General features: G+C 68.8%; 47 protein-coding genes and 10 pseudogenes (2 of these 57 cut by a window edge). 8 read left to right on the top strand and 49 right to left on the bottom strand.

Features of this window, described 5'->3' with window-relative positions; all coding sequences use genetic code 11:
* From AB0L56_RS21600 to aztA, 3 pseudogenes are all read right to left on the bottom strand, one after another.
* Positions 1-361, bottom strand: a pseudogene (locus tag AB0L56_RS21600) (TIGR03943 family protein); it reaches 355 nt to the left of the window's first position.
* Positions 358-1347: pseudogene (locus tag AB0L56_RS21605) on the bottom strand (permease). The pseudogenes AB0L56_RS21600 and AB0L56_RS21605 overlap by 4 nt, the downstream one beginning before the upstream one ends.
* 146 nt (positions 1348-1493) lie before the next feature.
* Positions 1494-2234 (bottom strand): annotated as a pseudogene (aztA, locus tag AB0L56_RS21610) (zinc ABC transporter ATP-binding protein AztA); the annotation flags it as partial.
* Positions 2235-2248: 14 nt separating this feature from the next.
* Here aztA and aztB point away from each other — a divergent pair.
* The 4 genes from aztB to aztD all read left to right on the top strand — a co-directional run bounded on the left by aztB (position 2249) and on the right by aztD (position 6649).
* The gene (gene aztB / locus AB0L56_RS21615; protein WP_365425423.1) at positions 2249-3145 is read left to right on the top strand and encodes a zinc ABC transporter permease AztB; all 897 of its coding nucleotides are present in this window, start codon (positions 2249-2251) and stop codon (positions 3143-3145) included.
* 4 nt (positions 3146-3149) lie between these two features.
* Positions 3150-4394: a hypothetical protein gene (locus tag AB0L56_RS21620; RefSeq protein ID WP_365425425.1), complete on the top strand. Its 1245-nt coding sequence runs from the start codon at positions 3150-3152 to the stop codon at positions 4392-4394.
* A complete protein-coding gene (gene aztC / locus AB0L56_RS21625) occupies positions 4391-5353 on the top strand; it encodes a zinc ABC transporter substrate-binding protein AztC (protein WP_365425427.1) in 963 nt (320 codons plus the stop codon). The genes AB0L56_RS21620 and aztC overlap by 4 nt, the downstream gene beginning before the upstream one ends.
* A 93-nt stretch (positions 5354-5446) precedes the next feature.
* Positions 5447-6649 carry a zinc metallochaperone AztD gene (gene aztD, locus AB0L56_RS21630; RefSeq protein ID WP_365425429.1) on the top strand — a complete coding sequence of 401 codons (1203 nt, stop codon included), beginning with the start codon at positions 5447-5449 and terminating at the stop codon, positions 6647-6649.
* Positions 6650-6829: 180 nt separating this feature from the next.
* On the opposite strand, the gene AB0L56_RS21635 is transcribed toward aztD, so the two are convergent.
* The 5 genes from AB0L56_RS21635 to rpmG all read right to left on the bottom strand — a co-directional run bounded on the left by AB0L56_RS21635 (position 6830) and on the right by rpmG (position 9023).
* Positions 6830-6973: a hypothetical protein gene (locus AB0L56_RS21635; RefSeq protein WP_365425431.1), complete on the bottom strand. Its 144-nt coding sequence runs from the start codon at positions 6971-6973 to the stop codon at positions 6830-6832.
* Between the two features lie 159 nt (positions 6974-7132).
* Positions 7133-7369 (bottom strand): 30S ribosomal protein S18, encoded by a 237-nt coding sequence (gene rpsR, locus AB0L56_RS21640; protein ID WP_365425433.1) that lies wholly within the window; start codon positions 7367-7369, stop codon positions 7133-7135.
* Between the two features lie 36 nt (positions 7370-7405).
* Entirely contained in the window at positions 7406-8560 is a 1155-nt protein-coding gene (locus AB0L56_RS21645; protein WP_365425435.1) for a GTP-binding protein, read from the bottom strand.
* A complete protein-coding gene (locus AB0L56_RS21650) occupies positions 8560-8814 on the bottom strand; it encodes a type B 50S ribosomal protein L31 (RefSeq protein ID WP_365425436.1) in 255 nt (84 codons plus the stop codon). The genes AB0L56_RS21645 and AB0L56_RS21650 overlap by 1 nt, the downstream gene beginning before the upstream one ends.
* Before the next feature lie 44 nt (positions 8815-8858).
* Positions 8859-9023, bottom strand: a complete 165-nt coding sequence (rpmG, locus tag AB0L56_RS21655; protein WP_365425438.1) for a 50S ribosomal protein L33 — start codon at positions 9021-9023, stop codon at positions 8859-8861.
* Between the two features lie 70 nt (positions 9024-9093).
* Between rpmG and rpmB the strand changes: the two genes are divergently transcribed.
* Both rpmB and rpsN read left to right on the top strand, forming a co-directional pair.
* Positions 9094-9330: a 50S ribosomal protein L28 gene (gene rpmB, locus AB0L56_RS21660; protein WP_004936751.1), complete on the top strand. Its 237-nt coding sequence runs from the start codon at positions 9094-9096 to the stop codon at positions 9328-9330.
* Positions 9330-9635: a 30S ribosomal protein S14 gene (gene rpsN, locus AB0L56_RS21665; protein WP_365425440.1), complete on the top strand. Its 306-nt coding sequence runs from the start codon at positions 9330-9332 to the stop codon at positions 9633-9635. Before rpmB ends, rpsN begins: the two co-directional genes overlap by 1 nt.
* A gap of 282 nt (positions 9636-9917) precedes the next feature.
* Here the strand turns inward: rpsN and AB0L56_RS21670 are convergent, their stop codons facing one another.
* Together AB0L56_RS21670 and AB0L56_RS21675 are read right to left on the bottom strand one after the other, a co-directional pair.
* Positions 9918-10256 carry a hypothetical protein gene (locus tag AB0L56_RS21670; protein WP_365425442.1) on the bottom strand — a complete coding sequence of 113 codons (339 nt, stop codon included), beginning with the start codon at positions 10254-10256 and terminating at the stop codon, positions 9918-9920.
* Between the two features lie 75 nt (positions 10257-10331).
* A pseudogene (locus AB0L56_RS21675) lies at positions 10332-10928 on the bottom strand (GTP-binding protein); the annotation flags it as partial.
* 686 nt (positions 10929-11614) lie between these two features.
* Between AB0L56_RS21675 and AB0L56_RS21680 the strand changes: the two are divergent.
* A complete protein-coding gene (locus tag AB0L56_RS21680; RefSeq protein WP_365425444.1) occupies positions 11615-12751 on the top strand; it encodes a tyrosine-type recombinase/integrase in 1137 nt (378 codons plus the stop codon).
* A 269-nt stretch (positions 12752-13020) separates the two neighbouring features.
* Here the strand turns inward: AB0L56_RS21680 and AB0L56_RS21685 are convergent, their stop codons facing one another.
* The 4 genes from AB0L56_RS21685 to AB0L56_RS21700 form a co-directional block, all read right to left on the bottom strand.
* Positions 13021-14130 carry an HNH endonuclease gene (locus tag AB0L56_RS21685; protein ID WP_365425446.1) on the bottom strand — a complete coding sequence of 370 codons (1110 nt, stop codon included), beginning with the start codon at positions 14128-14130 and terminating at the stop codon, positions 13021-13023.
* Positions 14131-14564: 434 nt separating this feature from the next.
* Positions 14565-16202 carry a UvrD-helicase domain-containing protein gene (locus AB0L56_RS21690; RefSeq protein ID WP_365425448.1) on the bottom strand — a complete coding sequence of 546 codons (1638 nt, stop codon included), beginning with the start codon at positions 16200-16202 and terminating at the stop codon, positions 14565-14567.
* On the bottom strand, positions 16190-18193 hold the full coding sequence (locus tag AB0L56_RS21695; protein ID WP_365425450.1) for an AAA family ATPase: 2004 nt from the start codon (positions 18191-18193) through the stop codon (positions 16190-16192). Before AB0L56_RS21695 ends, AB0L56_RS21690 begins: the two co-directional genes overlap by 13 nt.
* A gap of 276 nt (positions 18194-18469) precedes the next feature.
* On the bottom strand, positions 18470-21643 hold the full coding sequence (locus AB0L56_RS21700; RefSeq protein ID WP_365425452.1) for a DEAD/DEAH box helicase family protein: 3174 nt from the start codon (positions 21641-21643) through the stop codon (positions 18470-18472).
* A 530-nt stretch (positions 21644-22173) separates the two neighbouring features.
* Between AB0L56_RS21700 and AB0L56_RS21705 the strand changes: the two genes are divergently transcribed.
* Positions 22174-27426, top strand: coding sequence for a DUF3883 domain-containing protein (locus tag AB0L56_RS21705; RefSeq protein ID WP_365425454.1), 5253 nt, complete (start codon positions 22174-22176; stop codon positions 27424-27426).
* Positions 27427-27429: 3 nt separating this feature from the next.
* Here the strand turns inward: AB0L56_RS21705 and AB0L56_RS21710 are convergent.
* The 35 genes and pseudogenes from AB0L56_RS21710 to AB0L56_RS21880 all read right to left on the bottom strand — a co-directional run.
* Positions 27430-28119: pseudogene (locus AB0L56_RS21710) on the bottom strand (hypothetical protein); the annotation flags it as partial.
* A gap of 63 nt (positions 28120-28182) precedes the next feature.
* Positions 28183-29300, bottom strand: a pseudogene (locus AB0L56_RS21715) (DnaB-like helicase N-terminal domain-containing protein).
* Entirely contained in the window at positions 29300-30571 is a 1272-nt protein-coding gene (locus AB0L56_RS21720; RefSeq protein ID WP_365425456.1) for a DNA cytosine methyltransferase, read from the bottom strand. Before AB0L56_RS21720 ends, AB0L56_RS21715 begins: the two are co-directional and overlap by 1 nt.
* Entirely contained in the window at positions 30568-31446 is an 879-nt protein-coding gene (locus AB0L56_RS21725) for a hypothetical protein (protein ID WP_365425576.1), read from the bottom strand. Before AB0L56_RS21725 ends, AB0L56_RS21720 begins: the two co-directional genes overlap by 4 nt.
* 1152 nt (positions 31447-32598) lie before the next feature.
* Positions 32599-32877, bottom strand: a complete 279-nt coding sequence (locus tag AB0L56_RS21730; RefSeq protein ID WP_365425458.1) for an XF1762 family protein — start codon at positions 32875-32877, stop codon at positions 32599-32601.
* Positions 32878-33018: 141 nt separating this feature from the next.
* Positions 33019-34809: a TraM recognition domain-containing protein gene (locus tag AB0L56_RS21735; RefSeq protein WP_365425460.1), complete on the bottom strand. Its 1791-nt coding sequence runs from the start codon at positions 34807-34809 to the stop codon at positions 33019-33021.
* A gap of 32 nt (positions 34810-34841) precedes the next feature.
* Positions 34842-35618: a DUF317 domain-containing protein gene (locus AB0L56_RS21740; RefSeq protein WP_365425462.1), complete on the bottom strand. Its 777-nt coding sequence runs from the start codon at positions 35616-35618 to the stop codon at positions 34842-34844.
* 2 nt (positions 35619-35620) lie between these two features.
* Positions 35621-35980: a hypothetical protein gene (locus tag AB0L56_RS21745; RefSeq protein WP_365425464.1), complete on the bottom strand. Its 360-nt coding sequence runs from the start codon at positions 35978-35980 to the stop codon at positions 35621-35623.
* Between the two features lie 240 nt (positions 35981-36220).
* Positions 36221-37045 carry a DUF317 domain-containing protein gene (locus tag AB0L56_RS21750; RefSeq protein ID WP_365425466.1) on the bottom strand — a complete coding sequence of 275 codons (825 nt, stop codon included), beginning with the start codon at positions 37043-37045 and terminating at the stop codon, positions 36221-36223.
* Positions 37036-37389 (bottom strand): hypothetical protein, encoded by a 354-nt coding sequence (locus AB0L56_RS21755; RefSeq protein WP_365425468.1) that lies wholly within the window; start codon positions 37387-37389, stop codon positions 37036-37038. The genes AB0L56_RS21750 and AB0L56_RS21755 overlap by 10 nt, the downstream gene beginning before the upstream one ends.
* A gap of 31 nt (positions 37390-37420) precedes the next feature.
* Complete coding sequence (locus tag AB0L56_RS21760; RefSeq protein WP_365425470.1) at positions 37421-38224, bottom strand: DUF317 domain-containing protein; 804 nt, start codon at positions 38222-38224, stop codon at positions 37421-37423.
* Positions 38221-38607 carry a hypothetical protein gene (locus AB0L56_RS21765; RefSeq protein ID WP_365425472.1) on the bottom strand — a complete coding sequence of 129 codons (387 nt, stop codon included), beginning with the start codon at positions 38605-38607 and terminating at the stop codon, positions 38221-38223. Before AB0L56_RS21765 ends, AB0L56_RS21760 begins: the two co-directional genes overlap by 4 nt.
* A 276-nt stretch (positions 38608-38883) precedes the next feature.
* The gene (locus tag AB0L56_RS21770; RefSeq protein ID WP_365425474.1) at positions 38884-39291 is read right to left on the bottom strand and encodes a hypothetical protein; all 408 of its coding nucleotides are present in this window, start codon (positions 39289-39291) and stop codon (positions 38884-38886) included.
* 17 nt (positions 39292-39308) lie between these two features.
* The gene (locus AB0L56_RS21775; RefSeq protein ID WP_365425476.1) at positions 39309-39683 is read right to left on the bottom strand and encodes a hypothetical protein; all 375 of its coding nucleotides are present in this window, start codon (positions 39681-39683) and stop codon (positions 39309-39311) included.
* 270 nt (positions 39684-39953) lie between these two features.
* Positions 39954-40712: a hypothetical protein gene (locus AB0L56_RS21780; protein WP_365425478.1), complete on the bottom strand. Its 759-nt coding sequence runs from the start codon at positions 40710-40712 to the stop codon at positions 39954-39956.
* A 24-nt stretch (positions 40713-40736) separates the two neighbouring features.
* Positions 40737-41441, bottom strand: a complete 705-nt coding sequence (locus AB0L56_RS21785; protein ID WP_365425480.1) for a hypothetical protein — start codon at positions 41439-41441, stop codon at positions 40737-40739.
* On the bottom strand, positions 41401-42303 hold the full coding sequence (locus AB0L56_RS21790) for a relaxase/mobilization nuclease (RefSeq protein ID WP_365425482.1): 903 nt from the start codon (positions 42301-42303) through the stop codon (positions 41401-41403). Before AB0L56_RS21790 ends, AB0L56_RS21785 begins: the two co-directional genes overlap by 41 nt.
* Positions 42300-43088, bottom strand: coding sequence for a hypothetical protein (locus AB0L56_RS21795; RefSeq protein WP_365425484.1), 789 nt, complete (start codon positions 43086-43088; stop codon positions 42300-42302). Before AB0L56_RS21795 ends, AB0L56_RS21790 begins: the two co-directional genes overlap by 4 nt.
* Complete coding sequence (locus tag AB0L56_RS21800; protein WP_365425486.1) at positions 43085-43522, bottom strand: hypothetical protein; 438 nt, start codon at positions 43520-43522, stop codon at positions 43085-43087. The genes AB0L56_RS21795 and AB0L56_RS21800 overlap by 4 nt, the downstream gene beginning before the upstream one ends.
* A 100-nt stretch (positions 43523-43622) precedes the next feature.
* Complete coding sequence (locus AB0L56_RS21805) at positions 43623-44042, bottom strand: hypothetical protein (protein WP_365425488.1); 420 nt, start codon at positions 44040-44042, stop codon at positions 43623-43625.
* An 88-nt stretch (positions 44043-44130) separates the two neighbouring features.
* Positions 44131-44936, bottom strand: a pseudogene (locus AB0L56_RS21810) (transposase family protein).
* A 229-nt stretch (positions 44937-45165) separates the two neighbouring features.
* On the bottom strand, positions 45166-45822 hold the full coding sequence (locus AB0L56_RS21815; protein ID WP_365425490.1) for a hypothetical protein: 657 nt from the start codon (positions 45820-45822) through the stop codon (positions 45166-45168).
* Positions 45819-46217, bottom strand: coding sequence for a hypothetical protein (locus AB0L56_RS21820; protein ID WP_365425492.1), 399 nt, complete (start codon positions 46215-46217; stop codon positions 45819-45821). Before AB0L56_RS21820 ends, AB0L56_RS21815 begins: the two co-directional genes overlap by 4 nt.
* A gap of 369 nt (positions 46218-46586) precedes the next feature.
* Positions 46587-46722, bottom strand: a pseudogene (locus AB0L56_RS21825) (IS5/IS1182 family transposase); the annotation flags it as partial.
* Positions 46723-46984: 262 nt separating this feature from the next.
* The gene (locus tag AB0L56_RS21830) at positions 46985-49435 is read right to left on the bottom strand and encodes a site-specific integrase (protein ID WP_365425494.1); all 2451 of its coding nucleotides are present in this window, start codon (positions 49433-49435) and stop codon (positions 46985-46987) included.
* On the bottom strand, positions 49428-50624 hold the full coding sequence (locus AB0L56_RS21835) for a site-specific integrase (RefSeq protein ID WP_365425496.1): 1197 nt from the start codon (positions 50622-50624) through the stop codon (positions 49428-49430). Before AB0L56_RS21835 ends, AB0L56_RS21830 begins: the two co-directional genes overlap by 8 nt.
* Positions 50625-50688: 64 nt before the next feature.
* Positions 50689-50928: pseudogene (locus tag AB0L56_RS21840) on the bottom strand (hypothetical protein); the annotation flags it as partial.
* 88 nt (positions 50929-51016) lie between these two features.
* Positions 51017-52816 (bottom strand): hypothetical protein, encoded by a 1800-nt coding sequence (locus AB0L56_RS21845; RefSeq protein WP_365425498.1) that lies wholly within the window; start codon positions 52814-52816, stop codon positions 51017-51019.
* A pseudogene (locus AB0L56_RS21850) lies at positions 52813-53954 on the bottom strand (AAA family ATPase). The gene AB0L56_RS21845 and the pseudogene AB0L56_RS21850 overlap by 4 nt, the downstream one beginning before the upstream one ends.
* A 194-nt stretch (positions 53955-54148) precedes the next feature.
* Positions 54149-54370, bottom strand: coding sequence for a hypothetical protein (locus tag AB0L56_RS21855; protein ID WP_365425578.1), 222 nt, complete (start codon positions 54368-54370; stop codon positions 54149-54151).
* Positions 54371-54407: 37 nt separating this feature from the next.
* Entirely contained in the window at positions 54408-55598 is a 1191-nt protein-coding gene (locus AB0L56_RS21860; RefSeq protein ID WP_365425500.1) for a hypothetical protein, read from the bottom strand.
* The gene (locus tag AB0L56_RS21865) at positions 55595-56053 is read right to left on the bottom strand and encodes a hypothetical protein (protein ID WP_365425502.1); all 459 of its coding nucleotides are present in this window, start codon (positions 56051-56053) and stop codon (positions 55595-55597) included. Before AB0L56_RS21865 ends, AB0L56_RS21860 begins: the two co-directional genes overlap by 4 nt.
* Positions 56054-56249: 196 nt before the next feature.
* A complete protein-coding gene (locus AB0L56_RS21870; protein ID WP_365425580.1) occupies positions 56250-56993 on the bottom strand; it encodes a glycosyltransferase in 744 nt (247 codons plus the stop codon).
* A gap of 43 nt (positions 56994-57036) precedes the next feature.
* Positions 57037-57546 (bottom strand): hypothetical protein, encoded by a 510-nt coding sequence (locus AB0L56_RS21875; RefSeq protein ID WP_365425504.1) that lies wholly within the window; start codon positions 57544-57546, stop codon positions 57037-57039.
* A 113-nt stretch (positions 57547-57659) separates the two neighbouring features.
* Positions 57660-57671: the 3' portion of a hypothetical protein gene (locus AB0L56_RS21880; protein WP_365425506.1), read on the bottom strand. The gene runs 783 nt beyond the window's last position; only the last 12 of its 795 coding nucleotides appear in the window; the start codon falls outside the window, past its right edge — the gene reads right to left on this strand; its stop codon occupies positions 57660-57662.

Consider the following 57671-nt stretch of genomic DNA (forward strand, 5'->3'; position numbering starts at 1 on the left):
CTTCTCGGCGCGCCTGGCTTCTTCCCGTGCCGCGCTGTAGGAACCCAGCGCCGGGGGAGGGAAGCAGAGCAGGGCGACGGCGGGCAGCGCGAGCAGCCAGGCGACACGTGGAGCGCCGGGGTGGGCGTGACGGTGGTCCCGCTGACCGTGCGCGTCGGAGTGGCCGCCCCCGTCCCGCGCCGCTCGCGCGGTCACGGCGCCCCGTACCAGACCGAGCAGCATCAACAGCGCACCGGAGACGATCAGGTACGGCCGCAGTCCGGCCTGTACGTAGCGGAGGTAGAGGTCGCTGAAGAGCGAGACGCGCAGCACCGCGGTGCCGACCGAGCAGCAACAGTGCCGCGGAACCGTACTTCCTCACAGCAGCCACCACCCCACCATGACACTGCCGGCCACCGCGACCACCCAGGTGACCGACGAGAACCGGAGGGCGAAGCCCCGACCGAACGTGCCCGCCTGGAGGGCGAAGAGCTTCAGATCGACCATGGGCCCGACCACCATGAACGCCAGCTGGGCCACCGGCCCGAACCCGCTCAGCGACGCCGCCACGAAGGCGTCCGCCTCGCTGCACACGCACAGCACCACGGCGAGCAGCGCCAGGAGCAGCACCGACACCCAGGCGGAAGCCGTGAAGACGTCCAGCCGCGAGCGCGGCACGGCGATGTTGAAGGTCGCCGCCGCGGCCGCACCCACCACCAGGAAGCCCCCGGCGTGCAGGAAGTCGTGCTGCACCCCGGACACGAAGGCGCCCGCGCGCGAGCCGGCGGCCTCGGCGGCGGGCCGTGCCGGAAGCCGCAGCCACTCCATGCGGCCGAAGCGCGCCCACAGCCAGCCCATGGTCACTGCGGTGGCCAGCGAGGCGGTGAACCGGCCCACCACCATCATCGGTTCGCCGGGGAAGGCGAGAGACGTGGCGACGAGCACCACGGGATTGACCGCGGGCGCGGACAACAGGAACGCCAGCGCCGCGGCCGGGGCCACCCCGCGTCCCATGAGACTGCCCGCCACCGGAACGGAAGCGCACTCGCACCCGGGCAGCACCACCCCGGCGGCACCCGCCACGGGTACCGAGAGAGCGGAACTGCGCGGCAGCGACCGGGCGAAGACCCGTTCGGGGACCAGCGTGCCGACGGCCGCGGAGACCAGCGCACCGAGCAGGAGGAACGGCACCCCCTGGACGACGACGGCGGTGAACACCGTCCATCAGGCCGCGACGGGAGGCGTGTAGAGGTCGAGGGCGAGCATCGGGCCGAGCACGCCGGCGACCGTGACGATGGTGAGGAGCGCGAACCCGCCGAGCAGGAGGTGCACCCCGGCCCGCACGGTGAGGCGTACGGCGTCGGCCAGCCCGCCCCGCCCTCCGGCGTACTTCTGATCGCTCACGTCACTCGCTCTACCGCTCGGCAACAACCGCGCAGTGGCGGCCCGCCCAGCTTAGTGAGGCCGCTGTGATCGGCACACGCCGAGCACCACGCGTCCGGTCCCGGGCTTCGTGCCGGCTGCCAGATGCGGGTCAGTGCCTGAGGGGTGAGTACCTGCTCGGGCGGGCCGTGTCCGACCAGCCGTCCGTCGCTGAGGAGCAGACAGGCGTCGGCCGAGCGGGCGGCCTCGAGGTCGTGCGTGGCCTGGACGACGGTCGTGCCGTCGGCCACCAGGCCGGTCAGCAGGTCCGTGATCCGCTCCCGGGCTTCGGGGTCGAGGCCGGTGGTCGGCTCGTCCAGGAGCAGGAGGTCGGACTGCTGGGCAAGGCCCTGGGCGATCAGGACCCGCTGGCGCTGGCCGCCCGACAACTCGCCGAGCTGGCGGGCGCCGAGGCCGGTGACGCCCAGCCGTTCCATGGCGGAGTCGACCACGGCCCGGTCCTGCCGGGGCGGCCGCCGCCACAGTCCACGCTCGCCCCAGCGGCCCATCTCCACGGTCTGCCGCGCCGTCAGGGGGAGCGCGTCGCCGACGGCGGCGCGCTGCGGGACGAAAGCCGGTGGCGAGCCCTCCGCGTACCTGAGCTCTCCGGATGTGGCAGCGATCACGCCGGCCAGGACGCCCAGCAACGTGGACTTGCCGCTTCCGTTCGGCCCTACGAGCGCGGTCATGGCCAAAGCCGGTATGTGCGCGCTGAGTTGGTGGAGCACAGGGCGGCCGGGGTAGCCGGCGTTCAGCTCGTGGAACCGGACGCGCTCGTTGCCCGGTTCGCCGTCCGGCGGGGCAGGGGGATTGTTATTGAACATGATTGTCATTGTATGGTCCAGTCATGGATTGGTTGACAGCCCCTTTCGAGGTGGCCTTTGTGCAGCGGGCCCTGTGGGCCGGGATCCTGGTGTCGGCGATATGCGCGCTCGCGGGTACGTGGGTGGTGCTGAGGGGGATGGCCTTCCTCGGCGACGCCATGTCCCACGGACTGCTGCCCGGCGTCGCGGTCGCCTCGCTGCTCGGCGGCAACCTGCTGGTGGGGGCGGTGGTGAGCGCGGCCGTCATGACGGCGGGCGTCACGGCGCTCGGACGTACTCCGAGACTGTCCCAGGACACCGGCATCGGTCTGCTGTTCGTCGGCATGCTGTCGCTCGGCGTCATCATCGTGTCCCGCTCGCAGTCCTTCGCGGTGGACCTCACCGGCTTTCTCTTCGGTGACGTCCTCGCCGTGCGGGAACGCGACCTGACGCTCCTCGGGACGGCCCTGCTGCTGGCGCTGGCCGTCTCGATGCTCGGTCACCGTGCCTTCCTGGCGCTGGCGTTCGACGAGCGCAAGGCCCGGACGCTCGGCCTGCGTCCCCGGCTCGCCCACGCCGTGCTGCTGGGACTGCTGGCGCTGGCCATCGTCGCCTCGTTCCACATCGTGGGCACGCTGCTCGTCCTCGGGCTGCTCATCGCTCCGCCCGCGGCGGCCCTGCCCTGGGCGCGCGGCGTGGGCGGCGTCATGGTCCTGTCCGCGGTCCTCGGCGCCGCCGCCACCTTCGGCGGCCTGCTGATGTCCTGGCACCTGAACACGGCGGCCGGAGCGACCGTCTCGGCCCTCGCGGTCGGCCTCTTCTTCCTGTCCCACCTGGCGTCCGGGCTCCGGCACCGCCGCCGTGCGCGCCGTGCCGGCCTCCCGGTCCCGGCGGTCACCTCGGCCCCGAGCGCCCCCATGTCCCGACCGAACGAAACCTGAGGCGATGTCCTTGTTGGTCCGAAGAAACGTCACATCGCTGGTGCCCGCGCTGGCGGCCGTGGTTCTCCTGGCCACCGGATGCGGTGGCCAGGAGGACGCCGGGTCCGGCTCTGAGAGCCCCGCTTCCTCCACCACCCCGCACGGCTACGTCGAAGGTGCCACCGAGGCGGCCGAGCAGCAGTCCCGGCTCCTGCTCGGCGACACCGCAAGCGGCGACACCCAGGTGCTCGACCTGATCACCGGCAAGGTGCACGACACCGCCCGCAGACCTGGTGTCACCGCCCTCACCACGGACGGCCGCTTCGGCTACATCCACGGTGCGGACGGCACCCAGGTCCTGGACAGCGGCGCGTGGACGGTCGACCACGGCGATCACGTGCACTACTACCGCGCGAAGATCCAGGAGGTCGGCGAGTTCCCGGGTGGCACCGGTACGCGCGTCCGCAGTGACGCGGGCGTCACCGTGGTCACGGCGGCGGACGGGAAGGCGAGTGTGTACCCCCGCGCGGAGCTGGAGAAGGGCTCCCTCGGCACCCCCTCCCGGCTCCCGGGCGTGTACACAGGCGCCGTCGTGCCGTACGCGGAGCACCTGATCACCCTCACCGGCGAGAGCGGCGGCCCCGCGAAGGTCGCCGTGCTCCACCGGTCCGGAAAGCGCGTCGCCACCCTGGAGCCCGCGTGCGAGGACCCGAAGGGCGACGCGGTCACCCGGAGAGGGCTCGTCCTCGGCTGCGCCGACGGCGCCCTGCTCGTCCACGAGGACGACGGCGCCTTCACCGCCGAGAAGATCCCCTACGGCGAGGACGTGCCGCAGGAGGAGCGTGCCACCGAGTTTCGGCACCGCCCCGGCAGCAGCACCCTCACGGCACCCGCGGGCAAGGACGCCGTCTGGGTCCTGGACGTCACCGAGGGCGCCTGGACTCGGGTGAAGACCGGCCCCGTGGTCGCCGCCAACACGGCCGGCGAAGGCTCGCCGCTGGTGGTCCTGGAGACCGACGGAGCCCTGCACGGCTACGTCATATCCGCCGGCAAGGAGACCACGGTCACCGTTCCCTTGCTGAAGGACATACCCGAAGCCGGGCCCGGGGGCACCGCGACTCCGGTGATCGAGGTGGACCGCAGCCGCGCCTACCTCAACGACCCCGAGGGCAAGCGCGTGTACGAGATCGACTACAACGACAGCCTCCGTGTGGCGCGCACCTTCGACCTGGACGTCCGTCCGTCCCTCATGGCGGAGACGGGCCGATGAGCGCGCGCGTGGGTGCGGCCCGGGTCCGTGCCCTGCTGGTGACCCTGGTCAGCTTCTTCGTTCTCGCCGGCACGGTGGCCGGCTGCGTGGGCGGTGGCGACGACCGGCCCCGGGTCGTGGTGACCACCAACATGCTCGGCGACATCACCCAGGAGATCGTCGGCAACGAGGCGGACGTCAGTGTCCTGATGAAGCCCAACGCCGACCCGCACTCCTTCGGCCTGTCGGCCGTGCAGGCCGCGGAGCTGGAGAACGCGGACCTGGTCGTCTACAACGGCCTGGGCCTGGAGGAGAACGTCCGCCGACACGTGGAGGCGGCCCGCGAGTCCGGTGTGGCCACCTTCGCGGCCGGAGAGGCGGCCGACCCCCTCACCTTCCACACCGGGCGGGAAGGCGGCCCCGAGGAGGAGGCCGGCACCCCCGACCCGCACTTCTGGACCGACCCCGACCGGGTGCGCAAGGCCGTCGGCCTGATCGCCGACCAGGTCGTCGAACACGTGGACGGCGTGCACGAGAAGGCCGTCCGCGACAACGCGGCACGCTACGACGGACAACTCGCCGACTTGACCGCCTGGATGGAGAAGTCCTTCGCGATCATCCCGCAGGACCGGCGCGCCCTGGTGACCAACCACCACGTCTTCGGCTACCTCGCCGACCGCTTCGGCCTCCGCGTGATCGGCGCCGTCATCCCCAGCGGCACCACCCTCGCCTCACCCAGCTCCTCCGACCTGCGCTCCCTCACCCAGGCCATGGAGAAGGCCGGTGTGCGCACCGTCTTCGCAGACTCCTCCCAGCCCACCCGGCTCGCCGAGGTCCTGCGCCAGGAAATGGGCGGGGACGTGGACGTCGTCTCGCTGTACTCCGAGTCGCTGACCGAGAAGGGCAAGGGCGCCGGCACCTACCTGGAAATGATGCGCGCCAACACCTCGGCCATGACCGACGGCCTCACCGGCGACTGAACGAGCTTCCCCGCGACCCGGCGAACCGAACACGCCGGCCGCTCCACCACACAACCCCGTGCCCTGTGAGGGGCCGGAGAGGACAGACACACCATGAACAGGTCGACACGCGCCAGAATGCTCACGGGCACGGCCCTCGCCCTGACGGCGGCCATGGCGCTGGCCGCCTGCGGCGGCAGCGACGATGCCTCGTCCGACGCCGAGCCGAAAAAGCAGACGAAGAGCGGTGCGGCCACCGCGGTCGAGAACCCGCTGGTCGCCTCCTACGACGGGGGCCTCTACGTCCTCGACGGCGAGACCCTGAAGCCGGCGAAGACCGTCGAGCTGCCCGGCTTCAACCGGGTCAACCCGGCTGGCGACGAGGACCACGTCATCGTCTCCACCGACAGCGGCTTCCGCGTGTTCGACGCCGTCCGGCAGGAGTTCACCGATGCCGAGTTCGAGGGGGCCAAGCCGGGTCACGTCGTGCGGCACGGCGGCAAGACGGTGCTCTTCACCGACGGCACGGGCGAGGTGAACGTCTTCGACCCCGCCGACCTGGCCGGCGGGAAGCAGCCGAAGACCCGCAGCTACACCTCCGCCGAGCCCCACCACGGTGTCGCCATCGAACTGGCAGGCGGCGAACTCGTCACCACGCTGGGCACCGAGGAGAAGCGCACCGGCGCCCTCGTCCTCGACAAGAACGACAAGGAGATCGCCCGCGCCGAGAACTGTCCGGGCGTGCACGGTGAGGCCGCCGCCCAGGGCGACGTGGTCGGACTCGGCTGCGAGGACGGCGTCCTGCTCTACAAGGACGGCGAGTTCACCAAGGTCGACGCCCCCGACGACTACGCCCGCACCGGCAACCAGGCCGGCAGCGACGCCTCCCCGATCCTCCTGGGCGACTACAAGACCGACCCGGAGGCGGAGCTGGAGCGGCCGACCCGCATATCGCTGATCGACACCCGCACGGCGAAGATGAAGCTGGTCGACCTCGGCACCAGCTACTCCTTCCGCTCCCTCGCCCGGGGCCCGCACGGTGAGGCCCTCGTACTCGGCACCAACGGCGTCCTGCACGTCATCGACCCGGAGACCGGCAAGGTCGAGAAGAAGATCGAAGCGGTCGGCGACTGGACCGAGCCCCTGGACTGGCAGCAGCCCAGGCCCACCCTCTTCGTCCGCGACCACACGGCGTACGTCTCCGAACCGGGCAAGCGCCAACTGCACGCCTTCGACCTGGAATCGGGCGATAAGCTGACGTCCGTGACGCTGCCGAAGGGCACCAACGAACTGTCCGGAACGGTGGACGGTCACTGACCGGACCGCTTGCAGCGCTCCCTGAGCAGCGCCCGCCGGCCCTGGGCCGGCGGGCGCTCTGTACTGCCCACCAGCGACCCGCGACCGCTCGGAAGGACCGGTGGGCTCCTCGCCGCCGGCCGGTGAGGCCACCAGACCTCCGGCGTTCCCTCTACGCATCCGTCGAGAGTCGGACGCCGTTCAAGCGCGCTGCTCCGCGGAGCCCGGGCCCGGAGCGATCCGGGTGAAGCCGCACCGGTCGCAGACACCGGTCAGTTCCACCGTGTGCTCGACCTCGGTGAAGCCCATGCCTTCGGCGACGCCCTCCGCCCAGCGTTCGACCACGCCGGCCTGCCGCTCACGAGGACCACTGGGACGACCACTGACTGCTCCAGGTGCAACCCCTCCGACGAAAAATGAAATGCACCCCTCCTTCAAGGGGTGCATTTCGTGTGCTTCCGTATTGTCTGAGGAAAGGCGCGTGCAGGACTAAGGGGTTGCCTCTCATCGAGTCGAGTAGGGGAGAAGCGCCATCTCCCTGGCGTTCTTGATCGACGCGGCGATCTGCCGCTGCTGCTGAGCCGTGACGCGCGTAACGCGGCGGCTGCGGATCTTTCCGCGGTCGGAGATGAACTTCCGCAGCAGGTCGGTGTCCTTGTAGTCGATGTAGGTGATCCCGGCCGCGTCCAGCGGGTTGGGACGGGACTTGACGGGCTTGCGGGCATTCTGGCGGGGGGCCATGGCACTCCTTCTGTGCTGAGGCGGACGGGGCCGGGATTACGCGACGGGGTCGAGGAGAGAGTTGAATGCGGCCGGGAGTTGCTTCCACGCTTCGGGCCCCGTGGCGTACTCGGCGTCGGTGAGCAGGCAGGACTCCAGCACCCGCTCAAGTCCGTCGCGGTCCAGGCCGGGTGAGGTGAAGACGAGGTGCTGGCAGCGGTCGCCGTGCTCGGGGTGCCAGTCCAGTGCGGCAGCCGCTCGGCGTACGGGCGGGACCAGTTCCCAGGCGGCGTCCGGCAGGGAGGCGAGCCACGGGCCGGCGCTCTCCACGCACAAGGCTCCGCCCGCGGCGTCCCAGGCGAGCAGGGTGTCGGGGCGGTCGGCGAGCCAGAACCGTCCGCGACTGCGAGCAGCAGCGCAGCAGAGGTCTTCCAGCGCCTGGTAGAGACGTTCGGGGTGGAACGGGCGGTGCCGGCGCCAGACGAATGTGGTGACGCCTGCCTTGTCGGCTTCCTGGGGGAGCAGGGCGCAGGCCGGGTGCTGGGCTGCTGCGGCGGCTTCGGCGTCGAAGCCGGCGAAGGCCAGCCGTGCGAGTTCCGGGGAGTCGGCGCTCACCTGGCGGGCGGTGGGGTGGAGTTGAGTGAGAAGCGCCCGGTCCTCGTCGTCGGCTTCCTCGCTCTCCACGACGGCGAGGACGGGCGCGTACTCCAGTTGCCTGGCCCAGGTGTCGCCGACCGTGCGCTGGTCGCCGGCCGCGGCCGCGAGGCCCGCCTCGGCCAGGTCGTCGCCGTTGCCCAGACAGGGGAGCACGAGAGCCGGGTCGACCGCCGTGATCACGTTGGTGAGCCGCACCGCGTCGCCGCCGTGGTGGACGACGACCTCGGCCATCCCCCTGGGTTCCACGGAGTCCCACAGCTCGACGACGGCGAGCCGGGTGAGGCCGGCGTGGGCGAGTCGCTCCAGCTCGGGGACCAGGTCCTCGCGCAGCGCACAGCACGCGCAGTCGTTGACCAGCGGGGCCTCTTCTCGGGACAGCCCGCCCGAAGCGTCGCGCACCTGGCGTAGGACGGCGCCGTCGGCCGCGGAGGACAGGTCGTGGTGAAGGGCGACGCTGCCGGGTACCAGGCGCAGGAGGTGCTCCACGACCTTGCGGCGTGCCTCGGAGTGGAGCCCGGCGACGATGACGACGGGCAGTCCGGTCTCGTCCCGCATCAGTTGGCTCCGTGTCGGCCGTACCGGCGTTCGAAGCGCTCGACTCGCCCGGCGGTGTCCAGGACCCGTGCGGTCCCCGTGTAAAAGGGGTGGCTGACGTTCGAGATCTCGACGTCGACCACCGGGTAGGTGTTGCCGTCCTCCCACTCGATCGTCTTGTCACTGGTCATGGTGGAGCGGGTGAGGAACGCGTAGTTCGCGGCACGGTCGCGGAAGACGACGGGACCGTACGCGGGGTGGATTCCGGGCTTCATGAGACGTCCTTCGGGATCAGAGGGCGGTGGCGGAGTGCGGGAGGTCAGCGTTCCTCGCGGAAGTCGACGTGGCGCCGGGCGACCGGGTCGTACTTGCGCAGGACCATGCGGTCGGGGTCGTTGCGGCGGTTCTTGCGGGTGACGTACGTGTGGCCGGTTCCCGCGGTGGAGCGGAGCTTGATGATCGGGCGTACCTCGTTGCGTGCCATGAGCGGTACTATATGGGAATGGTTTCCATTACCAAAAACTAGCCGTCTCAGATGAGAGGTAGGTACGACCTTGTCCGCCCACTGCCAACTGACCGGCGCCCAGCCGGGCTTCGGCAACACCATCTCCCACTCGCATCGGCGTACTTCGCGTCGCTTCGACCCCAACATCCAGCGCAAGCGTTACTGGCTGCCCAGCGAGGGGCGGCATGTCCGGCTGACGCTCAGCGCGAAGGCGATCAAGACCGTCGACAGCATCGGCATCGAGGCCGCGGTGGCCCGTATCCGCGCCCGAGGGGGGAAGGTCTGATGGCCAAGAAGAGCAAGATCGCGCAGAACGAGAAGCGCAAGGCGGTCGTCGAGCGGTACGCGGCCCGCCGGGCGGAGCTGAAGGAGATCATCCGCCGGCCGTCCTCCACCGACGCCGAACACCGGGCCGCAGTGGAAGAACTGAGGCGCCAACCCCGCAACGCGAGCGCCACCCGAGTACGCAACCGGGACAGCGTGGACGGGCGGCCGCGCGGTCACCTGCGGAAGTTCGGCCTGTCGCGCGTCCGCGTGCGGGAACAGGCCCACGCCGGCTTCCTGCCTGGGGTCACCAAGTCCTCCTGGTGATCCCTCCGCTCGCGCGACGGGCCCCGAGTCTGGCCGTGACTCGGCGGAGTCACGGCCGGACCGGGGGCGCTGAGCGTGCCTGCGGACGGCAGGGCAGGCACAGGAGGCTGAGCCGGTAGCCCTCGGCCTGGGGGAGCCGCTGCGCGGCGATGGCGGATGCGACGAACAGGTAAGGCCCGGTCGCGTGCGAGGCCACCTCCGCAGTCCACGCTCGGTCCGTCACCGAGGCCGCGATCATCGTCCGTCGGGTGCTGTCCGTGAAGAAGTTCCGGCGCGGGTCGATCACGCCGGGCAGGTCGAGTTCGAACCGACGAGCGCGACCTTCTCGACGCGTTCGTGGCGGGTGCTGAGCCCGGTGTCGATCTCGACCACGGTGGCGTCGGGGCGCGTGGACAGGAAGTCGATCACCCACCGGTCGAAGAGAAGGGCGCGCAGTAACGCACCGGTGAGGCTCGGGAGATCGACGAAGCGCCCGAAGTCGTAGTCGACCGAAGCGACGACATCTTCGGCCCGTGCGTCGCTCAGAAGCGCGTGATCCGTGCGGTTCTCAACGGCGCGGGCATACAGGGGTACAAGGAGCTTTCTCGCCGTCCCCAGGCGTGGCTTCTTCCTGTCGTCCATGAAGCGGCCTCTGTGGCACAGGTGTGCACCGGGTCGGACGGTGCCGTGGCTGCGACCACCGTCCGACCCGGAGTTTCAGTGCCCCGTCATGGTGGTGAGGGGGTCGTGCTCGTGTGCGCAGCTCTCGTCGAAGCCGTAGGTGTCCCAGGCGGGGAAGGGGTCGGAAGCGGGCAGGGCTTCGCCTTCCCGGATGAGGCAGTCGGTCAGGGCTGCCTGCAGCAGCTCCGGGTCCAGCTGGGTTCCGATGAAGACGAGTTCCTGGGCGTAGAGGCTGTCGGCGTCACGTGCGGAGGAGGGCTCGAAGCGGGCCACCGAGCCGGCCTGCGACCACAGTCCCGTCACATGGGGTCGACTGGCGAGGGTGAAGAAGCCCTTGGACCTGAGGACCTGCCCGTGGGCGCCGCTGTCCAGTGCCTCCGTCACGAACGTCCACAGCCGTCCCGGGTGGAAGGGCGTTGAGGAGCGGAAGACGGTCGATGAGATGCCGTACTCCTCCGTCTCGGGAACGTGGTCGCCGTTGAGTTCCCTGACCCAGCCCGGAGCCTGTTGTGCCCGCTCCAGGTCGAAACGGCTGGTGCCCAGTACCTCGCCTACCGGTATGCGGCCCCGCACGGCCGGTACCACCCGGGCGGCGGGGTTGAGCCGTGCCAGAGTGGCCCGGAGCCGGTCGGCGGCGCGGAGTCGACGAGGTCGACGCCGGGAGTGGTCCGTCGAGGAGGTTCAGGCAGCGGAGGGGTGGTGCGCGATCAGTGCCCGCGCGAGCGCCCGCCGGCCGGTTGGACCGGAGGTGCAGTTCCATGGCGGGCCAGGGCCCATCGTCGGCGGTCGTCGGCTCCATTCCCGTCCTGCTCCATAAGAAGCTCGCCCTCACCTGTGAGCCGGGATCGAATTGCCTCCGAGCTGGGCAAATGCCGCCGACCCCAGACATGCCTGATGATACGTCAGATAAGTCAGCATGGACTCAGTATCAGTCCCGTACGGTTCCTCGCGTGCGCCTGGTCGGTGGCTTCGCGGCAGCCTGGCCGCGCAGAAATGCGCAGGCGGGAAGCCTGATCACAGCAACGCACGATTTTCCTGAAGGTCTTCGAGCCGAAGGCATGCCGATGTACAGTGAGGGACGCCCCTGACCTGCAGAAAGTTGGCGGGGAGCCGTCTTCTAGGAGTCTAAAGTGCTGCGAACTTTGATCAAGTCCAAGATCTACTATCTGGACATTTGCGCAGGTCAGAGGCATGATGGGGCCGCTCAGGTCAGCAAATGGTCAGCATCGGACGCGGGAGCGTCCTGACTTGCTGACCTGACGGCCGCCGTGGCGGGGCCTGAGCGCGAATGTCCGGCTCTCGTTTGGAGGTTGCGTCTCTTGGCTCGTCAGCTCGCCCGGGGGATGGGGTCGTTCTTCAAGGACTGCGGCTGTGCCCGGCCGTCCCGGTGTCCGCATCCGTACACGATCCGCTTCCGGAACGGGATGGGAAAGCAGTCCGAGGAGAGCGGCTTCGGCACGCAGGACGATGCGATCGAGCGCCTGACGCAGATCTACACGGAGAAAAAGCGTACGGCGCCATCTGTGGCAGAGGCGCGTCGCGAGCTGGGGCAGAAGACGGTGACGGAATACGCGAAGGAGTGGCGGTCCCGGCAGCGAAAGATGACCGAGTACTCCACGGGCGAGCACGTTGACAGCTCCCTCAACGTGCACATCTTTCCGCGCATGGGTTTCCGGAAGCTGAATACCGTCACGCCGCTCGTGGTGGAGCGTTTCCTGGAAACATTGGAGGCGGACGGTGTCGGCCGAGGGAACCAGGTCAACATATTTCGCATCCTGAAGACGATTCTGCGGGACGCCTTTGACAAGGGGGCGATGGCGGACGACCCGGTGAAGGGGGTACAGGAGCCGGAGTACGTTCGGGAGAAGGTGGTCATTCCGTCCCTGGAGTATGTGAAGCAGGCGCTGGCGGTCGCGGGTGACGATCTCGCGATGGAGATCGTCATGATGGCGGGGTGCGGGCTGCGCAATGGTGAGGCCCGGGCGGTAAACATCAACAACGTGGTGGCCGACGATGTGTACCGGGTGCACGAGCAGATCCACTCCAACACGCACCGGCCGGCCAAGCTCAAGCACCGCAAGGTAGGGGAGTTCCGGGAGGTGCCGCTGCCACGCTCGGTGCGGGAGGCAATCGAACGATACGAGGAGAAGCACGGCACTACGCGGGAAGGGTATCTGCTGCGAGGGCCGAGCGGATACTACACAGAACCGATGGAACGCCGGCGCGTTCACGCGCTCTTCGACAAACTGCCGGAGATGGACAGGATGGGGATGTATGGCTTCCGGCACTACTTCGCGTCCAACGCACTCGGCAACGGCATACCGATCACGGACGTGGCGGAGTGGATGGGGCACAAGTCGATCGAGGAGACCTACCGCACCTACCGGCACCTGATGCCGGGCAGTATCACCAAGGCCGCGCGCATCCTTGACGCCGGTCTCTGGGAAACGGCGTGACAGTCGCTGGCGCAGTGGGCCCCATCCGGTTGTTCTGGAACTGGATCGGACGGTCGCAGGAGGGGTCGTGCAGGCTCGCCGGGACTGGATGGTAGAGGAGGCAAGGACGCAGTCCCAGCGTGCTGACTTGCTGGACATTGCTCCGGGGCGCGGTGTGGAGTCGGGTGAAGTTATTAATCATATCCCGCGGGAAGGAAGTAGAAAATCCGGATATTCTGAGAGCTCGGCCGAGCCTGTGCGTGTCAGGGCTGTGCAATCAATGGGTGGGCCTATTCGTGCCAGCGCCGTCGGTGATGGCGGATGAACCGGACGTCTATCCGATGCCAGCGGTGCACGTTTAGCTGGCCCAAATGCGTCCCGGTCACAGTGTCGATGATTCGCAGGTCATCGGTCAGGGCGCGCGCCCCGAAGTCGAAGAGAACGTGACAGTTCGGGCACAGACAGAGAAGGTTCTCCACCGTGTCGGGACCGCCGTCGCCCCGGGCTCGGATGTGTGCTCCCTCGCTGTACCGGTTGAGGGGCGCGGGCAGTACAAGTACCTCTCCGCACATCTGGCATCGGTCTTCATACCACTGTTTGAGTAGCTTGGTGGAGCTGACGTTGCGTCGGGAAGCCGGGAGAATCGGGTCTTCGGAACCGGAGGCGGAGCGATACGGCGACGCGCCGTCCGGGTAAAACGGCGGCGCGGTGCCCTCAGGACCCGTGACCCCGAACACTGCACCACTCAGGCGCGTGACAACAGGCAGGACTTTCTCCAGGCGCACCGCGTTCAGCTGCAACGTGTCAAGGATAGAACGGCGGACAAGCGACCATGCGGCGTCGATGTGCCTGCCATGGATCGCCGTGCACTCGGTCGCAGCAAGAGTGCCGGCAATGCGTGACACATGATCGTCCGTCCGCACGAAGAAACCGGCCTCGTGCTCGGGGAGCACAGCGAACCAGACGTTTTCTGCTTCTCGGATCGCGTCCCACTTCGCTCCCGCACGGGGCGTACAGGTCAAGACGAACTTGGTCTGAAAGGCCCAGGTGTAGGCATCCGCGAGCAGTTGTTGCCAGTCCTTCTCCGGTGCGCCGGAGGCGTCGGGGACCGCCTCGAGGGTTGCTCGGCGACTGAAGTGCAGAGTCCTGGAGTAGGTCGCGGCATCGGTGGAGCGAAAGGTCTTCCACTCATCAAGTGACACCTCCCAGAGCACGCCGACGTGCGGTGGGGCTGGTGCGCCATAGAGTCGGTTGCGCCGCTTGCCGCGTGAAGGAAGCCGGTCCTGGCCATCCCACGCTCTGCGCAGGTGCGCTTCGAGCGAGAGGGAGATGGTGGGCCTGCCGCGACTTTGGCGGAAGGGACTGCCGGTCAGCAGAAGAGTGGAGACGGCCTTGCCCATTCTTCCGGCCCTCCGAGTGGTGTGTCCGGCGGAGCCGAATAGCTGCACGTCAGATACGTCGTGATGTGTCAGCAGTGGGGCTGGCGCTTGCAGGGCAGGGCGCAAGACGTCTTGTAGCGGGGGCAGGCCATGTCCGTTGGACTCGACGAAGGTGGTCCATACGGACAAGGGTGCACTGGGCCACATGCTGAGTGAGACGGCCGGAGCGATGGCTGCGGACCACCAGCTCACCGCGGCGGCGTACACGCCTGATGGATCCGTCCCCGCTGGCCGGGCCAATTGCTGGGCCACGTGGCCCAGCGGCCCGCTGTAGATGATGCCTTCGTCCATCGCAGCCCCCGGTTCACTCCTGCGTAAGGGTCCGCCCAATGGCAGTGGGGCTGCGCTACAGGGGCCGGAGTCCGGAATGTGTAACTGGTCTGGCTGGTGCGCATTCACGGGTGGATGGTGCCTGACTCGAACCAGGCGTGAAGGGTGGGCTCAGCTCCGTCCGGGAGATCGTCGATGAATACCACGGCCAGGCCGCGCTGGGCTCGGGAGCAGCAGACGTAGAACAGGTTGCGTGACCGTTCGGTACGGTCGGGTTTGTCGGTGCCGGCGAGCATTTTGCCGATGCTGAACCTGTTCCAGGCGCGGTCGTCGACCACTACGACGACGTTTTCGAATTCGTCACCCTTGACACCGTGCTGGGTAGAGAACGGGGTGAGTTCATCGATGAAGTGGGTGACGCTGATGACTTCACGGTAGGACACGGTGCGGAGGTTATTGGAGAAGTCCGCCCGTCGCTGGTCGCGCTCGTCCAGGTTCGTTGTGGATCTCCGGCGCTCCAGGTCCTTGAGCTTTCCCGGCAGGGCGAGGAGATGGCCGTCGGCCATCAGATCGAGCACCTCGCCGATGGTGCCGGTGCTGCGTACGGCGTCGAGCGCACGGATCGCGTCACTGATGGCGCGTTTGTGTGCGTGACGGGTGATCTGTGTCCGTCCCTCGTCCAGCAGGTTGGTCAGCTCGGCGAAGTCATTGTTGTGAAACGCCGCGCTGACGGCCTCGATGCGGGTGAGGTACTGGATGTACGGCTCGTTGCGGGCCATGAGGTCGTCGGGACCGTAGCGGCCCAGCTTTCGGTACTGCTCCAAGAGGTTGGCGTACTCCAGGGTGCCGGCTATCCCCCGGTGGGTGAGCAGCAGGTACTTACAGTTCTCCCGTGTCCAACCGTTCCGCGCGAGTGTTGCTTCGGCGGCGGTGAGTCGCTCATAGCCAGCCGGGATGCTGCTGTTGAGGAACAGGTGGATCTCGCCGGTCTGCTGCTTGCCGACGGCGTCCTGGGGGAGCTCGGGACGCATCCGGTTGAGCACCTCGACGACGGGAGGCGAGCAGCGGTAGTTCTCGTGCTTGGTGATCTCAGTGAGAAGGCCGGGCCGTTTTACCGCTCCGACTCCGGACTCGTAGATCCTCTGCATGGAGTCGCCGAAGAGACCGACCACGCATTTCTCGCGGCCCGCGCCTGCCAGGTGGTCCAGCAGCAGCTGGATCGTCTTGGGCGAGGTGTCCTGGTACTCGTCGACGAAGATGACCGGGTACTTGCTGGTGATGATGCGTATGAGCTTGGGGTGGGCCGTGACGAGACGGAGCGACAGCGCGATGACGTCGTCGTGGGAGATGCGCCCCTCGTGCAGCCTGCGCCCACGGTCGGAATACTCGATGACGGGAGGATCAGTAACGTCATCAAGGTCTTCCGGTTTGGACAGGTCCTTGTTGTAGTCGAGAATCTGCTGCCAGAGTTCACGCTGGTACGGCTGGATGACACTCCACAGGAATTCGTGGATGGTACCGACATCGACGAGCGGATCTGCGGCGATGCGTTCGTGGATCTTCTTCTTTGCGACGTTGGTATAGGTGATGCAGGCGATCCTCCGACCGTGTGCCTCCAGGTCTGCACGGCGGTGGGTCAAGAGGTGCCGCAGGGCGCGCACCAATGTGGTCGTCTTGCCGGCGCCGGCCCCTGCTTCGACGAGGAAGCTGCGCCGGGCCTCCAGTTCGGTGGCGACGGCTTCGAGGGTGTCTAGGCGAGCCACTGCAGTCCTTCGGCGATGTAGCGGGGAACGGCCCAGTCCTCCAAGAGCATGACGTCGAAGGCGAAGTCCGTCTTGTGGTCACTGAGTCGCTGTGCGATGTCGTAGGCCTTGGCTTCGATCTCGTCGGCAGTGGGGTCTGCCCCGACCTCCTTGACGAAGGCCACCTTCAGGGCGAGCTGGCGGAAGTCCCGCGCGAGGGGTTCTGCGTTAGCGATGATGAAGGCATCCTCGAAGCTCCGCGCGCAGGCTCCCGAATCTGTCTCCGGGATCTGGTAGGCGACGCGGACATGGCCCTGCTCCTTGTCGGCCGGGTCGGTGGCGAGCAGCTCGGCGATGCTGGACTTGGCGGGCAGCCAATGCTTGAGCGTCGAGTTCGAGGTGACCGTCTGACCCTGGCCGGGTGGGCAGGCTTTGCGGTGCTTGGGGCACACGGAGTCGATGTCGGTGATGACGAGCGTCTTGACGTTCAGGAAGGCGATCAGATCTCGGAAGCGGACGGCGTAGGCGTCGCCAACCTCGATGACCGATACGTACTGGTGCAGAAGCCCCTTGGCGCAGCGCCGGACCATTTCCGGCAGGATCAGCCGTTCCGCGGTGCCCTCGATCAGGATCACCTTGTCGGCGAAGAACATGTCACACCGGTGCAAGACCATGTACTGGCGCAGGAAGCGCAGGGTCTCGTCACCCTGCGGGGTGGCCTTCACGTTGGCCTCGAAGGTCGAGAGGTCCTTGACCGTGAGCTGCGGCTCGGAACGGTCGAAGTAGCGCACTGTGTGGAAGCCGCTGCTGGCGACGATGTGGGAGGAGTGCGTGGTGATGATCACCTGCACCTTCCAGCCCGTCTTACGGTCGATGAAGTCCTGGATGTTCTTGATGAACGTCTCCTGCATCTGGGGATGCAGATGGGCTTCGGGCTCCTCGATGAACAGCACCTGCAGCGCCGGTTTGGGTGTGGTGCGCTCGTAGGTCTGGTGAAAGCTGATGACCTGCAGGATCGTGAAGATCAGCTTGCTGTAGCCCAGCCCGTTGTGACCTTCGGGAAGATGGAAGTCGTCGTCCCCGGACGGGTATTGGATGCGGGTACTGCCGCGCAGGATGCCAGAAGCCTCGATGAGGGAGACGATGCGGGGCTTCTGGACCGGGGTGATGGTGCCCACCCCGAAGGTACGCAGGTCCTCGAAGATCGGGTCGAACAGCGTGGCGTAGTTGTCGTCGAGCTGCTGAGAGGCGGAGGCCAAAGCGGTCTCGATCTGCTCGATGCTCTGGTGACGGTCCTCCTGCCCGCTGTTGACCTTGTAGTAGGCCTCGAACGTCTTCGACAATGTGCGGGCCTTGTCGCCCGGCGTGTCATCCATCTTGGTCTGCGCGTAGACGAACTTGACCGACAGGATGGATTCGGCGGCGCCACGCTTGATCTCCTTGCGGACGTTCTCGTGCAAGGGGCTGACCGCGCGATAGGCCGCGGCGAAGTAGTCCGAGAAGTTCTTGCGCAGCCACTTGATGCGATCGAACTGCTCCCGCTGGCTAGCCGACCAGAAGTCCTTGAGGAAGTCGTGCGGGCGGGCCACCTCCAGCGCCGCTTCGATCTTGACCTCGAAGCACGTGTCGTCCAGGTCGAGGATCACGCCCGTGAGCGGCGCGAGGTCGTCGTCCTCCGTGTACTGGATGGTGAGGACCAACTGGATGGCCGGGACGAGATCGTAGGCCTTGGCCAGCAGGTCCTCGCTCGTCGCGGAGTCGCCACGGCCGGCATGCGACTGAGCCTCGCCGAAGATCTGTCGCGCCTGTTCGATGTCGGCGATACGGCAAGTGGAGAAGTCCTCCAGGACGAACCTCGTGTCTTCCTCACCGAAGAACTTTTCGAAGAGATTGACGAACGACGTCTTGCCACTGTTGTTGCGCCCGACGATGAGGGTGGCCTTCGGATCAATCCGGACGTCCACTCTCTCGAGGGCGCGAAAGTTGATCACTTCGGCATGCGTCAGCTGCATCTCACTCCCGATCTTGTCCCCACCCCAGCTCCCGGGAGGGCACCCGTGTGCCTGCCGAGAGTCAGAGCAGTATCTGATACGGAAGGGGTAGAGATGCCTACTTGACTCAAAGTGGTCAGAGGTGTGACGGGTTACGTCTGTTTGAGTCGTTGCTGATCAGTCTCTGTCTGTGATCCCGCGCGAGGAGCGTGGTGATGAAATGGCATGTGCAGGATTGCCAACCCAGCTCGGTCGTGCTCGTGCGGATGCGACAGGGGGTCGGCCCGTCGAATGAGTTCAGGCGCTGCAGTACACGGTGAACGTGCCCCGGGTGAGGGCGTGGACGTAGGTTTCGGCGCCGGCCAGCAGCCGTAGGTGTTCCTCGGTGCATGCAGATGCGGACAGTCCGGGCTGGGCGAGTACGGTGTGGAGGCGCGGCCGCAACTGCGGGGCGAGTTCTCGGATGCGGTAGAGCTCTTCGATGCTGCCCGCTTCGAAGGGTGAGACTCCGGTGCGTGCCCGGAAACTTCTGGCGCGTCGGTCTAGATGGTTTAGGAGCGGGCCCAGGTGGTCCTGCCGCCACTTTGCACCGCGGACGGCTTGGCCGCACAGTTCGTACAAGTCGGCCACCCGGCCACCGGGGGCTGGCTCGGAGGAGTACTTGCAGTGGACCAGGGTGACGACGAGTTCGTCGCCGTCGATCTTCATTCCGACCAGGTCGGCTGCTTCGCGGGCGCGGTCGTCGTCGATGAGGATGTTGAACTCCTGCGACTGCTGCAGGTGGGCGGAGATGTAGGCCTGGATGGAATCAGGTTCGCGTGTGGCGGTCTGCGACTCCTTCTGGATGTTCACCCCGGCCCAGTTGAGGATGGTCAGTCGTCTGCGGTCGAAGGGGGCGAGGTCCTTGCGTGGAGCGAGCAGCCGGTCCTCGGCGGTGATCATCTTGTCGCCTGCCAGGAACAGAGTGGGCTTGTGCCGATTGATCCATTCCTCAAGCGAATACTCGTGGATTCCCGAGCGGACACGCCCGTCCAGCTCGTCGGGAGTGTAGGTCAGTCCGTTGTCGGTGAAGTCGGCGCTGTAGGCGATCTGCCAGGCGGGAGTGGTCAGGCGGATTCGGAAGGGGCCGGTGGGGGAGTGGTTCGCCACTTCCAGGGCGACGTCGACGGCGGGGTAGGCGGTGCCGGCGTGGGAGATCTGGGGGCCGGGCCCGTTGCCGGTGAACAGCGGCCAGGGCCATTCGGCAGCGATGAGTACGCTCTCGGGGCGTTCGGTGAGGTCCTGGGGGAAGATGAACCCTTCCATGACGCTGGCCAGGTCGATACTGGTGTCGGTGAGCTTGGCCCCCTGCTCGTCACACCAGTCGGTCCAGGCCTTGAGGTTGGGGGCGGTCTGCATCGACCAGAACCGTCCTGACAAGGCGGCGCTGATGGTGGTCTTCTCCCCGTTGCGGAATCCGGAGGCGGCGATGTGGGTCTGGCTCTTGCCCTGACGGTCGGCGGTGGTCAGCGCCTCGTAGACGTCGCTTCCCACGTGCATGGAGAACCGGTTGAAGTGGTCCCGTGAATCCAGCAGGCCCACGTTGGTGGGGATCAGGCGCTCCATGTGGCCCAGCACCCTGAAGGTCGGCATGCCGGTGACTGGCCGGGATGCCACGCCCAAGACGGCCTGGGCGAGTTCCTGGTAGTCACCGGTGTTGTTCGAGCCGTGGATGTAGAGCAGGCCTCGGGCACGGCTGAAGTACATGACGATCAGCTCGTAGGTGACCTGCTCCAGGGCCTGCGGGGCTCCCCAGCGGACTTCGCTGCGGGTCTCCACCACGAACCAGGCAACAGTGGACGTGGTGTTGACCGCGATGGTGCTGTCCAGGACCCGTCCTCCGCTGTAGACCTCCAATGCCCGTTCGGGAGTCCAGGTGTGGTCGGGAGCATGGTGAGCGATGGCGCTCATCTTGGGTTCCAGAACTGCGACTGACACCTCTTCCGGGGCATCGGTGAAGGACGCCTCGAAGTCGCTGATCTCCTCCACGCTCGCCGTGGCCCGTTCGGTGATGTCATGCAGGATAGTGTCCCAGTCGGCGTCCTCGCGCAGCAGTTCACGCAGTGGTGACAGCGCTACCGACGGATCACGGGCCACGAACACCGAGGCCGTTCCGATCGTCGAGCCTGCGGAAGTGGCACGGGTGAATCGCCCGATGAACTGGATCATCGGGCTGAGGCTCTTCTTCACATCATGTAGTGCGGCGATCTTCAGGGCTGGCAGATCGAAGCCTTCACCGAGCATGTCGACGCAGACCACGATCCGGCACGACCGATCTGTCAGAGCGGCAAGCGCCGTACGCCGTGCTCTGGCCGACACCTTCTCGTGCAGAACGGTCGGATTCATGTCCGGCGCGAGCGCCTGATAGAGCTCGCCGAGTTCTTTGGCCCGTGCGATGCTTCTCGCCCGAACCATCGCGATGTGATCGAGCCCTGCCGCCTGGTCCTGGCGCAGCTGTCCCACCGCCAGCTGCGCGAGTTCTCGGTCAGTGCCCTCCAGGCTGAGCACGGCCCGGTAGTTGATCGGGGTGAAGTACCCGTCCCGTTGGGCCTCCCGCAGCGGGAACCGAAAGATTGTCCGCCCGGGCACAGGACGCCCGTCCTCTCTGAACGGAGTGGCGGTGAACAGCAGGACACGCCGGTCGGCGAAGGTATCGACAATGCGCGACCAGCTGGGTGCCGGCGCGTGATGGGCCTCGTCGACCACCAGGTGAGTGAACGCGGCCAGCAGGGTGTCGAGAGATTCCGACTCACAGGCCTGAAGGGCGTGTGGGGTGGTGACTACCACGTTGCAGGCGGAGGCGAATGCCGCAGCATCGGCTGCGTCGTGGAAGCCGTGCTGGAGTTTGCCCACTACGGGCCGCATCACGCCCGGGGTGACGATCTGGTGTGTGTGCAGGATGCCTAGCGACTCGAACTTCGCAGCAATTTGATCACGCAGCGCCGAGGTTGGAACCAGCACCAGCAGACGCTCGGGTCGGGCGGCCACGAGCAGCGCGAGCATCGTCTCTGTTTTGCCTGTTCCGGTGGGCATCACCACGATTCCCGGAGCGGTTACTCCGGAGGCCCAGTAGCCGATCACCGAGTGCAGGGCACCGATCTGGGGACGTCGTAGCGCGTGCGGTTCGGTGTGGTCGCGGAACCCGATGCCGTCAACGAACGAGGCAAGCACTGTCTGCGGCGGGCGAAGTACCGTGTCGCCGACCCATCCCACACGCCCGCTCGTTCTGACGGTGGGTATGACAGCCGTCAGCTGCTCTGGCTCTCCGCCTCCGGCGCGGATCGCCGGCCATCTGCCCTGTTCGCTCGTTACCTGTAGTCCGGTGGCTGCCTCCAGCACATTCAAGGTGCCTGACGGCACCAGTAGTTGGCGCACCGTATTGCGGCCGAAGACGATTTGTTGGGCCCACACATTGCTGGTCACGACGTGCACACGTGCTCCTGTTCCTTACCCGTTGGGACTGGTAGCTCAGTCGCCCCAGCGCCCAATCCGACTACCGCGCCCCTCACAGAACGCCAGTAGGGATTCAACCGATATACACCCATGAGTTGACTACCGCACCCCAAATGCCGGGTGACCTGCTCCAGGGCTCAGTGAGATTGGGCCCTGGCCGGACGCCGCGGAGACGTCGCCGCTTCCGCGCGGACGAGGGAAGTTGCCGTCCTCTGCATGTAGAAACGCTGTACCGCGTTGCGATTAGAACGCTCGGCCGACCATCCTTGAGGAAGCAGCGATGCCTTCGCCGCTCGGCCGGAAGGTGGGGTCTCCGAGGGCGTTGATGGCGGTCGGCGGGATCAGGAGCCCCCGCCGACCGTCGTGCTCCGGGTTGTGCGCCCGAATGTCAGTGGTCACCCGTATCGTCGGCATCAGTACGTTCAGGGGCCTTTGGGGGGACAGTGACCGACGGACAGCGGCGAACGAAGCGGCCCACGGGTCCCGGCTCGGCCAGGCACAAGCAGGTCGTGGCGACGGCGGTCATGGAGGCCGAGGGGTGTCTGGACGACCTGAAGCGCGGACGACGCGCCGCTCTGGAGATCAAGAAAGTCACCGAACGGATGCTCTCGCCGGAGTACAAGGGGCGCGTGCTCGTCGAACTGCTCCAGAACGCGCATGACGCGCACCCCGATCGCGACGGCGTCGGCCGCGTCGAGATCGTGCTCGACGAGGACGAGGGCGAACACGGTGTCCTGTACGTTGCGAATGGCGGCAGGCCCCTCGGCCCCAAGAACTTCGAGGCTCTGTGCAGCATCGGTTTGTCGAGCAAGCGCCCTGACGAGGGCATCGGCCACAAAGGCGTCGGTTTCAAGAGTGTCTTGCAACTCACCGCCGCGCCGGAGCTGTACAGCGTCGCACGGACAACGTCCAAGACCTTCGACGGGTTCTGCTTCCGCTTCGCCCGGGACGAGGACTTCGATCGACTGGCGCGCCAGGTCGCGCCCGACCGTCCGGAGGCAGCCGGTCAGCTACGTGCGAACCTCTCGTCGTTGAAGGTTCCGGTGCCGGTGGACGACATCCCGGCCGCGGTGGTGCCCTTCTGCCGCCGTGGTCTGGTGACCGTGGTCCGGCTCCCGCTGCGAAACGCCGACGCGCGCCAGGAAGCGGTACGCCAGCTGCGCGAACTGACCGACGACGGGGTGCCGTTCGAGCTCTTCCTGGACCGCCTCGGCAAGGTGTCTGTGACGCACCGGGTGGGCAGCCGGGGGCGCTCGAACGTCTACACACGTAAGGTGGAGCCGCTCCTCACCTCGCGTGGCCTGAAGATCCAGCAGGTCACCCTGCGTCGTCGCACCCGCCTGATCATGGTGACGGCCGCGGTGGACCGTGACCGCGCGCACGAGGCCATCGCCGCCGATGTCGAATGCGGACCGCTGACGGAAGACTGGCGGGCCCTGGGCGACTCGGCCGTGGTCAGCGTGGCGGTGCCGGCGGGCGAACCGCTGAATCGCGGCAGGCTCTACACGTTCCTGCCTATGGGCGCACAACCGACCTGCCCGGTCCGCGGATTCCTCAACGCTCCGTTCCACACGGACGTGAGCCGACGCACCATGGCCGAGGCCACGCACTGGAACGACCTGCTGCTCGACACCGCGGCCGAGGCCTGCGCGCGGGCGGCGGTCCTGGTCGACGAGGGCCGCGTCGCGATGCCCGCGGGTGCCCTGGTCGACCTAATGTGCTGGGACCACGATCAGATGCGGCGCCTAGAGCTGGCCTTCACGGCACAGGACCGTGAGTTCGACGATGTCCCGTTCATGCCGGTACTGCATCCCCCTGGAGCCCGCACCTCTTTCCGGCAAGGCTATTTGTGGCACGGCCCCGACCGGGCCCGCGTGTTCACACCGCAGGCCGTCGCCGCCGCCGGGTTTCAGCACGTGCTCGACCCGCGGCTGCATCCCCTGCGCGCCGACCGGCTGGTCGCGCTGGGCGCGGCCCGTAGGCTGGGGCTCGTTCCTGACGCCTCCGTGCTCGCCGGCTGGGCGGAGAGCGTAGCCTCGGCCCTCGCCGAGAACGAGTTCGACGCAGGCAGGTGGGCGGACTATTACCACGATCTCTCGACCTGCTTCTCTCGTACCGGCGAGGAGCTAAAGGACAGGAAGATCGTCCTCACGGTCGACGGGACGCGAGCTCCGGCCGGCGATCCCGGGCTGTTCTTCCGCCGCTCGGACGGCCCGTCGGCCACACCGCCCGCCCTACCACCCGGCCTCGCGAAGAGCATCTCCTTCGTCCACACGGAGATCGCCTGGACGGGACGGAAGACCAGCCGGCGCTCCCGCGGCCGTACCTGGCTGGAGGAACAGAGGCTGGTACGGGACTACAGCCCGCAAGCCCTCCTGGACGTGCTGGGCGAGGCCATGCGCAAAGTCCAGGACGACGACGAGGCCCTGCGCGAGCACCTCCTGTTCGCCTGCGCCCTGTGGGAGTCCTCCCCGGACCGGCACGGCAAGCGGCCCGTGATCAAGGGGCTGTTGGTGCCGGGCCGCAAGGGCTGGGTGACCGCGACGGAGGCCATGTTCGGAGAGGGCTGGTCGGGCGGGCCCGGCGGGATCGACCGGACACTGGCCCGCTTCCTCGACTGCACCGAGGCTGTCTCCCGTGACTTGGTCGCCGCCGCCGACCGGGTCGTCCGCCCCGCCCAGGACATCTGTGCCGGCACCCGCACCGACGCACAGACCCTGCGGCGCTTCCTCGAACAGCAGGGAGTTCGCCACGGCCTGCTACCGACCTACGTGCCAACGTTCCAAGCGGTGAAGGGGCAGCATCTCAACCGCCCCTCCGCCTTTCCCGGACTGTGGGCCCTGAAGCTGGATCCGGACGCGCGGGCCCAATGGCAGTCGACGGCCCAGCGCTGGCCCAAGCGCCGCGACGATCTCTTCCAGACCGTCGAGTACCGCCCGACCCGCAGGAAGGTGGCCATGCTCCCCGGCCAGCGGGAGTACGCCGCGTTCGAGGAGGGGAGCCGCCGACTCTACGCCGAACTGATCGTCCACGGCCTGGACAACTGGGCCCCTGAGGCATTCGAGTTCCGCTTCGCGGGCGGCTCGGATCAGAAGGGCACACCGTGGCCCACCCCGCTGGCGGCCTTCCTGAGCCGAGCGCCGTGGATTCCCCAGACGGGCGACGACGAAGACACCCCCGCTTTCACCACGGCCGGCCAGGCGTGGTGGTGGGCCTCGGCGGAGGCGCCGCCCACCTTCCTCACCGTAGCCTCCGCCGCGCTGCCCAGACGGCAGTCGGACCGCGTGCTCAAACGCCTGGAATTGCTCGGCGTACGCCGCTGGGACGATCCCGGGACCGCCGCGGACCGGCTCCGCCACCTGCCCGCCCTGCTCCGCCGTATGCCCCGGCTACGGCAGGGACGCCTCGGGCATCTGCTGCGGCGGGCCTACGAACAGGCTTGGGCGGACCTCCTTCCTCTGGGTGGGTTCGGCAGCGGGTGGCGTTCCGGGATCCTCCCCGAACTCCTTGTGAGCCGGGCCGGGACACTGGATGTCCTGGCAGCCGAGTCCGAGCCGGAGCCGGTCTACGTGGCCGACATCCGCGGCACCCAGCAGCGGAGGCTGCTCGACCAGGCACCCTTGCCCGTCCTTCCGGTCGACGACCGGGCTCTGGGCCAGCGCATTCACGAGCACCTGGAGGTGCAGGGCCGTTTCGTGATCCGACCGACGAGCGAGGCGGAACTCGACGTCCGGGTCGACCAGCTGCCGATCGCCGACGCACCCCGAGTACCGCTGTTTGCCCTGGCTGGGCCCTGGCTGGAGACCCTCATGGTCGCGCTGGTCGAGTTCGACGAGGAGCGGTCCTCCCGAGCCACGGTGCCTGCCGCGCGCCGCGTCAGGCAACGGCTTCGATCCTGTGGCGTCGTCGTGGCGCGGACCGCAGTCACCCATATCGCCGGGCACACCCTCGACGCTTCTGACGATGACCGCTCCCTCCTGCATAACGATCCGGACGAACCCTGCCTCGTCGTGGTGTGTGCGCGGCAGCGCTCCGACTGGCATGTGCTGGAGGTCGCCGCTACCGCCCTGAGTACCCTGATCGGCGCTCCGTACCTGAGCACGGAGGTACAGCTAGCGTTCATCGCACTGAACCGGCTGGGCCGGACCGTCGCGGACGTCACCGAAGCGGACATCGCCTCTGTGCTCGCCATCCCGCAACAGCGCCTGGAGGCGGTGCTCGCTGACCGCGCCTCGATTCGCTCCGGCAGCGCCCGACTCGTCCCCCTGCTCGCCTGCGTCGACCTCGCCCTCGCCGAGGAACTGCAACGCGGACAGGAGACCCTGCACGATCGCGGCGAACTCCACGACTGGCTGGTCGCCCGGCTCGATGTCGACCGCGCCGACCACTTGCTGGGGCTCGTGGAGGAGAGCGACTGGCAGCGGATGCTGTCCGCGCTTGGAGTGCCCCTGGCCGAGGCCAACCGCGCTTGGCAGACACTGGGTCTGCCGACCGTCGACAACGTGGAGACCCACCAACGGCAGTTCCAAGCCTGGTTGCAGCAGAACCGGGCCCGCATGGCCGACCGCGTCCGTGACGCCTACGTGGCCCCGCACAAGGCGGGAGCCCCCCTCACGGAGTACGTCCGGCTGCGCTCGCTCCCCGGACTAAAGCCGGACCCCCAGTGGGGACTCGAACACTGGGACCTTCCTGTTAACCTCCTCGACGCCCACGCCGAGGAATGGATGGTCACGCACCTGCCCCCGCCACCGGCCCGTCAGCACCCCCCGCGCCCGGTGGCCGAGATCCACGAGGACTGCGTCGATACCATCCACGCGCGCCTTCCCCGCCTGCGTGTCCGCATGCAAGCCTGGCTGAACCGCCAGGGTCGCGAGGCCCCCTCCCTGCCGTCGGCCACCGAGGTCGCGTCGGCGATGGACGCCGAAGGTCTGCTCGACTTCGAGCCGATCAGCACCCGCACGCTCATCGCCTGGCTCCAGACCCACGGTCACTGGCCCGCGGGCATGCCCGCCACGGACCGGGCGGCCGACCTCGGCCTGCACGAACCCGCGCCCCTCCCGCCGAGCCCGCCCGTCGGTAGTACCCCGCTCCCTGCCGCGCCGTCGGGCCCTTCACTTCCCCTGAACGGCCGTGCCCTCCCGATCGGCCCCGACCACCTGCGCGATCTCGCCCAACAGGTCGCCGCCGACCTCACCCCCGACCAACTCGCCGCCTCCCCACAGCCCGGGACACCGTCAGCACCCACCCTCCCGAGACAACGAACCCCCTCCGCGGCCGCCGGTCGCGGCGGGGGATACCGGGCCGTCCCCCGGGACCCCCAGAGGGACAGAGCTGTCGGACTCGCCGGGGAGGTGGCCGTGGCCGCCTGGCTGGAGCGGCAATACGGCGTCCCCCGCGAAGAATCCTGGAAGTCCGGGCTACGCCAATACGTCTTCGCCGACGGCTCGGGCGACGACAGCCTCGGCTACGATTTCCTCATTCACGACAGGGACCGGACCCTCCTGTACGAAGTGAAGGCCTCAACCGGGGACCGGGGCGAGTTCGAACTTGGCGAGTCCGAAGTCGAAAGGGCAAGTCACCTCCGCCCGGACGAGACGTACACCATCGTCTACGTTTCCCACGTCCTCGATAGCACCCACCGACGCATCACCCCTCTCCCTAACCCATTCGGCGCCCCCGGCCTTGCCGGCTACCGCCTCGTCGGCACGGCCATGCGCCTGCGATTCGAACTGCCGCCGGGACGACCGGAACCATCCCCGTAGGCGACCGGCATCGGCCAGGTAGAGGGGGACGGCCTCCGTCTCCGGGCGGGACGGTTCGGGCTTGGCTGTGGTGACGTCGAAGACGGAACGCGCTGCGATGGCGGCGCGTTCGGTGTCGGTCAGGGGCGCCGGGCCGGGGCACATCTCGGCCGCGTGGACCTTCTCGAAGGCCACCAGTGCCTCCGCGGGTGAGTCGAAGGTGTCGGCGACCTGACGCAGATGATCCTCGCCGTGCAGGTAGACGGACTTGCCGCCCCGGTGGAGGTATGTGCCGACCGCGACGGTGGTGTGGCCGTCGTGGGCGTGGGCGTGAATCAGGAGGTGGCCGTTGCGGATGCCGTCGTGGATCTTCTGCGCCTGGTTGGAGACTTCGCGGATTTCGCTGCGGGTGCACCAGGGCATCGGGTAGTTCGGCCAGGTCCATTCCTCGTCGATGGCCTCCTGGAGGCGCGGGGTGATCTCGACGGTGATGCCTTCGGTGGTCAGGTGCTGGGCGGCGTCGGCGGCCCAGTAGGGCTCTTCGTGATCGATGCGAGCCAGGACCAGGACGCCTGTGGCGGCGGCACTCCAGCCGGCAGCCTCCAGAGCCATGGAGGCGACGTGGGCCTGGGTGCCGGTCAGGACGGCCTGCACGGCGCTCGGGCGAGTGGGGTGGGTGTCGAGGCGGACATGAGCGTCGATGGCGGGAGTCACGTGGGGGTCTCATGTTCTACCGGTGGCCGGGCCTTCGGGTCCGGCCACCGGCGTACTCGAGAGTTATCGGGTTGCTCGTGTGGATCGGGCGGCGTGTGCGGCCGTGGTGGTCGGCGGGCCGGCGCGGATGGCAGGCGCCGGTCGCCGCTGCTGTGGCGGGGTGGTTCCGGTGGCGTTCTGCCAGCGGGTGCGGACAGCGGCGATGTCAGCGAGGGCGCGGCGGGCGCCGACGACGAGCTGGAAGGGGGTGTTCGCCGGGTCGCCGGCGTACGCCTCGATGCGTCGTCCGGTGTGCTCGGCCGTGGCCAGGAAGGAGCGCTGCAGGGCACGTTCGGCCCAGTGCCCGACGGATCCGGCCGGTTCGGCCAGCATGCGCAGGACCGCGCCTGGTTCACTGCCGCCGTCCAGCAGGCCGCGCTGCTGGGCTTCCCACAGGACGGTGACGGGGTCGACGGGCTCGTTGCGGCGGGCGAGGGTGGTCAGGCACTGCCACAGGTCGGCGTGCAGCGGCAGGGTGAGGTCGTCGGGGACCAGCCACCGCACGGCGTCGATGTCGTCAGGGCGGGCGGTGGCGGTGGCGAGCAGCAGTTGCTCCTCCTCGACGCCTCGGTGTGGTCAGGGGCGAGAACGGGTGGCGGCGCTGGGGTGCGGGGGAGGACGCCGGAGCGCGGGGGAAAGCGGTTCGCGACGTCGTCCACGACCGCGGCGAGTGCGTCGGCCTCGGCGAGCACCGTCTGAACGGGGAGCGGGAGGCTGGCGTCGTGGACGGTGTGGATGAGGCGTTCGGCGGCCGTCAGCAGGCGGCGGCGGGCGTGCTCGGCCTCGACCATGCGGGCGTAGGCGGGGGCGTGGCTGGGCCAGGGGCAGACCTGGACGAGGGTGTGCAGGTAGGTGGCGGTCAGACCGCGCGCCTGCTCCCGACCCGCGGTGAGCACGCGGTCGAGCCACTTGGTGTTCTTCGCGTGCTCGGCGGGGTCGGGCTGCGGCAGGGTGCTGATCGCGGCGTACAGGGCGGTGTGCGCGGCGGTGGAGAAGGAGTCGGCGGTGATGCCGTTCACGTCGTTCAGGCGGTGCGGGTTGAGGAGGAGGGCCCCCAGGAGGGCCTGCTCGACGTGGAACACCGGCTGGGGCGGTGGGACGGCGTCGAGGTCGTTTTCATCGGGTTCGGGGGTGTGGGGCATCAGGTGGCGAGGGTGAAGTCGTCGGGGTCGAGGGGGAGGCCGAGGTGCGGGGCGAGGAGGTGGCCGGCGAGTAGCGGGGGCACGGCGTTGCCGATCTGGGAGAACTGCTGGCCCTTGTTCCCGGCCCAGGGGTAGTTGGCGGGGAAGGTCTGCAGGAGGCCGGCCTCGCGGGCGGTGATCCGGATCGGCTCGGGAACGGCCGGCGCATCGGTTTCTTCGGCTGGCGGTGTGGAGGGTTCGGCGACCCAGGTGCACTCGTTGGCGCGGTGCCCGAAGAACAGCGTGCCCGCCGGCTCCTGGATGGACCGGACGGTGGCGTTGGCCTGGTTGTTGCTGCGCAGGGACCAGGACCAGCGGTGGGCTTCGGCGGTGCACGTGGGCGCCGGAGCGTCGGCCGTACGGTTGTCTCGGGTGCCGTGCCGGGCCGCCCATCCGGCGCCTTCGCGGCGGGACTGCAGGACCACTCCGTCCGGCCGGGGCATCCAGGTGCCGCGCTCCCTGGCGTCGGACAGCGTCTTGCGGGAGCCCGACGGGAACGGTTCGGGGCCGCCTCCGGGCCCACCTCCTGCGCAGACGGTGGGGACGGGCCGGTCGGTCGCGCCCCATCCCAGAGCTTCGGCCATGCTGACCCAGCGGGCACGGCCCGGACCGAACAGCGATTCCGGCTCGGCGAGCTGGGCGTGCGTGGGCGTGGGCGGCTGCGCCGTCCGGACGCGGGAGGCCAGGAGGATCGCTCGCTTCCTGGTCTGTGGGACGCCGAAGTCGGCGGCGTTGAGGATCCCGCACCAGACGGAGAACCCCCACCCTCGCAGGACGGCCGCGTACTGCTTCCACAAGGGCAGCACGTCCGGTACTTCCTCCATGGCTACCCAGTCGGGCTCACCGACCGTGTTCAGCGCGTACAGGTAGCGCATCGGCTCGGCAGCGAGCAGGGAGCGCTCGTCACGACAGGCGGAGAGGAGGCGTTCGCGGGTGTCGCGCCCGGCGGCCAGGTCTTCGACTGCTGCGTGCACCAGTGGCTGGTCGACCAGGCCGAGGCGTTTGCCGGCCATGCTCCACGCCTGACACGGCGGCGAAGCGATCACACCGCGGGTGCGGCCGAGGAACGGCCAGGTCGGATACCTCGCCACGTCGCACCGGATGGTCAACTGATCTGCCGCTGCGCGGGTCTTGCACGCCCACGGGTCCCATTCCAGCCCGACGTCGCGCACGCCCAGGACGTGCAGTGCCGTGCTCCAGCCGCCCGGCCCCGCGAAGAGGTCGAGTATCACGTGGCCAGCCCGAAGTCGTCCTGCGTCAGCGCGTCGGCGTCGCCGCGGCACGCCCAGGGCGAGCAGCCGTCCTTGACCCCCTTCTCCAGGACGTCGGCCTCGTCCGCGCTGATCTGCAGGGCGGCCCGCTCGGCGGCGGTGACGTGGTCGATCGGCGCTTGGCTCAGTGGGACGCGGGAGCGGTGCAGGAACGCCTCACCGAGCAGGCGGCTGCCCAAGGCGTTGGCACGGGCATTGCCCTGCCGGATGGCCGCGTCGAATTCGACGACGTCCGTCCACTCGGACGGGGAGGTGTCCCTGATATGCCGCCACTGCGCATTCCCGTGGAACGGGCACCCCAGGCAACTCGACTTCGGTGTATCTGCGAGACCGAGTGAGGTCAGGTAACGCACGCAGTCGGTCCTGCTCCAGGACATGTCCAGAAGAGGATGCCGGTTGCGCATGTACTTGACGTCCGCATCCTTCGCGCGGTGGAATTCATCCGTGGAGATTCCTACCCACTGCTCGACGAAAACGCTCTTCGGGATGCGGGCCGGATAGGGGTAGCCGAGTAGTTCGCGAACCTTCTGCTTGATCGGCTTAACCTTATATTCCCCGGTACACTGCCGTCGGGTCATTCCAGGTCGCCCGTCCTGATTGAGGATGTGGAGCGGCATGGATGCGAACCGGTGATCCGGGTTCAGCGCGTCGTCGCGGATATTTCCGGCCGACACGCGGAGTACGGGTATCCCGGCGGGCGCGGCTATCTCTTCTTCCAGGCGGTCAAGGTGTGCATAAACCGCTTCGGGTTCCCATCCGGTGTCGGCGAAAATCGCGTAGTCTACCCTGGGTAGAATGCCCTCAGCTGACAGGGCGAGGAGTGTGCTGGACTGGATTCCCGCGCCGAGGGAGAGAGCGCGGAATCGGGGCTGATCTGAAATGGTCTGTCCTGGGTGTAAGGGGAAAGGGAGGGCGCGCTCGCATCGCGGCTGTCGCGTCAGTGGCGGGGGGATTCCGGCCGGTCGTGGGATACGGCGTCGCAGAGGGTGAGAATGCGGTCCAGGAGGTCGGCGGCCGACTCGATGAACTGCTGCGGTGCAGGCCCGATCAGGACGACCCGTCATGATGTGGCGTCGGTCTGGCGGCGTTGGTTCTCCACGGCGCGGGCCAGGGCAGCGGTCAGTTCGGCGCCGGCCGTGCGATCTGGTCGAGCTGATGGCGCTCGGCGCGGGCCGGATGCAGTCCGGCGGGAACGAACACGCCGAGCACGCATCGGGGTTGGGCGAGGAGGGTTGGAGGGAGTCGATGGTGGCCAGGAGGGGCCTTACTCGGGGGCGGGCTGTTGCGGCAGGCCAGCGGTGGCGGGTGGCCGGTGAAGGCGGGGAAGCCACGTCGAACAGGAGGCCCTCGGGCGGTGTCGTCATACGCGGCGCCGGGCAGCGGGCGCTGGCGGCGCGGAGGGCGCTTTCTGCGGGTTGGGCCTTGTGCCTCGGAGATGAGCTGCCGGTCCTCAGCGCGCGTCGAGAATGAGGTGAGGCGGCGGGAGAGCCCTCGCGCCACGGCGTGAGGTGGTGGCCGCTCGCTGCATCTCCACACCGGCACGGCGGAGTTGATCACGGCTGGTCGCGGGGGTGGAGTCGGCGTCCTCGTACAGCAGGATCTCGGTGCGGTGATGGATGGCGAGGTTGCACAGTGTGGCGGCGAGTGAGATCTAGGAGCAGGCGCCGGCGAGGTGCGCCGGGTTGTCGGCCCCGTCTTTCATCGCGGGGTACTGGCTGACCGACAGGTCGTGAACCTGCCGAGTGCACTGCATCGCCAGCTCGTGCACCCGCAGGCTGAGGGGTGCGATCTCTGGACGGGCTTGGCGATCTCGCCCTCCCGGATGCGTGCCGTCTCCGCGGACAGTTCCACCAGGGCGGGGGCCACCTCGCCGAGAAGGCGAGTGTGTTGGGTCAAGTCGACGGTGTGCAGGACAACTCCGGGAGGATGCGGGCGGTACGGGGCAAGGTGAAGATGGTTGGTCTGTTGATGTGCAGGAACGGAGCCGGTCAGAGGGCTTCCCACAGCAGGCGGGTGACGTGGTCGTTGCCGTGGCCGGCTCGTGGGCGGGACGGGGTGTGCCATCCGGCGCCGCGCAGTGATGCGCCGCTCTCGCCGTCCTGCGTGTAGGTGACCAATCGCCAGTAGCCGAGGGCTTTCGCCGCCCGCCATGCGGCGCCGTGGAGCAGTGAGTTGGCGTTGCGGGCGCCGTCGGTGGCGGTCCGGGTGACTTCGAGGGTGGCGCCGTCGTCCAGGTGACGGGCCACCGGTCTACCGACGATGGCCACGGCGCGCAGCGTGCCGGTCTCGTCAGCGGCGCCGACGGCGAAAATTCTGTCCTGCGGGCGGCGGGCAGCGTCGGTGCCAGGTGCGTACGAAGTCTTTCGCCTCGCGGGAGCGGACCGGCACCAGGTGCAGCGCGGCGTTGCTCATGCGGCTGTCCCGAAGTCGGACTGTGTCGGCGCGTGCTTCGCGATGGCACGAGCCGTGATTGCCTTCGACGCGCGGGCGGACGCCGCGGATAACTCCTCCGCTCCCGGCTCCCGGTACCACGGCCGCAGGTCAAGCATCGCGGCCCGCATGCCGGTGGCGAAGCACAGCGCGGTGCCCTTGGGCAGGGCGCGGATCGCGTCGGCGGGCAGGATCCGCTCCTGGCGCATACTGACCGAGGTCGACTTCCCGGACTCCGAGTGCGAGGTGGACGTGGTCTCCACATCGTGGTCGCCGATCAAGCGGCTGAGCTTGTCCGCGAAGTCGGGGTCGTCGATGCCGGATCCGATGACCTTGACGGTCGAGGCGGACCACATGGCGTCCATGCCCGCGTCTCCCCAGACTTTCTGGCCCTGGCGGTAGGACTGCAGGATGGTGATCGGGATGATCCCGCGGCTGCCGAGGTGGGAGTACAGGTCCGGCAGGTCGCTGATCTTGCACACGTTGGCGGCCTCGTCGAGGATCGCCAGCATGGGCGGGTCCAGGCGTCCGCCGGCGCGTTCGGCCTGGGCGGTCGCCGCGCGCATCACGGAGTCCGCGCACGCGGCGATCAGCGCCGAGGCTCCGCCTCCGCCGTCCTTGCTCAGCAGGAACAGCGTGTCGGTGGAGGTGACGAACTCCGACGGGCGGAACTCGGGAACGTCCTTCTGCGGGGTGACCCAGGCGGCGATCTCGCTGTTCAGCAGTGCGGCAGCGTACTGGCGGGCCGTTTCGTAGATGCCGTCCCTCGTTTCCGGGGGGCCCTCGACGGTGCCCTTGAGCTGAGCGGCGACAGCGGCGAAGTCGTGGTCGCGGAGGATGTCCAGCGGCGTGCGGTCGGCGGGGAAGGCGAGCCACTGCATGATGTCGGTGATGGGCCGCTCGTCGAGCGCTGCTGCCAGCAGCAGTTGGGAGAGGATGTTGCTGCCGGCCTTCGACCAGAAGTCGCCTTGCTGGGAGGCGTCCACCGAGGCAGCGAGGAAGTGTCCGGCGAGCCGGTTCGCCCCGTCCAGGGTTTTCGCGCTGGCGAGGGGGTTCCACCACATCTCGCGTGCGGCGTGCGCGATCTGCTGTGGGTCCATCGACCACACCTGCCCGACGCGTGAGCGGGCCTCGTGTGTGGCGGTGAACGCGTCGCCTGCGGCCTTGTTCGAGGTCAACAGGACGGGGCCGGGCGCGGCGAGCATCGAGGGGATGGCGAGCGAGGTGGTCTTGCCCGAACGGGGCGCCATGATGGCGACGGCCACATCTTCGTAGCCCATGCGCACCTCGTGCCGGGTGTTCTGCAGGTTGCCCAGGAGGATGCCGGTGTCGCGGGCTTCGATGTGCTTGGCGTCTTTCAGGCTCGGGCGCAGCGAGCGGGCCTTGTCGGTGATCGCTTTGGCCATCAAGGGCTCGATGTCCCGGGCCTTGGCCATGCCGGTGATCTTCTTCCGGCCGCCGCCGCGGTTCTTGTGCCGGACCCACAGGGCGACCGCCGTCCCCCCGAAAGTCAGAAGAAACAGAACGGGAACGATGCGTGCCCCGATGAGCAGGGCTTTCTCCCCGACGTCGGGCCAGACCTGCTCGGGGTGAAGCAAGGCGTTGGTCGGCTGGTAGGGGACCCAGCTGCCCTCGGTGAGGTAGGCGGTGACGTTGCCGCACAGCCAGGCCAGGTGGGACAGGGGGACAATGACACAGAGCACGCCGAGCAGGAGACGTAGGACGAGGTCGTATCCATCGGTGTTGCTGCTGGAAGAGGAAGGGGGCAAGGGCTAGGTGCTTCCAGGTGGAGACGGAGGGATCAGCACAGGCGGTGGCGCTCGGCCTGCGGCCGTTGCGGAGGATGCGTACTCGTCGCCGGCGGGCCGGATCGGCGTGCGGCGAGGGAGCGGATGCGTTCTTCCAGGGCACCGGCGACCTGTGTGGCGGGTACTTTCCGCTGCGAGAGGGTGATGAGGTCCGGGTTGCGAGTCGGGAAGCTGGAGGGGCCTGCGGTGCGCGGTACCGGTCGGGGGTCGGTGAGCGCGGCGGTGAACGCGGTGATCAGGTGCGGCGGGGTGTGCTCGCTGAAGTGGGCTTGCCACAGGAGAGCCCGGAAGTCGCGGAGGGCAGTGTCGACCCACCAGGCCCCGGTTGTCTCGTCGGCCTCGACGCGGACGGTGCCGTCGGGTGAGGCGAGCCGGTGGTTGCTGTAGGACGGAGACCAGCCCGCTTTCAGAAGCGGCTCCTGCGGATCCCAGTTGTCTGCTTGACCGGCAGCGGGATCGGTCAGCGCATCGGTGAACGCAGCGATCATTTCGACGGGGGTGCGGGCATCGAAGCAGGCGAACCAGGCGGGCCGGTTCGGCGCGGGGGCGTGCTGCAGAGTCCACCACCGTCCGTCGGGGTCGGGCTCCAGCCGCAGGAGGGCCTTCTGGTCAGGGCTGGAAAGCAGGACGCGGGGCATCAGGGGGTCGTGACCGTAGCTCCAGCCGCAGGTGCGGTGGAGCGGGACGGTGATCCAGGCTGGATCGCCGCCGCCGGCCAGGTGGCGCGGGGCGATGTAGTCGATGTCGACGTTGGAGGGGCCGTCGGACATGGTCACCGTCCCCTCGCGCCGTGTCCACTGCGCCGGGGCGTCAGGGCGGGAGGCTGCGGGCGCTTCGGCCGGGACGGTGCTCGGCGTACGGCGGCCTGGATGTCGAGGATGACGCGGCCGTGGCAGGCCCAGTCGTCCAGATAGCTCCAGCACTCTGCGTGGTGCTCGTCCAGCGTGTCGACGTACGCTTCGCTGCCCGGCCCGGCGTCCTCGGGGAGCTGGGCCCGGGTCTGGCGCCAGTGCGCGTCCAGGGTGTCGAGGTGGTTCAGTGCCTCCTCCAGGATGGTCAGTTGCCCGGGCCAGCTGTCCCGCGTGAGGTGTGCGGGCAGGTGCTGGAGCTGGAGCCGGGCGGTGGCCAGCAACTGGCGGGCGCCGGAGCGGACGCTGGCGAACGCGGCAGCGGTGTCTGCGTCACGGACGGCGGCCCGGCGGCCGTAGGCGTCCTGGTCGAAGGGCCAGCCGTCCAGATCCGTGTTGAACTCGGTGAAGGCGTCCCAGGACGCCAGGATCCGTTCGCTGTGGCGCAGGTAGCGGTTGAGGCGCCGCAGTGAGGTGCGGCGGCCGTGGTTCGTGGTGCGGGAGATCGGGGAAGTCCTTCCGGTTCAGCGGCGGGAGGCCAGCTGGACGGCGGTGGTGGGCGCCTGGGGTGTCGCGGGGGGCGCGGTCTGCTGACGGCGCACGGCGCGTGCCTGTGCTCGGATCGTCTTCACCCGGGCGGTGTGGGCGTCGACTACCTGCTGCGGGCGCAGCGGGCTCGGCTCCCGGACGGTGCTGTAGTGGGCGGTGCGGTCGAACATGCCGCGCTGCAGCGGGCTCTGGTCGGTCAGCGCGCCCAGGAAGGCACTGGCGAGGTGATCAGGGACGTGCTCGTCGAGGAAGGCGTACCAGATCCGCGGGCCGGGGTACTGCGCGTCGCGGGCGTCACGCACCTCGATATGCCAGGACGGCCGCTCGTGGAACTCGCTCATCGGGCGCCGTTCGATATGGCACATCGAGTCCGGTGAGTGCGCTGCCCCGGCCTCGTCGTGCTGCCAGCCTGCGTTGGTCACCGGCTGCCAGGGGTTCGGCTGAGTTGAGGATGGTGCGATGAGAGCATCGGTGAGGCTGGCGAGGACCTCGGCCGGCACGAGTTCACCGAACTCGGCGTACCAGCTACGTTCGTTGTCGGCGGGGGCGGCCTGCAGCCGCCACCAGGCGGAGGTGGCGGACTGCGGGTCGAACTGCAGGCGGTATCGGTGATCGGGGCTGGCCATCACGATCTCGGCGCTGAGCGGATCGGAGACCGTGGCCCACCCGGCCGCGGCCAGGCCGTGGGTGACGTGGCGGGCGTCGCCCGGGCCGGCGAGGTGGCGGGGGCTGGTGTCGAAGGGGATCTGCCTGGCGTGCTTGTCGGCGAAGGCGGCGAGCTGGCGTTCGCTCAACGGCACCGGCTGCACCCCTGCTCGCTCTCGGCGTCGTCGTGGAGCGCGCGCAGCTCGTCCAGGACGTAGTGGAGGGTGTGCTGGTCGGTCTGTTCCCCGGCGGCGGTGCGTAGCTCGGCGATCAGGAGGTTGACGTGCGCGGTGCGCGGGACGGCCTGGTGTTCCTGCATGGTGCGGGCGAGGGCACGCAGGGTGTCGGCGAGCTGGACGGGCAGGCCCGTGTACTCGTCGAGGAGCGGCTCGACGAGGGCGAGGGCTTCGGCGGGGTCGGGATTCTCGCGCAGGTACTCGGTGACGTCCGACAGCGTTTCGGTCAGGGCGCGAAGGGTGTCCGGGGTGGGGGCAGGCATCGGGCTCCTTGAGACGGGGGGGGGAGAGAGGTCAGCGGCGGGTCCGGCCGTCGCCGGCCGGGGTGTAGGGACGGGCGGTGGTGCGTGGCCGGGCGCTTCGGGCGCTGTTGCGGGCCCAGGTGGCGGCGCGGGCGGCCGTGATCCGGGCCTGTTGCCACGCGCGGAGCTGGGAGGGCTTGACGGAGACCGACCAGGTACGGATCTGGGCGCTGTGCGGAACGCGTCCGCGTGGGCGCATCACGGGGTCGGGGCCGGCGAGTTCGGCTGAGAAGGCTTGGACCAGGTGCATCGGTGTGTTCGGCGTGAAGTTGGCAGTCCAGCCGTTGCTCTGCTTGTCCTGCGCTCCGGTCCACCACATCGCCGAGCCATCGACGCCTTGGTGATACTGCATCCACGCGGTGCCGTCGGGGCTGGTCGCCATATAGTCCTGGCCCCCGAACCGCGTGTGCCAGTTCTGCTCCCGCAGAGGTGCCCAGACGTTGGGGGCGTGTGCGGAGCGGGGACGGGTGAGGGCGTCGGTCAGACCGGCGACGATCTCCACCGGAGTCTGCCGGCCCAAGTGCGCAGACCACTCGGCGTTCGCCCCGTCTGCCCGGCCGTGGATGGTCCATCCACCGGGCAGGACGTAGGGGTCGTAGGCGACGCGGACGGCGCGGTCCGGGCTCTCCATGAGCAGCGGGCCCTCCGTTTTGGACTTGTCCCGCCAGCCCGAGGCGCGCAGAAACTCCGAGACGTGCCGAACGTCCCCGCCGCCGGCCAGGGCACGGGGCTGGACGAGGTAATGCTGCTCGGCCTGCTCGCCCGGCCCCCAGCCCTGCCACTGCTTCTTCTTCACCGGCGCCGCCGTACGACGAGCGGTGCGGGCGCCGGGGGCTTCGCCGCCGCAGTGGTGGCGGGCTGGGTGCCGACGCGTTGAAGGGTGTCCTGGTGTTCGTCCAGGTCGAGGGTGATGTCGTGTAGTTCGTTCGAGGCGCGGCCCAGAGCGAGCCACACCTCCGCAGGAAGAGCGCCTTGCTCAGCCTGGTCCTTGGCGAAGTGGCTTCCGGTGGCGACGAGATGGGTGACGCCGCCGAGGACTCCGGCGTCCGGGTCGACGACGCGGGCGATGACCTGCGCTGCCTGGGGCGGGGGAAGCTGAGAGAGGTGGTCGGCGAGCTGGCCGAGCTGGCGGGTGATCTCGTCGGCCAGTCTCACCGGGCAGGGGGCGGGGTGGGACATGCTCCTCCAGGGCGGTGGACGGTCAGTGGTGGTGGCGCTGCCCGACGCGCTGCGTCTCGGTGAGGACGGCCTCCGGGCGGGCGCCGGCCAGCGGTGCGGTGCGGTCGGGGCCGGTGGGAATGCAGGCGCACAGATAGCGGCGGAACAGAGCGGTCGCGAGGCGCGGCTTGAGCCGGTGGCTGATCGGTGGGAGGGTGCGGGCTGCTACGGGTTTCTCCGGGAGTCGGGGCGGGGCGGTGGGCGGCCCCAGCGGGGTGCCGGGGTCGCCCGGGTGCTTTACGGGGTGCGGCGGGCCGGTGCGGAGTGCGAGGGGGAACTGGCGGGCGCCGGTTGCTGCGGGGCGGGGCGGGCTGCGCGCGCCCGGAGGCGGTGCACGGCCTGCTGGTAGAGAGCCTCGTCGAAGACCTCGGGGTCGCAGTTGACCGTGTATCCGGCCAGGAGCAGGGCGGGGATGGCACGGTTCGCCAGGCGTTTCTGCTCGTCGGAATCGAGGTGGTCGGGCACGGTGTGCCAGATGTAGAGCGGCTCGCCTGTGGGGTATTCGTGGCGTTCGAGGCCGAGCTGTTCCAGCAGGTCGTGGAGTCCAGCGGGGGCGCCGGTGGGGGTGTCGGCGTGGATGGTGGTCGTCAGGGCCTTGATGTAGATCTCTACGTCTGTGCCGTACTCGTCGGCCAGATTGGCCATACGTTTCTTCTCCGGGGTCAGCGGCGGCGGGATACCGGGGATGATGCGCGGCCCGGTGCCGGTGCGGTGGTCGGCGGCTGCGTCGGGCGGGCGGCGTGGTTGCGGGCGTGCAGGATGACGCGGGCGGCTTCGCTCAGGGAGTTGGCGGTGCTGCTGAGCCGTGCGACGGGCTCGGGTTCCTTGCTGGGCGCGGCGCCTTGGAGATCACTGGAGGCGATCCAGGCGCGGACGATCACTTCTCTGGTCAGGGGCAGCAGCCCGTGCACGGGCGCAGCGACCTCGGTCAGGACCTCGGCCACCTCGCTGCTGGTCTTGGCGGCCGAGGCCCGCTCGGCGAGCTGGGTGAGGTAGCGCAGGGCTGCGTCACGTTCGCCGTCGGGGCTGGCCAGCATGTTCAGGCTCGGGTCGAGGTGGACGCTGTGGCCGGCGGCGAGCAGGGCGTGCGAGGCGGTGGTCGCCCTTCAGGCGCTGCTCCGCGATGGGCAGGCGGTGCGGAAGACGGTGGTAGTCCCCGCGGGGCCCGGGAGCGGTGAGGAAGCCGCCAGTTCGCTGGAGGATGTCCGCTGCCTGCTCGGTACCGCCGATGGCCACGACCAGGCCGGTGCGGGGGTCCTTGGTGATGGTGACGTACTCCAGGACCCAGAAGTCGGGCTCCGTCTGGTTCAACGAGCCCTGGAGGTCGGCGTGCGCCTGCTGGCCGGTACCGGCGGCTTGGAGGCCGGGACTGAGGTGGGCGCATGTCGCCCAGCGGGGTGCTGGAGGGCGGTGCCGATACCGAGCGCGTCGAGCTGTGGGCCGATCTCGCGCAGCCCGCGGGCCTGGGCCTGGGTGTCGTCGCCGCTTAGGCGGTAGATGCCGCTGTGCGGGTCCTGGACGAAGCCGTGGGCGGCGAGGATGCCGCCGGCCCGGTCGTCGGCGGGGGCGGTGGCGACGCTGCCGTCTGGCTGCCAGGTCAGGACGACCCGGTCTGGCTGGGAGGGCTGGATACCGCCCAGTGCGTTCTGCCGGACCTGGGCGAGTGCACGGTCGTAGCGGACGAGGAGATCGCCGGCGACCTGCTCGGCACTCAGGAACGGGTCGTCCGCCAGGGCGATGCCGTTGGGCTCGGGGACGGCGCGGTACGCCTCGTCCGGCAGGGCGTGCGGGGCGACGGCGGCGAGGAGGAAGCCGTCGCGTTCGTCGTGCCGGTCGATCAGGACGAGCTGGGCGCCGTCAGAGCGGCTGAGAACGGCCGCCTGCTGCAGGGGGTGTTCGGTCAGGGAGGCGGCGACCAGGTCTAGGTCCCAGATGCGGTCGGTGAGTTCGGCGAGGTCGTCCTTGGCTTCGGCCGTCAGATGTGAGCTGGTCCAGGTGTCGGGGAGTTCGCCGGCGAGGACATCGGCGTAGGAGGCGAGGCGTTCGGAGGTGTCATGGTCGTGCATGGTGTCCTTGGGCAGTTGAGGGGCTCAGCGGCGCAGGCGGGTGGCGCCGACGGGCGGCGGTGCCGGGGCCGGCAGTGCACGCGGCGGGGGCGGGCAGGCGCACACCGTGGAGCGTTCGGGCTCGTGGTCGGGGACCTGTTCGGCGCAGGCTCGGCGGCCGGGGTGCGGGGCGTGCCGGTCGGCCAGCCGTTCGCGGGTGTGCGTGAGGTCGGTGTGGATGACGCGGACGTATTCGTCGGCGAGGTAGCGCAGGCGCCGGGCGGTGTACGGATCGCTCGCGTCGCCGAGGCCGTCGAAGAACTCCGCCAAGGCGCTGAGGGTTTCCTCGAATCCGGCGAGGATGCCGTCGTGGGGCGCGGTGAGTTCGATGAGTATGTCGGCTGCCTCGGCGGTGTCGGTGGCCTCGCGGAGGCGTTCGGCGAGGTGGGAGACCGAGGCGCCGAGCGTGGGGTAGGCCGCGGGGCGGGTTTCGGTGTTGAAGCGCTCGTCGCAGTCGACGTGGTACCCGACGGCCCGCAGGCGCCCTACGGCCTCGGTGGCGAGACGGGACTCGTCGTCCTCGGTCAGGCCCGCGGGTGCGCGGTGGTAGGTCTCGTGGAGGCGAACGACCGCGACGAAACCCGCCCGCTGGAGAATGCTGTGTGCCTCAAGGCCGCCGCCGTAGGCGAGGAGTTTGCCGGAGTACGGGTCACGGCGGATGTCCAGGAAGCGGCCGGTGGTGCGGGGCAAAGAGATGTTTCTCCTGCGGAGATCGGTGGGCGGTGCGCTGGGCCGCGGCCGGTGCGGCGGCGGCCCGGGGCTGGACCAGATGGGCCGCAGTGGCGTCCAGGTCCTGCTGAATCGCGTGGAGGCGGCGGGCGATCAGCCCCAGACGGTGCGCCGTGTCCGTGCCGGCAGCCCCCGGCTGGCGGGCGATCCGGTAAGCGGTGTGCTCGACGAGTCCGCGGACCGTGGCCAGCGGGCCGGCCTGCTCGTCGGCGAGTTGCGTGAGGACGCCGGCGAGCTGCGCCGATGCGGTCGGGACCGTACGGGCAGCGGACCACTGCGTGGTGCCGGTGCGGACGGGGATCAGGTTCAGGTCCTGCTCGATGCGGCGCGCTTCGTCCGCGAGCCGTCGCAGGATGTCGGCGGGAGGGATGCGCCAGGTGCCGTCGAGGTGGACCAGGTTGGCGATCAGATCCAGACGCCCGGGCTGGCCCTGGACAGCGATCCACCGCCAACCGTGCTCTGCGGCGCCGGGTACCTCGATACCGGCGGCCCGCGCGAACCGGTGAGCGGTTTCGGACCACTCGGGACCTGTCAGCTCCCGGTCGTCTGGGTGGAGCCGGACGTCGAGATGGAGGATCGCGTGCCGGTCATCGTCCGGGCTGGCAGCGAACGGGTTCTCCAAGTAGGGATCTTCGAGGTGCTCGGCCCACTCAACGGACGTCCAGGTCCTCTGCTCGTCGTCCGGGGTGTAGTAGTCCAGGCCCGGCCAGTGGGCGACCACGGTGTACTCCGTCAGGCCCTCGTTCGGGGAAAGGGACCGCCCGAGCGCCTCGGCCAGCGGTTCGCGCGGCGAGTGGGCCCTTGCGTGCAGGCGGGGGATCATGACGGCACCCCGCTCGACGTGCGGGTGGGTGACCGGTGCTGATGAAGGTCGCGGGCTGCACAGAGCAGCGAGCGCTCGCGGACCAGGTCGGCGTGAACCGAGATGTCTCCCGGCGGAAGACAGTCGATCGCACTGTCGATGGCGCTCAGCCCCTCGTCGTACCGGCCCAGCCGGCTCAGGGCACCCGCCACGCGGAAGAGGACGATCGGGTCGGTGCCGGTGGCGACGGCGGGCCGGGAGCTGAGGGCCAGGAGACGCTCCGCACCCTCGTCCAGGTCCTGGCCGAGCCACAGTCCGTGCAGCAGGACGTGCAGGGTCTTGGTGTGCTCCTCGGCCGTGGCGAGGACCTCGTCCATGACCGTCAGGCCCTCGGGGCGGGACTGGCCCAGCAGCGCGAAGGCGTACAGGGCACGGGTGTAGCAGTCCAGAGGCTGACGCGCGGTCTGCGCGAGCTGTTCGACGAGGCGCTGGAGTGTGGGGCAGCGGAAGTCGAACCGCAGGGCGCTCAGGTACAGTTGCGCCAAGGTGCGGGTGGTGATCGGATCACGGTCCGTTGCGAGGACATCCTCCGGGGACAGCAGGCCCAGGACGCTGCGGCCGGCTGACCGTGCCGCCCAGGCGGCGTCCGCGCACACCTCGGCTGAGGTTTTCCAGTCGGCCCGGATGCCGCGGAGGTCTTCGGCCAGCCGCAGCGGCCAGGAAGGATCGTCCGGAGTTGTGGTGGCTCGGGCCCTGGCCTTGTGGAGCGCACCGGCACGGTCGGGGCGGTTCGTGGGGGGAGTCACCGGCCGCCCCTGGTGTCTGCGGTGTGCACGAGCTGGCCCAGGGCGGTGGTGGTGTACCAGCCGCAGTCGATCGGTTCGTCGCGGCCAGCGAACCGCGTAAGGAGGGCGTCTTCCATGGCCCGCAGGTAGATCAGACAGTCCGGGCAGCGGCGCGAGAGGTGGACGAGGTAGCGGGGGTGAGCGGTGACGTAGGACTGGGCACCGCCGGTGGGATCACGCAGTCGCCATCCGTCCTCGTCGGTGGGGGTGTGCCAGGAGGGGGCGACGATGCGCATGGAGTCTCCCCACAGTTCTCCGCCGGCCACCCCCTTGAGGACGACGACGGTGTCCCCGGCCTGAAAGTGGGCGTGGGTGATATCTCGGGTGGGAGTGAGCGGGTCGGGGGTGAGGGCGGTGACGGGGGTAGGTTGATGATCCCAGGACGGAGGGAGCACGCGGTTCCTTCCACGCGATGGCTGGCGGGGTGGGAGCATCAATAGTCCGGAGGAACGCCGGTTTGGCTAACCGGCGTTTCCCGGCTATGTTGCCCCGTCGTCAGCGGAACGGGTTCTCCGTCCCGCGGTCCGCCTCGGTGGCTGCGTCGAGGAGTTCGAGCAGGTCAGTGCCTTCGGAGTCGCGCTGGTCGATCCACCATCCTGCACGGGTGATGGAGCGGGCCTTCTCCTCCAGCTCCGCCCAGTCCGCCTCGTCCCAACTGCCCTCGACAACCAGGGCGGTGTGCGCGGCCGTCATCAGCTGATGGCGGGAGCGCTCACCCCAGTCCAGTGCCTTCTCCGGGCCCTCCAGTTGCGGCATGTCGAACTGCTTGGCCCAGGTGGCGGCTGCCTCCTGCTCTTCGGCGCGCTTCGCCGCGAGCCGCTTTTCCTTGGACGCGGAGTCGGCGTCGCGCGCCGCCTTCCAGCAGTCGGTGCTTATCTGCACTTCACTCGGATGGGTGCGCATCGGCGTGGTCATGGGGCTCCCTGGCTGCCTCAGTCTCCGCGGATGCCGTTTCGGCGCGAGTTCGGGAGTCACTCAAGGCGTCTTGTCGTGAGCAACCTCGTTAGGACTTGGTGTCACTGAGCCTCTTCTGTCCTGAATAGTCGCAGTTCATGAGGGTATGGATGGCCCGGACGGCGGTGCTGATGCGGCGGGTGGAGCATCTGGCTCGCGGAGCAGTCGCCAGGACTTCAGGTGCGCGAAGGCGCGTTCTCCCGGGGCTCTCAGTCGGGAGTGGTGGCGGTTGAACTGCTGGTAGTGCTCCGGCTGTTCGCGGCGGTGGTAGTACGGGGTGCGGAAGGTGGCGCCGGCACCTTGGTAGGCGCGATCGGCCACGACGAGAATCTGCCTTGTGAGGCATGCCTGGACGATGCCGTGGGCGCGGGCGGAGGTCAGGTCGTGGGTGCGGTCGGGCGTCGCGCGGGAGAGCCACAGCGGGGTGCCGCTCGGGGCAGCGATGACCTACACGTTCATGCCATGCTTGCGGTGTTTCTGCGAGGAGTACGGCTCGTCCGCGCGGACTCGGTCGGTGGGGATCCGGTTGCCGTCGACGATGACGTGGTCGCCCTCGCCGAGGCCGGTGAGAGCTTCGTGCAGGCCGGGCGCCCAGGAGGCCAGGATGTCCACGGTCTCATCGAACGTACCGCCAGGCGGCTGCCTGGGATATCCCGAAACTGGCTCCGAGCTGAGCGAATTTCTCATTCTTCCGCAGATGGACGAGAGCAAGCAGCGCCTGCTTGAAGCAACCGAGCTTGCGCCAACGGGTGTTCATTCTCGGACGGTGCTCGTACAGCAGCCACGAGACGTGCGCGTGCGGGACGTCGACCAACAGGGCCCCTCGGTCGCCAGTGTGTTGAGTGGAATCACCACGCGAACGACGAGGGGCCCTGTCTCGTCACCACACCCGCTGACCAGCCCATTTCACCCACCAGCACAGGATGAAAGAGGCTTAGTGGTGACGACGCGCTGTAGACGCTTTTTCGAATAGGCTGGCAGGTGCTCTCGGGGGGAGTTTTGCGGGAGTTCTGGAAGAGATTCAATAAGTGTGCGGAGTCGGCAAAGTCGAGGAGGCTCCGGCGGCGAAGTGCTTCAGTATGGGTCAAATTGGCCCAAATTTCCGCGTCAGGAGTATGGCGAGATCATACTTCCAGTCCCCTCTGGAGAACTCCTCGATTCCGAAGGCGTGAAGGAATGATGCGATGGAGATCGGAATCACGAAGAATAGCCCAAAAAAGTTTAGGAAGACGTACATGGAGGCGTAATAGGCGTGACGAATCAGGGGAAAATCCAAGAAGTCAGGCGGCCACTCGTGTTCCGTTACCCAGTTGTACGAAAAGGGTCGGAACTTTCGGGTAACTCTCAGGGAGCAGTAAATTACTGCGAGGCTGCATAAAAAGCAAAGGAAGCCCCAGTTCTGGGCGGCCTTCTGGTGAATTCCTTCCCGAGTTGAGGTCTCATGCCATGAGATTCCAATTACCTCACTCAGCTTGAGGAGTGCGACCAGTGTGCCGAGCTTAAGGTAGAACAGTGTCTCCAGAATTGCTTTCTGGATCCGTTCGGTGACGTTGGCCAGGCGTGTCTCGGTCTCGGAAGTGTACGAGACATTGTTAAAAACTTGGTCTCTTCCGGAGACGTAGACGTTACCTTCCCCTGTGTGGGTAATATTCTGTTCCTGTGGATTGCGGTCTTCGAGGTTCTCCTTTTGGGAAGGTCTACGCCAAGCGGCTAGTCTTCCAATTGCGTGACGTACTGTCATCGATTGTTGAAGTTCTGATCCCGCCCCGACATGTAGATGTTTCCCTTGCCTCGATGGGTCACTTTCTGACTCACGCCGAACGGCTTACTTGTTTCGTTGATTTCCTCGGCGATCTTGGTCAACTGCTCGACGCTCACGCGACCGGAAGTTGTGAGCTCGTGGAATCGCGCAATCCACATGGCTCGAACCATGTCCTCTGCCGTCGTTCGCTCCGTCGGTGAGAGTGCCAGGAGAGTGCTCCGCTGCTCCTCGAGCTCACGCTCCACACCGTCACCATTGCCCGTCCGGCTTTTCCACCACTGCACAAACTTCATTTTGCTTGATTCCCAAGCATCGCCAACGATGGCTTGCACTAGCGAAGTTCCGGCTGTTGTGACGGCTGTCATCGCGATCACAGCTTCAGGTTCCAATGGGATTCCCCTTCGGCGCTGGCTGAGAGGCTGGGTGGCGGGAGCCATAAATGATCTTTAGGGTATAAGAAAACAAGACCTCGCGACGAATCTTCACGATATCTTCACGCGGTTCGCCGGTGCTGCGTCCTGGGACGACGCGCGACTCGGGTCGTTGGGGGCTGTGTCGCTCAGGGCCGGGCTGGCTGGCGCTTCGGACCGCCGCACGGTGTACGAATGCGGGACCGACACCCTGCCGGTCAGAAAGCATTTTCAGCGTTGACGTTCCAGGGTGAGGACGGCTGCGGCGATGGCCGTCATGCGGTTGGGGCTGCAGCGGGCTTTACGGAAGGCGCGCCAAGACGTGAGTCGCGCGGCGCTGTCGACGGATAGACCGCAGCCGACAGCGATCTGCGCGAGCGTATCGTGCCGGCGAAGGTAGATCAGGCCCACGAGGACACACTGGTGGGGCGGCAGGTTGCAGGCCATCCTCACGGGTGACGATGAGCATGGATACCCACTCGACCAGACCCTGAGGTAGGTCGAGTGCGGCAGGATGGGCAACCGACAGGGCTCCCGCCGATAGGTTGAGACTTCGAAAACCTCCCTCAACGGCGCAGGAGCCCTGTGAGTTGCGGTCCTCATCCTGACTCGGCCTGGGTCACTCGATCAGTGGCACTCTGAAAAAGGCTCCGTGAAGCGCCGGAGGGGATGCGTGTCCATGACGACATCATGCTGGTCGTCGGGTGGCCCCTCCTGTGCGGCGCCCTGGTTCAGTCGGTGACGGCCTTGTCGGCCAGGGCTGCTGCGGTGCGTGGGGTGGGGATCCCGAGGTCGACGGTGGGGCGTTGGGTTCGGCGGTAGGTGTCGTCGCGCTTGGCGCGGAGGAGCTGGAGGGTGAGGTCGAGCCCTTCGAGCTCGCCGGCCCAGCCCTCGGCTTGGGCGCGGGCTCTGCGGGAGATGAGGTCGGCTTCCAGGTCGTCAAGCCGGCTGATCATCTTCGGGCTGACCTGGAGCATCGGACACCGGATGCATGCGTGTTCATGCTGGCAGGGGGTGCGGTAGGGGCGTCCGCATGCGCCGAGTTCGACCTTGCGCTTGTCGAAGTGCTCTTCGAACTCGTTCCACTCGTCACTGGTGACGTCGCGGTATTCGTCGTCGGGGCGGAGCTGGCGACGTTCGTTGAGATGAGCGAGGTAATGGCGGATGACGTCTTCGTCGAACACGGCGACGTAACCGCGGGTGGTCTGGATATTGAGATGGCCGAGCAGGGCCGCGCCGATGTGGATGGGCAGTCCGCTGTTGACGAGCTCGGTGGTGAAGATGCGGCGGAAGTCGTGCGGGGTGAACTTGACTGAGCGGAACGCGGGATGGTGTTCAGCGAGGTCCGTGCAGCGTCGCGCGAGCATGTTGAGGACGGTCACGGGACTGATCACGCTGCGGGTAGAGCCGATCTTGCGCTGGAACAGGAACGGCATCGGCGGGCTCCAGACCTTGTCGTGCGGGTCGAAGCGCCGCACGATCGGGACCGGGCTGCCGTCACGGGTGTGCCGGCGGATGACGGACGCGACGACGTGGAACAGTTCGGCGGACATCGGGATCACGCGCTCGCGGTCGGTCTTGGACGGGCTGATGACCAGGAGGGCGACCATCTCGCCGTTGTTGCGCTGGTAGTGGCGGATGCTGAGGTGACTGACCTCGCACATCTCCTCGATGCGGGCACCTGAGTGACGCAGGGTTTCGACGATGGCCCAGTCCCAGAAGGCTGTCTCTTCCTCTGCTTCGATCTGGACCAGCTGCCCGGCGTCGTCCCGGACGCGGACGGGTGTGCGGTGGCCGCCGCGGGCGAGTGTGCGGTCTTCCTCGGTCAGGACGCGGCGGTAGGTGCGGCCTCCGCGGGTGAAGGGCGTATCGGTGGCGGCTGCTGAGGCGTGTTCCAAGAGGGCGCGGGTGTGGTCGTAGCGCTCCTCGACGTGTCGGACGAGGATCGGTAGGAGTGGTTGGCGCAGACGGGTTCGGTCGGCGGACCGCTCGTTGATCCGGCGGCGGCGCTTGGCCAGTCCGCGTAGTTCGCTGGGCGGGACAGGGCATGAGGCGACCCAGGGAGCCCAGCGTTCGGGTTCGTCGGCGGCCCAGGTGTGCAGGTCGTAGTAGAAGCTGCGGACGGCGATGACGATGGTGTCGACACCGATGCGGGGCTTACCGTCGTGGCGAACGCTGATCTGCCGGCGCCAGGCGTTGTAGAGGTCGGCCGGAATGTGCAGGTCGGCTTGCCCGGGGTTGATCTCCTCGATACGGGCCCAGAAGTGGTGGGCGACGTTGCGGACGAGGTGTACCAGGGAGGCGTAGTCGGTGCCGGGCTTGCGGCGGTGGAAGTAGTCGAGCAGGAGCCGGCGGACGCTCTGGTTGCGGATGGTGTGGCGGTCGACGAGTTCCTCGAGAGTGAGCTGGCCTCGGTGTAGGGCCTGACGCAGGGTGGCGGGTGTGCTGGGTGCGAAGTGGCCCATGGCGTGCAGGACGTTCCAGGCAGCATGCCCGGCGAACACGTTGGCGTCCTTCTTGCCGGGCCGCAGCGCAGCCTTCGCCGTGCGTGAGGCGTGGGCGTGGTGAAGCAGGGCCGCAGGGGTGAGGTCGGCGAAGCCGATGCCCTGGACCGCGAGCAGGCAGCACACGTCGAAGAGCGCTTCGCGTTTGTGGGGCCAGGAGAAGTCATGGTGAGCGACCTGGGCGGCGTACTTCTTCAGCAGGGGGTCGTTCTGGGCAGCGATGAACTGGTCCGGGAATCCGTTGAAGTTGTGCTTCTTCATCACCAGCAGCGTCGGCTGGACGACGCGGAGGCAGAACAGAGCCCGGACGCCGACGCTGTACTTCTGCCCGGCCCGGTTGGTGCCCAGGTCAGCGGCGGTGATCTCGCCGAGGCCCAGCGGGCTGGCATCCCAGCGCTGCTGCCACGTGCTGCCCTCGAACCCGCCCAGGTAGGCCAGGACGCGCCGGGTGGAGGCCCGGTGCTGTTCGGTGGTCCGCGCGGAGGCTGCCGGCGAGGCGTCGTGCGCGAGCTGGCCGATGAGCTGAGGCGTGGCGGTGGACAGATCCCCGAAGGGGCGCGGCACGGTGGTAGCCAAGGCCGGTCGGGCCTCGATCTGGCTGGAGGCGAAGGCCGGCTCGTCGCAGGTGTGGGTGTGGCGGCGGCTGACTCCGGTGGTGGGACGGGCGAGGTCAGGCACCGAACACCGCCTCGATGTCCGCTGTGGCGTAGCCCGCGGGGTAGTGCCGGGCCGGTCGGGGCGTGGCGTAGTGCTCGGTGAGTTTGTCGAAGAGTTCCTCGATGTGGACGGCCAGATAGCGGTTGGTGGTCTGGATGTCGGCGTGCCGCATGATCGTCTGGACCTCGGGGAGCGTGAGTTTCCCGCCGTTGGCCATGCGGTAGGCGGCGGTGTGCCGTAGATCGTGCAGGGACCAGTTCGTTCCCAGCAGGGTGTTCGCCCGTTGCATGACACGGCGCATGGCCCAGTAGGTCAGCGGACGGTCGGGGCCTCGGCGGGCCCTCCAGAGGGGTCCGCCATCGGTGGGTGTGCCGGCCGCGTCGAGGTAGAGGGCCAGGCGGAACAGGCCCTGCGGGGAGACCGGGACCGCTTCCCTGGCCCGGGTGCCCTTGGTGATCACATAGATCCGCTGGCCGGACCAGTCGATGTCGCCGACGGCGATGCCAAGGAGTTCCTTGGCGCGTGCGCCGCTGGAGACGAAGATCTCCAGCAGCGCACGGTCCCTGTCACAGTTCATCGCGGTGAACAGTTCGTCCCACAGCCGGTCGGGAATCGACCGCGGCGACCGTTCGGATACTCGCTGCCGTAGCCGGGCCCGGCCCACCATCGGCGTAGGTTCCAGCGGACTGCGGTGCCCCAGCGCGCGGCGCCGCTGAGCCGAGTGTGGCACCGGGTTGACGACCGGGCCGCGGCCGTGTTGGGCGTGGAACTCGTAGAACCCGCTGATCACTGTCAGAGCGTGGTTGATGGTGCGCGGCGCGTACCCGGCGCACAGGGACGCCTTGCCCGTGCGGAGATTGACCGTCCCGGCCACCGGAGCATCGGCCCGGTGCCGCTGACGCTGCGGGTTGGCGGCTGAGCGCAGCCAACCCGTCAGCACCGCGACCTCCGACTCCGTCGCACGCTCCCACCTGGTGCCCAGCAACCACAGCAGGCGGAACCACCGCAGCATCCCGTAGCTGTAGCTGCGGCAGGTCAGCGGGCTGGAATCCCCAAGCGCCAGGTCCCGCAGAAACGCGGTGACCGGCTCAACCTCGGCCCCCGTCGCATCGAGCACCGCGTACGGCGGATGAGCCCGGTCGGTCTCAACGACTCGTCCGAGGCGAGGAATGGCCCGTCGGCCCTCCATCAACTCAACCCGTACATCCATTCCTTGCTCCCTTGCTCGCGGTCCGTTACTCCATGACCAACGAGGCGGGGATGGTGCAGTTAACAGAGCAGTCCTTCGACGCGAGCCAACGGGCGAAGCCGGCCCGCTTGTCGGCGGGGCGGTTGGACAGGTCATGATCTACCCGGTGGGAGCAGGCGTGCTCCACGGTCCAGTGCGTACTCACCCCCGGGGAATTCCGTTTGATGGGCGTTACGTTCGAGGTGGGGCTGCTGGTCTGGGGCTTCAAATCGAGTGCCTTTCGTTGACGGTTGGGGTGGTGGCCTGCGTCGTTGCGGAGGGTCATGCATCAGATGCGCGATTCATGCGGCGGACGGAGGTGGTTTGGAGTGCTTGGCGGTGGTCTCGGGGACGCCTTCGCCTTCTGCGTCGTCTCAGCGTGTCCTGCGGATGGCGTCTGTGGCCGCCTTGGCGATGGCGGCGGGGGCGCTGGAGGGCTTGGGCAGGTGCAGCAAGGTGGTCCCCGGCAAGTGGCGGGACTCCGCGGTGAGGGTGAGCTGGAGTACGGCGCAGCCGGCGGTGGTGAGCTGCTTGACGCGGGTGACGGCTTGAGCGGTTTCGTCGCTGCCGTAGTGGGCGTCGGTGACGATCACGAGGAGGCGGCCGGCGCCGGGGCGGCTGAGTTCGAGGCCGTGGTCGAGTGCGTCGATGGCGTCGCCGAGGTTGTGGTGGCCGCCGTTGGCATCGAACGTCGTCACGCGCTCTGGTGCTCGGTGGGTGGGTCGGGTCAGTGCGGTCAGGTGCCTGTCGTAGGCGATGGTGGCGGTACGGGAGTCTGGGTCGGTCAGGGCTGCCGCGCGTGCCACGATCCAGGCAGCGGACGCGACGGGCGCGCATGCGGCACGCATGGAGCCGGAGACGTCGACGGCGATACCCACACGCAGCGGTGGGGTGGGGGAGTTGCGGCGGCGGGTGTGGGTGAACGGTTCCGCGGTGGGGACCGACCCGGCCGCGCGCTGAGCGTCGCGGGTGAGGGCCGCGCGCATGTTGAGGCGGCCGGGCGGGGTGGGGCTGGTGGTCCGCTCCTCGGTCCGCTCGCGGTAGGCGGCGGCACGCAGGGCGCGGCTCAGGCGCGCGGCGGCACTCTGCTCGGCGGCGGTGGGCCTGCGGGTGCCGGTGACCGGGTTGCTACGGGGCGCCGGTGTGCCGTCGGGGGTGACGGTGGTGCCACGGGTGTTGAAGACCGACTTGGCGGTGGCGGCGGCTTTGCGTCGCTTGCTGGCCCGCTGGGCGCGCTCCTGGGCCTGCGCCTTGGACTGCGCGGTCATGGCGTTGGTCGCTGCGGCCTGTGCAGCGAGATCGGCGGCGTCGGTGGCTGCCGTGCTGTCCATGACGACCCCCACGGCGCCGGACAGTAGATCGGTGAGGTTCTCCGGCACGGGCAGGGCGGGGGCCGCGGTGTCCAGAGCGTCGCACCATTTTTGAGCGTGCGCGAGCATGGTCGTGGCGTCGTGGTCGGCGCACTGGTGGGCTGCGGTCCAGATGCGGGTGAGTGTGGCCAGCAGGTTTGTGCCCAGCACCTTTTCGCACAGATCGGCGACGGCCCGGGTCTCGCCGGCGTCCAGGATGCCGACGTCACGGCGGCCGAGGATCAGGGCTGCCACGGCGGCGGCGTGCTTGATGCCCTGGAGGGTGGGGTGGGCGATGTCGGGCATGACCAGGGTTCGGGCACTGGTGCGCAGGTACGTGCGGTCCGTGGGCCGCGTGATCAGGTGTGCGCCTTCGACACGGCTCTCCTCCAGTAGGAGCGCGGCCTCGACGACACGGGGGTCCGCTCCGGCAGGCTGTGTCCAGACGGAGTGGGCCGCGTGCGCGGCCTCGTGGACGAACACTCCCCAGGCGGCGGGATACCGCTCCTCGTCGCCCACGATCCGCGGATGAATCTCGTGGGGCTGGAGCGGGGCGAACAAACGGGCGTCGAACTCGACCTCGCCCAGAGTGGGGAAGAACGCGGCCGGTGCGCCGCTGCGCGTGCCGGGGCGGCAGGTGACGAGGAGGTCCTGGCGGCCGGAGAGGGCGACCAGCCGATCGCCGAGTTCGGCTCCCACGCGCAGCCACGCGGCCGGGGAGGAACGGGGTTGCGCGGGCGGGGCGCCGTCGTCGTCCCATCGCGCGAGGTCGGCGTCGTCGTCCGGCGCGGTGGCGGGGGACTGGACGTGGTGGTGGGCGCTCATCGCGCGTGACCCCGGCGTGCGGAGCCGGTGCTGCCCGGGGGGTGCCGGACGGCCGAGGCGGGGAGCTGCTTGCCGAGGGTGAGGGGCGCGATCTTCTTGACGCCGACAGCCTTGATGACGGCGGCGGCGACGGTGTCGCGATCCTCCACAGGAGCGATGCCGACGAGGTTCGCGAGCGCGGCCTTGGTGCCGAGGACGGCCTCGGTCTTCTGGTAGCTGAGCAGTTCCCGCAGTTGGGGGGCCCAGCCTAGCTCGCCGAGTTCGACCTGACGGGCGAGGTGTCGGGCGACCCGGACAACGCGGGCATCGATCCTCAAGGCCAGGGCGAGGTCATAGTCCGTGCCGATCTGGATCTGCACGCTGAACCGGCTCGCGAGCGCCTCCGTCAACACCGCCCCGTGGACGCCGGGATTGTGGCCCGCCACCACGTAGAAGCCCGGCTTGGCCTTCATGGTCTCGCCCTTGTGGGCCTTGACCTGGATCTGCCTGCGCCCGTCCATCGCGGGATACAGCGCCGCCAGGACCTTCGGTGAGATCAAGGTGGCATCGTCGATCAGCAGAGCGCGGCCCTCGGTCATCGCGGTGACCAGAGGACCGTACTGGAAGACGTAGGCTCCCGCGTCGTCCTGCGTGTACTCGCCGATCAAGTCGCCGACCGTGGTGTCGCCGTCACCGGCGACGGTGAGCAGGTCCGGGAACGCCGCCTCGACCAGACTCGTCTTGCCGGTGCCCGGAGGACCGTAGAGCAGCACCGGCACGTCGGCGTCGCGCAAGCGATTCAACGCCTCGACGTCGGGCAGATCGGCCAGCTCCCGGGGGTGGTAGAGCTGACCCCCCGCGCGGCGGATCGGGCCGGTCTGCCTGGGCGTGGCTGCTGCGGGAATGGCCGTGCGGGCCGTGGCCGCCTGGGCGCGGGGAGGGTGGGTGCCCGGTGGGCTGATCACAGCGGTCTGCGCGGCTGCGGCCGTTTTCGCGTTCGTGCGGAACTCCGGTTGTCCGGTTCCGCCTTGGTCGGCCTCGCCGCGTCGCACCAGGGGAGGGCGGCGTTGCGGACGGCGCCGTGGGAGTGGCCCAGCTGCCTGGCCATGTCCCCGATGGTGAGCGTGTCCGCTGGCCGGTCGGCCAGCAGTCGGGCCACCTTGGCCCGTAGTTCGCCGCCCTTGGTGCGCGCTGGACGGGTAGGCGTTCCGGGTGTGGTCAAAGCGAGGTCCCTTCAACAGGTGCGTATGCGGGCGGGGTTGGCGGTGTGCTGAAGAGGCTGGCCGCTCTTGGAGCGGATCACGGACTGTGCCGGCATCGGCGACCGGGCCAACCGGGGTGTACCGTCGGCGCTCACCGGCCGACCGAGGGCTCGGTCCAGGTGCACGGGATGGCCGACGACGAGCAGCTCGCTAGCTGCCGAGCAGGCCCGTGCGTCCGCTCCGTACCGGGTTCCGTCGCTCGGCAGGCGCAGCTTGGCGTCTCTTCGAAGCCGGCCTGGAGCAGGATCCGCCGGGCGGCGGCGTTGTAGCCGGTGGTGGTGATCTCGCCGGTGATGGTGTGCCGGATCGGCATGAACGGCTCTGCTGGTGCTTCGGGCAAAGCGGACCTCCTATCGGTGGCGGGCGGTCATGCTGGCGCGGGGCGGCGGCGTCGGCGGTGTGGTGTCCACGGCCGGGCGCGGGCGGGTGCGCAGCACGGGAGTGCGGTGCGGGGGCAGGACGGCGACGGTCGCACCGAGGTCCTCGGCCGCCTCTTCGACTTCGCGGGTGAGGAACTCGATCTGCCGGCCCAGCGCTGAGAGGCGGGCGGCGATCTGGCGCCCCTGCACGGTCTCCAGGGCGCCGGCGAACTGCCCGCTGGTCTCCAGGAGTTCCTGCAGGCGGACCATCGGACCGGCGGCGTAGCCGCGTTGGACGGCTGCCAGGAGAGCGTTCGAGGCGTCGCCGGCACTGTGGCCTTCGACGACGTCGCGGATGAGGTCCTGCAGGGACAGCTCCGGGGCCGGTGCCGGGCGGTTGAACCGGGAGATGTCCGAGCGCAGCACGCCGGGCGGGACTGGCGCGGGCAGGGCCTTGCCCGCCTCGTATTCGTGGGCGTAGTGCCCGATGACCTGCCAGCCCGGTACGCCGGGGTCGCCGCGCAGTGCGACCACTGTGGAGTCGTCGTCCTCGACCAGGTAAGCGAGGGTGATCGGCTGTCCGTCGGCGGCGTACCACGATTCGGTCAGCTCCAGCGCGCCGCGCCGCTGCGCGGCCTGGGCCCTCTCGGTCCACAGCTGCTGTTCCTCGTCGGTCAGCGGAGCGTTATGGTGCTGGCCGTCGCGCTGGTCGGCGAGGTTGCTGGCGATCGGGCTGTGGTCCGCCCAGGCGGTGAGGTGCGGCCACAGGGCCGCGTGCTGAGCGCGCTCGGCGGGGGACCCGGGCGCGGCGGGCCGGTCGAGGGCCCGGCGGATTTCGGCGGCGGAGGCAGCCAGGCCGTCCAGGACGGCCCGCCACCCGGTCAGGTGCTGGGCGGGCGGCAACTCATCGAGCGAGAGTCGGGCCGCATCGAGGAGAGCCTCGGCGTGCGGGGCGAGGTGCGTGGCGTACGCCTCCAGCGCCGCCTTGTCACGGTGGGCTCGTGAGGCTGCAGCGGCGTCTGCGTGGACGGTGCGGCCGTAGCGGTCGCGTGTCATGTCGAGGGCGGCATCGGTCTCGCAGTCGATGACTGCCATCCGCAGCCGGAAGTCGCGTGCCTTGCTGGCCAGTGCGGACGCTGTCGGCAAGGGGCTGTCGGGGGCCGGACTGTTCGCGGGTGTCATCGGGACCGCCCGCCGGCCGCGGCCGTCAGGTGGACGGTGGGAGTGTAGGTGGGCTTCGGCGGGATCGGCCGGGCCGACGGAGGGGAGGTGGTGGGCGGCGTGGAGCGCAGCGTCGTCCGGCCGGCGGCGGCCTGGGCGAGCCGGCTGCGGCGCTCCTGGAGTCCGTGGGGCCGGACGGGGCGCGGCGGGCCGGTGGAGAGGGCCGGGTTGAGGCGGATGTCGGCCTGCACGGTGTAGCCGCGGCGACGAAGGTCGTGGACGGCCTGGCGGGTGCGGCGGACTCCGTCGCGCTCGGGCTCGCTGAGGCGGTACAGCCCGGGTTCACCGGGGACGGGCTCGAACTGCTCGCGCTCCAGGAACCAGTGGGCGAGGTGCTGGGGAATCGAGGAGGTGAAGGAGGCGACGAAGCCGTGTTCCTTGTGGTCGCCGAAGGAGAAGTGGGTGCCGGGTTGCAAAGGGGCGAGAGTCTCCAGACGTTGTCGAGGGGAACGGTCAGTGGCTGCAGTACGCGGGCCGGGCCCAGGCGAGGGGGCGGCATGACGCGGCCACGGGGAGGGCCGGGCGGCGGTGGGGTGCGCTCACGGGTACTGCTCGCCCGAGGCGATGGCGACGATCCCGGACTCCCGGCTGTGCGAAAGGATGATCTGCGCCTCAGACACGGACCAGGTCCTCGCCACCGCGCAGGACGGCCCGCAGGCTGCGTCCGTACGCCCAGGCGTGCTCCCGGGCCGCCGCCTCCAGCTGGTCGTATCCGACCTGGGCCGTCATCTGCCCGGGGTGCTTGCGGTACCTGTACACGGGGACCGGAAGCAGGATTCCGGGAGCGAGCGCGGTGACGCCGAGGGCCGCGCAGTAGTCCTCGCCCTGGACGAGACCGCCCATCGGCGCGGCGCGCACGAGGTCGGTGCGGGCCAGGATCGTGGTCGGCCCGATGGGGATCGTGTCCGTCGGCGACTTCCAATAGGTCCACACGTTGCCGGCCTCGTGCCGGCCGGGCGGGGTGGGGCAGCGCCACAGGCGGGTCGAGCCGTCGGGATACTGGTCCTCGCTCCAGCCTGCGCACCAGCCGACCCCGGTGGATTCCAAGGTGTTCAGCCGTACGGACATGGCGTCGTCGGTGAACTCATCGTCATCGTCAGCCCAGTTGACGTAGGGGGTGCGCACGTGGGTGAGGGCCAGGTTTCTAGCGCAGGCGGCGCCGACCGGCCGGGGCAGTGTCAGCGTGCGGATGCGGGAGTCCTGCGCAAGGGGGGTCGGCAGGCGTTCGGGGGTGGTGCCGTCGAGCGCGATCACGACCTCCCACGGCACGGACTGCCGGGTGAGACTGGCGTGCATGGCGGTCAGGTAGCCGAGGCGGTCGTCGCGCAGGAGGGTGGAGATGACGACCGTAATCAGGGGAGCGGGCAGGGAAATCTCCGACAATGAGAGGCGGTGAGGGTCAGCGGCGGGCAGCCGTGCGGGGCCCGGTCGGCGCTGCACCGGCAGCGGGCCGCGGCGGACGCGTGGCGCGCGAGCTGGTGGGCGTCCGGCATGTGGTGATGGCGGGCCAGTGCGCCGGGTGGTCGCTGAAGGGGGTGCTGGGGTCGGTGTCCCAGGCGACGAGGGGGCCCGTGCCTGTGTGAGCCATGCTGATCACTTCGATGCCCTGCGGATGCAGGATGTAGCCCCACTGCATGCCCAGGTCGCTGGCGGTCTTGTCGGTGACCGTCATGCGTACCGAGGGCGAGCCGTCCGGAGTGATCAGGTGATCGAGGGTCCGGCTGGGCCAGTGTTCGCCGCCGGTCAGCGCGGCCACGAGCGTGGGCGGGGCGTCGTCGAGGAGATCGGTGCCGAGTTCGTCCCAGCCGACGGCGATGTCGTCGATGAGGTACTGGGCCACGGCCTCGACGTTGCGCCCGAACTTGTACTGGTAGGCGGCCAGGAGGAGCGGGAGGTGGTGGCTGGGCACGCCGTCGAGCTGGACGTGGATGCCGCTGTACCCCGTGCCAACGGTGGGGCGGGCGATGAAGGAGCGTGTGGACAGGGAGTACTCCGCAGCGAGCAGGGGGCGGGCGGGTACAGCTACGCGCGGTG

The sequence above is a fragment of the Streptomyces sp. NPDC052079 genome (genome assembly GCF_040680275.1).
Classification (GTDB): domain Bacteria; phylum Actinomycetota; class Actinomycetes; order Streptomycetales; family Streptomycetaceae; genus Streptomyces.

Coding starts and splice junctions, on each gene's coding strand:
- aztB (WP_365425423.1), top strand. CDS start 2,249: ATGGATTGGTTGACAGCCCCTTTCGAGGTGGCCTTTGTGCAGCGGGCC.
- AB0L56_RS21620 (WP_365425425.1), top strand. CDS start 3,150: ATGTCCTTGTTGGTCCGAAGAAACGTCACATCGCTGGTGCCCGCGCTG.
- aztC (WP_365425427.1), top strand. CDS start 4,391: ATGAGCGCGCGCGTGGGTGCGGCCCGGGTCCGTGCCCTGCTGGTGACC.
- aztD (WP_365425429.1), top strand. CDS start 5,447: ATGAACAGGTCGACACGCGCCAGAATGCTCACGGGCACGGCCCTCGCC.
- rpsR (WP_365425433.1), bottom strand. CDS start 7,369: ATGGCCCCCCGCCAGAATGCCCGCAAGCCCGTCAAGTCCCGTCCCAAC.
- AB0L56_RS21645 (WP_365425435.1), bottom strand. CDS start 8,560: ATGCGGGACGAGACCGGACTGCCCGTCGTCATCGTCGCCGGGCTCCAC.
- AB0L56_RS21650 (WP_365425436.1), bottom strand. CDS start 8,814: ATGAAGCCCGGAATCCACCCCGCGTACGGTCCCGTCGTCTTCCGCGAC.
- rpmG (WP_365425438.1), bottom strand. CDS start 9,023: ATGGCACGCAACGAGGTACGCCCGATCATCAAGCTCCGCTCCACCGCG.
- rpsN (WP_365425440.1), top strand. CDS start 9,330: ATGGCCAAGAAGAGCAAGATCGCGCAGAACGAGAAGCGCAAGGCGGTC.
- AB0L56_RS21670 (WP_365425442.1), bottom strand. CDS start 10,256: ATGGACGACAGGAAGAAGCCACGCCTGGGGACGGCGAGAAAGCTCCTT.
- AB0L56_RS21685 (WP_365425446.1), bottom strand. CDS start 14,130: ATGGGCAAGGCCGTCTCCACTCTTCTGCTGACCGGCAGTCCCTTCCGC.
- AB0L56_RS21695 (WP_365425450.1), bottom strand. CDS start 18,193: ATGCAGCTGACGCATGCCGAAGTGATCAACTTTCGCGCCCTCGAGAGA.
- AB0L56_RS21740 (WP_365425462.1), bottom strand. CDS start 35,618: ATGTCCGACGGCCCCTCCAACGTCGACATCGACTACATCGCCCCGCGC.
- AB0L56_RS21755 (WP_365425468.1), bottom strand. CDS start 37,389: ATGCCTGCCCCCACCCCGGACACCCTTCGCGCCCTGACCGAAACGCTG.
- AB0L56_RS21765 (WP_365425472.1), bottom strand. CDS start 38,607: ATGTCCCACCCCGCCCCCTGCCCGGTGAGACTGGCCGACGAGATCACC.
- AB0L56_RS21770 (WP_365425474.1), bottom strand. CDS start 39,291: ATGGCCAATCTGGCCGACGAGTACGGCACAGACGTAGAGATCTACATC.
- AB0L56_RS21775 (WP_365425476.1), bottom strand. CDS start 39,683: ATGCTGGCCAGCCCCGACGGCGAACGTGACGCAGCCCTGCGCTACCTC.
- AB0L56_RS21780 (WP_365425478.1), bottom strand. CDS start 40,712: ATGCACGACCATGACACCTCCGAACGCCTCGCCTCCTACGCCGATGTC.
- AB0L56_RS21790 (WP_365425482.1), bottom strand. CDS start 42,303: ATGATCCCCCGCCTGCACGCAAGGGCCCACTCGCCGCGCGAACCGCTG.
- AB0L56_RS21805 (WP_365425488.1), bottom strand. CDS start 44,042: ATGACCACGCCGATGCGCACCCATCCGAGTGAAGTGCAGATAAGCACC.
- AB0L56_RS21815 (WP_365425490.1), bottom strand. CDS start 45,822: ATGACAGTACGTCACGCAATTGGAAGACTAGCCGCTTGGCGTAGACCT.
- AB0L56_RS21835 (WP_365425496.1), bottom strand. CDS start 50,624: ATGGATGTACGGGTTGAGTTGATGGAGGGCCGACGGGCCATTCCTCGC.
- AB0L56_RS21845 (WP_365425498.1), bottom strand. CDS start 52,816: ATGAGCGCCCACCACCACGTCCAGTCCCCCGCCACCGCGCCGGACGAC.
- AB0L56_RS21855 (WP_365425578.1), bottom strand. CDS start 54,370: ATGCCGATCCGGCACACCATCACCGGCGAGATCACCACCACCGGCTAC.
- AB0L56_RS21860 (WP_365425500.1), bottom strand. CDS start 55,598: ATGACACCCGCGAACAGTCCGGCCCCCGACAGCCCCTTGCCGACAGCG.